The organism is Armatimonadota bacterium (genome assembly GCA_022563855.1).
GTDB lineage: Bacteria > Armatimonadota > Fimbriimonadia > Fimbriimonadales > Fimbriimonadaceae > JADFMN01.
Map to the genome: position 1 here is coordinate 1 of JADFMN010000006.1, position 57,671 is coordinate 57,671.

At 60.3% G+C, this 57,671-nt stretch carries 53 protein-coding genes, 2 tRNA genes and 1 other RNA gene (1 of these 56 running past the window's edge); 28 read left to right on the forward strand and 28 right to left on the reverse strand.

Annotation, left to right across the window (positions count from 1 at the left end; all coding sequences use genetic code 11):
• Positions 1–11: 11 nt before the first annotated feature.
• Entirely contained in the window at positions 12–365 is a 354-nt protein-coding gene (locus IH944_08635) for a VOC family protein (GenBank protein MCH7904615.1), read from the reverse strand.
• Between the two features lie 70 nt (positions 366–435).
• Between IH944_08635 and IH944_08640 the strand changes: the two genes are divergently transcribed.
• Positions 436–1,389: an NAD(P)H-binding protein gene (locus tag IH944_08640; GenBank protein ID MCH7904616.1), complete on the forward strand. Its 954-nt coding sequence runs from the start codon at positions 436–438 to the stop codon at positions 1,387–1,389.
• Between the two features lie 21 nt (positions 1,390–1,410).
• The gene (locus IH944_08645; GenBank protein ID MCH7904617.1) at positions 1,411–2,319 is read left to right on the forward strand and encodes a hypothetical protein; all 909 of its coding nucleotides are present in this window, start codon (positions 1,411–1,413) and stop codon (positions 2,317–2,319) included.
• A gap of 277 nt (positions 2,320–2,596) precedes the next feature.
• On the opposite strand, the gene IH944_08650 is transcribed toward IH944_08645, so the two are convergent.
• The gene (locus tag IH944_08650) at positions 2,597–4,408 is read right to left on the reverse strand and encodes a fumarate reductase/succinate dehydrogenase flavoprotein subunit (GenBank protein MCH7904618.1); all 1,812 of its coding nucleotides are present in this window, start codon (positions 4,406–4,408) and stop codon (positions 2,597–2,599) included.
• Entirely contained in the window at positions 4,409–5,206 is a 798-nt protein-coding gene (locus IH944_08655) for a succinate dehydrogenase (GenBank protein MCH7904619.1), read from the reverse strand.
• A 255-nt stretch (positions 5,207–5,461) separates the two neighbouring features.
• On the opposite strand from IH944_08655, the gene IH944_08660 reads away from it, so the two are divergent.
• From IH944_08660 to IH944_08675, 4 genes are all read left to right on the forward strand, one after another.
• On the forward strand, positions 5,462–5,998 hold the full coding sequence (locus tag IH944_08660) for a hypothetical protein (protein MCH7904620.1): 537 nt from the start codon (positions 5,462–5,464) through the stop codon (positions 5,996–5,998).
• Between the two features lie 445 nt (positions 5,999–6,443).
• Positions 6,444–6,608, forward strand: a complete 165-nt coding sequence (locus IH944_08665; GenBank protein ID MCH7904621.1) for a hypothetical protein — start codon at positions 6,444–6,446, stop codon at positions 6,606–6,608.
• A gap of 62 nt (positions 6,609–6,670) precedes the next feature.
• Positions 6,671–7,531, forward strand: coding sequence for an adenylate/guanylate cyclase domain-containing protein (locus IH944_08670; protein ID MCH7904622.1), 861 nt, complete (start codon positions 6,671–6,673; stop codon positions 7,529–7,531).
• Between the two features lie 182 nt (positions 7,532–7,713).
• The gene (locus tag IH944_08675; protein ID MCH7904623.1) at positions 7,714–9,270 is read left to right on the forward strand and encodes a hypothetical protein; all 1,557 of its coding nucleotides are present in this window, start codon (positions 7,714–7,716) and stop codon (positions 9,268–9,270) included.
• 98 nt (positions 9,271–9,368) lie between these two features.
• Here the strand turns inward: IH944_08675 and IH944_08680 are convergent, their stop codons facing one another.
• Positions 9,369–10,319 (reverse strand): alpha/beta hydrolase, encoded by a 951-nt coding sequence (locus IH944_08680; protein MCH7904624.1) that lies wholly within the window; start codon positions 10,317–10,319, stop codon positions 9,369–9,371.
• An 83-nt stretch (positions 10,320–10,402) separates the two neighbouring features.
• On the opposite strand from IH944_08680, the gene IH944_08685 reads away from it, so the two are divergent.
• Positions 10,403–12,229, forward strand: a complete 1,827-nt coding sequence (locus tag IH944_08685) for a redoxin domain-containing protein (GenBank protein ID MCH7904625.1) — start codon at positions 10,403–10,405, stop codon at positions 12,227–12,229.
• Here the strand turns inward: IH944_08685 and IH944_08690 are convergent.
• A complete protein-coding gene (locus tag IH944_08690) occupies positions 12,226–13,194 on the reverse strand; it encodes a hypothetical protein (GenBank protein MCH7904626.1) in 969 nt (322 codons plus the stop codon). The genes IH944_08685 and IH944_08690 overlap by 4 nt on opposite strands.
• A gap of 82 nt (positions 13,195–13,276) precedes the next feature.
• Here IH944_08690 and IH944_08695 point away from each other — a divergent pair, with 82 nt between their 5' ends.
• Both IH944_08695 and IH944_08700 read left to right on the forward strand, forming a co-directional pair.
• Complete coding sequence (locus tag IH944_08695; GenBank protein ID MCH7904627.1) at positions 13,277–14,704, forward strand: PQQ-dependent sugar dehydrogenase; 1,428 nt, start codon at positions 13,277–13,279, stop codon at positions 14,702–14,704.
• Positions 14,705–14,938: 234 nt separating this feature from the next.
• Positions 14,939–17,617 (forward strand): hypothetical protein, encoded by a 2,679-nt coding sequence (locus tag IH944_08700; GenBank protein ID MCH7904628.1) that lies wholly within the window; start codon positions 14,939–14,941, stop codon positions 17,615–17,617.
• Positions 17,618–17,650: 33 nt separating this feature from the next.
• Here the strand turns inward: IH944_08700 and IH944_08705 are convergent, their stop codons facing one another.
• The 3 genes from IH944_08705 to IH944_08715 form a co-directional block, all read right to left on the reverse strand.
• A complete protein-coding gene (locus IH944_08705; protein ID MCH7904629.1) occupies positions 17,651–20,176 on the reverse strand; it encodes a tetratricopeptide repeat protein in 2,526 nt (841 codons plus the stop codon).
• A 149-nt stretch (positions 20,177–20,325) separates the two neighbouring features.
• Positions 20,326–21,825, reverse strand: coding sequence for an aldehyde dehydrogenase family protein (locus IH944_08710; protein MCH7904630.1), 1,500 nt, complete (start codon positions 21,823–21,825; stop codon positions 20,326–20,328).
• Between the two features lie 282 nt (positions 21,826–22,107).
• On the reverse strand, positions 22,108–22,977 hold the full coding sequence (locus IH944_08715) for an MOSC N-terminal beta barrel domain-containing protein (GenBank protein MCH7904631.1): 870 nt from the start codon (positions 22,975–22,977) through the stop codon (positions 22,108–22,110).
• A 270-nt stretch (positions 22,978–23,247) separates the two neighbouring features.
• Between IH944_08715 and IH944_08720 the strand changes: the two genes are divergently transcribed.
• The 6 genes from IH944_08720 (at position 23,248) to IH944_08745 (ending at position 28,195) form a co-directional block, all read left to right on the forward strand.
• Complete coding sequence (locus tag IH944_08720; protein MCH7904632.1) at positions 23,248–23,829, forward strand: hypothetical protein; 582 nt, start codon at positions 23,248–23,250, stop codon at positions 23,827–23,829.
• Between the two features lie 96 nt (positions 23,830–23,925).
• Positions 23,926–24,333 (forward strand): Holliday junction resolvase RuvX, encoded by a 408-nt coding sequence (gene ruvX, locus IH944_08725; GenBank protein ID MCH7904633.1) that lies wholly within the window; start codon positions 23,926–23,928, stop codon positions 24,331–24,333.
• Entirely contained in the window at positions 24,317–25,387 is a 1,071-nt protein-coding gene (mltG, locus tag IH944_08730; protein ID MCH7904634.1) for an endolytic transglycosylase MltG, read from the forward strand. The genes ruvX and mltG overlap by 17 nt, the downstream gene beginning before the upstream one ends.
• Positions 25,384–26,463, forward strand: a complete 1,080-nt coding sequence (locus IH944_08735; GenBank protein ID MCH7904635.1) for a YqeG family HAD IIIA-type phosphatase — start codon at positions 25,384–25,386, stop codon at positions 26,461–26,463. The genes mltG and IH944_08735 overlap by 4 nt, the downstream gene beginning before the upstream one ends.
• On the forward strand, positions 26,460–27,272 hold the full coding sequence (locus IH944_08740) for a shikimate dehydrogenase (protein ID MCH7904636.1): 813 nt from the start codon (positions 26,460–26,462) through the stop codon (positions 27,270–27,272). The genes IH944_08735 and IH944_08740 overlap by 4 nt, the downstream gene beginning before the upstream one ends.
• Entirely contained in the window at positions 27,269–28,195 is a 927-nt protein-coding gene (locus tag IH944_08745; GenBank protein ID MCH7904637.1) for a threonylcarbamoyl-AMP synthase, read from the forward strand. Before IH944_08740 ends, IH944_08745 begins: the two co-directional genes overlap by 4 nt.
• Here the strand turns inward: IH944_08745 and IH944_08750 are convergent.
• The 5 genes from IH944_08750 to IH944_08770 form a co-directional block, all read right to left on the reverse strand.
• Positions 28,192–29,007, reverse strand: a complete 816-nt coding sequence (locus tag IH944_08750) for a hypothetical protein (GenBank protein MCH7904638.1) — start codon at positions 29,005–29,007, stop codon at positions 28,192–28,194. The two genes, IH944_08745 and IH944_08750, sit on opposite strands and share 4 nt — an antisense overlap.
• Positions 29,007–30,890 (reverse strand): APC family permease, encoded by a 1,884-nt coding sequence (locus IH944_08755; GenBank protein MCH7904639.1) that lies wholly within the window; start codon positions 30,888–30,890, stop codon positions 29,007–29,009. The genes IH944_08750 and IH944_08755 overlap by 1 nt, the downstream gene beginning before the upstream one ends.
• A 13-nt stretch (positions 30,891–30,903) precedes the next feature.
• The gene (locus IH944_08760) at positions 30,904–31,956 is read right to left on the reverse strand and encodes an amidohydrolase family protein (GenBank protein MCH7904640.1); all 1,053 of its coding nucleotides are present in this window, start codon (positions 31,954–31,956) and stop codon (positions 30,904–30,906) included.
• A complete protein-coding gene (dprA, locus tag IH944_08765) occupies positions 31,953–32,882 on the reverse strand; it encodes a DNA-protecting protein DprA (protein MCH7904641.1) in 930 nt (309 codons plus the stop codon). The genes IH944_08760 and dprA overlap by 4 nt, the downstream gene beginning before the upstream one ends.
• A gap of 122 nt (positions 32,883–33,004) precedes the next feature.
• Positions 33,005–34,714, reverse strand: coding sequence for a PQQ-binding-like beta-propeller repeat protein (locus IH944_08770; GenBank protein ID MCH7904642.1), 1,710 nt, complete (start codon positions 34,712–34,714; stop codon positions 33,005–33,007).
• Between the two features lie 210 nt (positions 34,715–34,924).
• Between IH944_08770 and IH944_08775 the strand changes: the two genes are divergently transcribed.
• From IH944_08775 to IH944_08800, 6 genes are all read left to right on the forward strand, one after another.
• Positions 34,925–35,001, forward strand: a tRNA-Ile gene (locus tag IH944_08775).
• A gap of 126 nt (positions 35,002–35,127) precedes the next feature.
• Complete coding sequence (gene sufS / locus IH944_08780; protein ID MCH7904643.1) at positions 35,128–36,342, forward strand: SufS family cysteine desulfurase; 1,215 nt, start codon at positions 35,128–35,130, stop codon at positions 36,340–36,342.
• Entirely contained in the window at positions 36,339–36,782 is a 444-nt protein-coding gene (locus IH944_08785; GenBank protein MCH7904644.1) for an SUF system NifU family Fe-S cluster assembly protein, read from the forward strand. Before sufS ends, IH944_08785 begins: the two co-directional genes overlap by 4 nt.
• Before the next feature lie 8 nt (positions 36,783–36,790).
• Complete coding sequence (locus IH944_08790; protein MCH7904645.1) at positions 36,791–37,150, forward strand: DUF59 domain-containing protein; 360 nt, start codon at positions 36,791–36,793, stop codon at positions 37,148–37,150.
• 88 nt (positions 37,151–37,238) lie between these two features.
• Complete coding sequence (locus tag IH944_08795) at positions 37,239–37,721, forward strand: Rrf2 family transcriptional regulator (GenBank protein MCH7904646.1); 483 nt, start codon at positions 37,239–37,241, stop codon at positions 37,719–37,721.
• A gap of 17 nt (positions 37,722–37,738) precedes the next feature.
• Entirely contained in the window at positions 37,739–38,116 is a 378-nt protein-coding gene (locus IH944_08800; GenBank protein MCH7904647.1) for an iron-sulfur cluster assembly accessory protein, read from the forward strand.
• On the opposite strand, the gene IH944_08805 is transcribed toward IH944_08800, so the two are convergent.
• Together IH944_08805 and IH944_08810 are read right to left on the reverse strand one after the other, a co-directional pair.
• Positions 38,113–38,739 (reverse strand): lytic transglycosylase domain-containing protein, encoded by a 627-nt coding sequence (locus tag IH944_08805; protein MCH7904648.1) that lies wholly within the window; start codon positions 38,737–38,739, stop codon positions 38,113–38,115. The genes IH944_08800 and IH944_08805 overlap by 4 nt on opposite strands.
• A gap of 411 nt (positions 38,740–39,150) precedes the next feature.
• Positions 39,151–39,242, reverse strand: a tRNA-Ser gene (locus IH944_08810).
• A 275-nt stretch (positions 39,243–39,517) separates the two neighbouring features.
• Between IH944_08810 and IH944_08815 the strand changes: the two genes are divergently transcribed.
• The 4 genes from IH944_08815 (at position 39,518) to IH944_08830 (ending at position 43,082) form a co-directional block, all read left to right on the forward strand.
• The gene (locus IH944_08815; GenBank protein MCH7904649.1) at positions 39,518–40,285 is read left to right on the forward strand and encodes an enoyl-ACP reductase; all 768 of its coding nucleotides are present in this window, start codon (positions 39,518–39,520) and stop codon (positions 40,283–40,285) included.
• Between the two features lie 2 nt (positions 40,286–40,287).
• Positions 40,288–41,151, forward strand: coding sequence for a hypothetical protein (locus IH944_08820; protein MCH7904650.1), 864 nt, complete (start codon positions 40,288–40,290; stop codon positions 41,149–41,151).
• The gene (locus tag IH944_08825; GenBank protein MCH7904651.1) at positions 41,148–42,260 is read left to right on the forward strand and encodes an ATP-grasp domain-containing protein; all 1,113 of its coding nucleotides are present in this window, start codon (positions 41,148–41,150) and stop codon (positions 42,258–42,260) included. The genes IH944_08820 and IH944_08825 overlap by 4 nt, the downstream gene beginning before the upstream one ends.
• Before the next feature lie 90 nt (positions 42,261–42,350).
• On the forward strand, positions 42,351–43,082 hold the full coding sequence (locus tag IH944_08830) for a 50S ribosomal protein L25 (GenBank protein ID MCH7904652.1): 732 nt from the start codon (positions 42,351–42,353) through the stop codon (positions 43,080–43,082).
• Positions 43,083–43,147: 65 nt separating this feature from the next.
• Here IH944_08830 and ssrA read toward each other — a convergent pair.
• The 3 genes from ssrA to IH944_08845 all read right to left on the reverse strand — a co-directional run bounded on the left by ssrA (position 43,148) and on the right by IH944_08845 (position 45,010).
• Positions 43,148–43,505, reverse strand: a transfer-messenger RNA (tmRNA) gene (ssrA, locus tag IH944_08835).
• Positions 43,506–43,596: 91 nt separating this feature from the next.
• Positions 43,597–44,367 (reverse strand): 4-hydroxy-tetrahydrodipicolinate reductase, encoded by a 771-nt coding sequence (locus IH944_08840; GenBank protein ID MCH7904653.1) that lies wholly within the window; start codon positions 44,365–44,367, stop codon positions 43,597–43,599.
• Position 44,368: 1 nt separating this feature from the next.
• Entirely contained in the window at positions 44,369–45,010 is a 642-nt protein-coding gene (locus IH944_08845; protein ID MCH7904654.1) for a hypothetical protein, read from the reverse strand.
• Positions 45,011–45,124: 114 nt separating this feature from the next.
• On the opposite strand from IH944_08845, the gene IH944_08850 reads away from it, so the two are divergent.
• Positions 45,125–45,583: a 2TM domain-containing protein gene (locus IH944_08850; GenBank protein MCH7904655.1), complete on the forward strand. Its 459-nt coding sequence runs from the start codon at positions 45,125–45,127 to the stop codon at positions 45,581–45,583.
• Between the two features lie 8 nt (positions 45,584–45,591).
• A complete protein-coding gene (locus tag IH944_08855; GenBank protein ID MCH7904656.1) occupies positions 45,592–46,305 on the forward strand; it encodes a metal-dependent transcriptional regulator in 714 nt (237 codons plus the stop codon).
• A 422-nt stretch (positions 46,306–46,727) separates the two neighbouring features.
• Here the strand turns inward: IH944_08855 and argH are convergent, their stop codons facing one another.
• The 10 genes from argH to IH944_08905 form a co-directional block, all read right to left on the reverse strand.
• Positions 46,728–48,116: an argininosuccinate lyase gene (argH, locus tag IH944_08860; GenBank protein ID MCH7904657.1), complete on the reverse strand. Its 1,389-nt coding sequence runs from the start codon at positions 48,114–48,116 to the stop codon at positions 46,728–46,730.
• Entirely contained in the window at positions 48,117–48,716 is a 600-nt protein-coding gene (locus IH944_08865; GenBank protein MCH7904658.1) for a carbonic anhydrase, read from the reverse strand. It abuts the gene before it with no gap.
• Positions 48,713–49,900, reverse strand: coding sequence for an argininosuccinate synthase (locus tag IH944_08870; protein ID MCH7904659.1), 1,188 nt, complete (start codon positions 49,898–49,900; stop codon positions 48,713–48,715). Before IH944_08870 ends, IH944_08865 begins: the two co-directional genes overlap by 4 nt.
• Positions 49,901–49,920: 20 nt before the next feature.
• Entirely contained in the window at positions 49,921–50,310 is a 390-nt protein-coding gene (gene crcB, locus IH944_08875; protein MCH7904660.1) for a fluoride efflux transporter CrcB, read from the reverse strand.
• Positions 50,311–50,314: 4 nt separating this feature from the next.
• Positions 50,315–50,905, reverse strand: coding sequence for a hypothetical protein (locus IH944_08880; protein MCH7904661.1), 591 nt, complete (start codon positions 50,903–50,905; stop codon positions 50,315–50,317).
• A gap of 71 nt (positions 50,906–50,976) precedes the next feature.
• Positions 50,977–51,459 carry a pantetheine-phosphate adenylyltransferase gene (coaD, locus tag IH944_08885; protein MCH7904662.1) on the reverse strand — a complete coding sequence of 161 codons (483 nt, stop codon included), beginning with the start codon at positions 51,457–51,459 and terminating at the stop codon, positions 50,977–50,979.
• A 398-nt stretch (positions 51,460–51,857) separates the two neighbouring features.
• A complete protein-coding gene (locus IH944_08890; protein ID MCH7904663.1) occupies positions 51,858–52,283 on the reverse strand; it encodes a GNAT family N-acetyltransferase in 426 nt (141 codons plus the stop codon).
• A 159-nt stretch (positions 52,284–52,442) separates the two neighbouring features.
• Positions 52,443–54,209, reverse strand: a complete 1,767-nt coding sequence (locus IH944_08895; protein MCH7904664.1) for a Rieske (2Fe-2S) protein — start codon at positions 54,207–54,209, stop codon at positions 52,443–52,445.
• 313 nt (positions 54,210–54,522) lie between these two features.
• Positions 54,523–56,550, reverse strand: coding sequence for a hypothetical protein (locus IH944_08900; protein MCH7904665.1), 2,028 nt, complete (start codon positions 56,548–56,550; stop codon positions 54,523–54,525).
• Positions 56,551–56,709: 159 nt separating this feature from the next.
• A complete protein-coding gene (locus IH944_08905; protein ID MCH7904666.1) occupies positions 56,710–57,312 on the reverse strand; it encodes a hypothetical protein in 603 nt (200 codons plus the stop codon).
• A 40-nt stretch (positions 57,313–57,352) separates the two neighbouring features.
• Between IH944_08905 and IH944_08910 the strand changes: the two genes are divergently transcribed.
• A protein-coding gene (locus IH944_08910; protein ID MCH7904667.1) for a hypothetical protein crosses the window boundary here: on the forward strand, positions 57,353–57,671 show its beginning. It continues 323 nt past the right edge of the window; the window shows 319 of its 642 coding nt (coding positions 1–319); its start codon is at positions 57,353–57,355; its stop codon lies off the right edge, out of view.

Here is a 57,671-nt window from a genome sequence, read left to right on the forward strand (position 1 = left end):
TGTAAACGGGTTTACTTCTTGTAGAGCGGCTGGTAGAGCATGATGTGGAAGTTGCCGGGGGCTTGCATGAACGTCGTCAGGCCGAAGCCCTCGTTTTTGATGCCGTCTTTGAACACGACGCCTTTCTGCTTCAGCTCGGCGACGGTCTGCTCGATGTCGTCGCAGAAGAAGGATATGGCCGGCGTGCCTGAAGGCTGGGCGTCGTCGGTGGCTGTGGGGTGGACGCCCATGTCGGCCTCGGGCATGTCGAAGATCAGCCAGCCGTCCCCGACGTCGGTCGCGGTGAACCCGAGCTTGTCGCGGAGGAAGGCGCGCAGCTCCTCGGCCTGGGACGAGTAGAACATGGTGTGGACGCCGCGGATCATGGGCCCATTGTGCCACCCCATCGGCCTCATTGGTTTCAATAGTTTCTGAAACTTGTGATAGTATGGGTGTATGAGGGTCGCGATCACGGGCGGGACTGGGTTCGTCGGGAGGCATCTGGCGCGGCTCCTAGTCTCTCAGGGGCACGAGGCTGTGCTTGTCTCGCGGGGGGTGGACCGGCGGGACGAGTCGGTGCGGAGTTCGGCAGGGATGGAGTTCAAACCTGTCGGTATCGGCGACGTAGACGCTCTGCCCGGCGCTTTCGAAGGGTGCGAGGCCGTCGCCCATCTCGGTGGGATCAACCGGGAGATCGGCTCACAAACGTATGAGCACGTACACGTGAAGGGCACGGCCAACGTGATCGAGGCGGCTCGGCGAGCGGGGGCAAGGAAGATCATCTTCCTCAGTTTTCTGCGCGCACGCCCAAACTGTAAATTGGCGTACCACGAGTCGAAGCACGCGGCCGAGCTGCTCGTGCAGAAGTCGGGGCTCGACTACACGGTGTTCAAGGCTGGTGTGATCTACGGGGCGGGCGACCACATGCTCGACCACATCTCCCATGCGCTGCACACTTTTCCCGTGTTCCTGCTGGTGGGTTTCCGGTCGCTGCCCGTGCGGCCGCTCGCGGTCGAAGACCTCGTCGATGTCATGTCGTCGTCGCTGACTGAAGGGCGGCTCTCGAACAAGACTGTTCCGATCACCGGGCCGGAACAGATGGACCTGCGCGAGGCGGTGGCACGGATCTCGCGCGTGGCCGGCAAGAAACGATTGACATTTTCTGTGCCCGTGTGGGTGCACAGCGCGATGTCGTGGTTCTTCGAGCGCACGATGGCGGTGCCGCTCGCTGCCAAGGCGCAGGTGCGCATACTTTCGGAGAGTTTGGTTGAACCTCTGCTCGCGCAGGACCGCCTTCCATCCGACCTGGAGCCGCAGACGCCGTTCACGGACGAGCAGATCAGGAAGGGGCTACCGGAGCCGGGCGGCTTCACGGTTCGGGACTGTCTGTGCAGGGCGCAGACCCAGTAGTCGTCGGTCCATACTGTCTGCATGCGGTTCAAGGCGGGAGTCGCAGCACTGATCCTCTGTCTGGCGACGGTCGCCCAGGCCAATGGCGCTATGGGGCTCGGGCTGGAGATGTGGGACCTGCGTTACTGGTTCGCGTACGTCGTTGTGATGGTCGGGCTCGAGGCTTGGCTGATCGGTCGATGGATCGAATTGTCGTGGACGAAGAGCGTTCTGCTGTCGATCGGTGCCAACGCGATCACGGGGGTCGCGTGTGGCGCAGGCGGCCTGTTTGCACCGTTCCTTCACATGAGCTTCGTTGGCTCTCGGATGGATCCGAACCCATTCGTGAACGCTGTCGTTCTGCTTACTGTCTTCGCGCTGCCATCTGCCTGGTTAGAGTCGGTCGTCTGGCGCTGGGCGAAGAAGCCGGAGGACGTCTGGCGGTTCGTCAAGAGAGTGTTGGTCGTTCATTTGGCCACTGTGCCGGTGGGCCTGGCGATCTTGCTCATTCCCGAGCACCCATACCAGGGGATGGAAGCCATGACGGACTACAATCGACGGACGAAAGTTCGTCGCATAGAGAGGGCGTTGCAGCAATACGTCATGGTGAACGAGGCGCTTCCGGAGAGCAAAGACGTGCGGGGTTTAGCCCGGGAGCTTGAGGAGCACAGCATGAACTATGACGAGAACGAGATTGTGCTCGTGCTGCACAGGCCCGAACTAACCCGGTTCAGCACGGGCGAAAGGTGGAATCACCCGTTTGAGATCAACCCGGAACTTGTCGGGAAGCGCTTTGACGGAGGTCCCGAAGACATGATAGAAGAAGAGAAGTGGGTCTGGTACGTCCGAAGGCCTGACGTGGGGACGGGGTATGGATGGGGCCTATCTGTCGAGCTGAACTCTTGGACAGTCAAGGCTGAATTCGACGAAGTCATTCTGTACGGGAAGTAGCGGGCCTGAATCGTTTTTGAACCGTGACTGTGCATTGTCGGGAGGTCAGGAGAAGGCGCCGTCTCCTCAATCGTGCTCCTTCGATCCGCTCAGGATGACGATTGAGGGGACTGAGTTTGTCACTTGGTCCCTCCGATCCGCTCAGGATGACGAATGCCCGCGCTCCATGTGTTCGAGCTTCTATTCAAACTACGGATCTAGCGGTAGCAAAAGCGGTGATAAACCACCGCACTTCGAAAGCGGCTCGCGGGGACGCTCGCCCTCCCAAGTTCAATGCCTACTTCATCTCCTCGATGATTGCGGCCTGGTCTTCGGTGACCGGGATCTTGGGGATCTGCTCGACGTGCATCGCGCCGTCGACCTTGCGTATCAAAGTGTTTACGCCGCCTTGCTGCTCGTCCTTGTCGGGGTAGTCCTCGCGGAAGTGGCCGCCGCGGCTCTCTTTGCGCATGAGCGCGCTGAGGGCGATCGTCTCTGAGATCGTCAGAAGGTGTTCGAGGTCGAGCGCGGTGTGCCAGCCGGGGTTGTAGTCCCGGTTGCCGGTGATGGAGGCCTTCCTTCCCCGTTCGCGGAACTCGGCGACCTTCGGGGCCACCTGCCGCATATCGTCCCCGTTGCGCACGATGCCGACCAGCTCCTGCATCGTCTTTTGCAGGTCTTCCTGGACACGGAACGGGTTGTCGTCGTTCGGCTCGCGGTCGAAGGGAGCCAGAGCGAGCTTGGCGGCGTCGTCGGCCTGCCCCTGGTCCAGTGAGACGTCGCCGTTGTTCTTCGCGTACTCCGCGGCGTGCTCGCCAGCGCGCTTTCCGAAGACGAGCAGGTCTGAGAGCGAGTTGCCGCCGAGGCGGTTGGCGCCGTTCAGCCCCGCCGCGCACTCGCCGCAGGCGAAGAGCCCTGGGACGGTGGACAGCTGCGTGTCGCCGTCCACGCGCACGCCGCCCATGATGTAGTGGCACGTCGGGCCGACCTCCATGACGTCCTGGGTGATGTCGACGCCCGCAAGCTCCTTGAACTGGTGGTACATGGAGGGGAGCTTCTTCTTGATGTGCGCGGGCGCGTCCTTGATGTGCTCCTTGATCCAGGCGATGTCGAGGTAGACGCCGCCGTGCGGCGACCCGCGCCCCTCCTTCACTTCGCGGACGATGGCGCGCGCCACGTGGTCGCGCGTGAGCAGCTCCGGTGGGCGGTGCGCATCCTTGTCGCCGATGACATACCGCCAACCCTCGTCCTCGTCTTTCGCGGTCTGGTTCTTGTACATCTCAGGGATGTCGTCGAACAGGAACCGCTTGCCCTCGCTGTTGCGCAGCACGCCGCCTTCGCCGCGCACTCCCTCGGTGACGAGGATGCCGCGCACCGACGGCGGCCAGACCATACCGGTCGGGTGGAACTGGATGAACTCCATGTCTAGCAGGTCTGCGCCCGCATGGTAAGCGAGCGAGTGGCCGTCGCCCGTGTACTCCCAACTGTTCGAGGTGATCGCGAACGCCTTGCCGATCCCGCCCGTTGCGAGGATGACCGCCTTCGCTTTGAACACGACGAACTTTCCGTGCTCGCGGTAGTAGCAGAAAGCGCCGGCGACCCGGCCGCCGTCCGTCAGCAGCGTAACGACCGTGCACTCCATGTGAAAGTCGATGCCCTGGTGGATGCCGTGGTCTTGCAGCGTGCGAATCATCTCGAGGCCTGTGCGGTCGCCGACGTGCGCTAGCCGCGGATAAGCGTGGCCGCCGAAGTTGCGCTGCAGGATTCTGCCGTCCGGCGTGCGGTCGAAGAGCGCGCCCCATTTCTCGAGCTCCAAGACCCGGGCAGGCGCCTCCTTGGCGTGGTGTTCGACCATGACGGGGTTGCTCATGTACTGCCCGCCGCGCATGGTGTCTGCGAAATGAACGCGCCAGTTGTCGCGGTCGTCTACGTTGCCGATCGCCGCCGCCACCCCGCCCTCGGCCATCACCGTATGCGCCTTTCCAAGAAGCGATTTGGAAACGACACCGACCGAGACTCCTGCCGCAGAGACCTCGATCGCGGCTCGCAGGCCCGCGCCGCCCGCGCCGATGATCAGCACGTCGTGCTCGATGGTCTTGTAGTCGGCCAATTAAAAGAACCTCACGTCGGTGATCACGCCCATTGAAACCATGCGGACGTAGAGGTCGGCGCCCATCACGCCGAACAGGGAGATCCATGCGTATTGCATATGTCTTTGGTTCAGCCCTGAAACGCAGGAGTAGCAGGCGGATTGGAGCTTGTTTCCCGAGAGGCGGTTCTTGTAGCCTCCGATCAGGTGGCGGATAGAGTTGCAGCCGAAAGTGAAGAGGCTGAGGAGGACGACGTTCAGCAACAGAACTAGGGAGCCGACGCCCATGCCGAAGCTCGTGTTTCCCGCGGCGTCCTCAAATCGGAAGCCAAGGTAGGCGTCGTGCGAGAGGAAGAACAGGAAAATTACGGCCACGTACACGAAGTACCTGTGGACGTTGTGCATGACGCCTGGAAAGCTGTTCTCGCCTCGGTACCCCTTTTTAGGTTCGCTGACCGAGCAGGCGACCGGATCGGCCCAGAACGCCTTGTAGTACGCGCCCCTGTAGTAGTAGCACGTGAACCGGAACAGCGCCGGGAACGGGAGGATGATCAAGGCTGGAGAGAATGGAATGAACGCTGGCCACCAGCCGGGCTTCGGGCCGAAGAGCGAGTGGTGCGAGGCGCCGAAGATCTCGGGCGAATAGAACGGCGACAGGTAGTTGCCATGCCAGTAGTGCGCGTTCTGGAGCGCCGCCCAGGTGGAGTAAACGACGAAAAGGGAGAGCACGACGAACGTCGCGGTCGGCGTTAACCACCACGCGTCTCGCCGCGAAGTCTTCCCAAAGCCCTTCTCGTAGAGCGTTTCCGATTTAGCCATGCTGTTGCTGGACCATAGCATACACGGTGCGGGGTTCGGGGAAACGGGTTACGGGTTACGGGTGAGACGGCAGGGCGAGCAGTCATCCTGAGTCTGACGAAGGACCTCGCGAGCCGCGATATCGCCGGCACCGCCTCGGATGCTCACGGGCTGTCGCGCCGTTCGCGGATGTTGGATATGCTCTGATGAAAATTGATCCAACGTTGTCCAACTCAGCCATTGGCGCGAATTCCCGTGTACTGTGTAGATAGACCAATGGATCAGGAGCAGAAAGGCTGGACCCAAGAACAGAAGAGAAAGGCGTCCGCGGTTCTTTTCTTGCTGGCCATCGCGGGCTGGCTTTGGTTCGCGGGCAAAATGGATATCTTCGTTGGCACCGGATGGGACTTGTACTTCACAGGGTTCGTCCTTGGTGCCATCGTCTTCGTTCTCCCGTTCGTGTTGTTTCACTTCGCGCGGTGGAAGGTCGCAGTCTGCGCGCTGGCGGTTCTTCTCTACTTTGGAATGATGCTGACGCCTTGGCACCCCCGAAAGCAGTTCATCGCCAAGCTTAACAGCATTCAGGTCGGCATGACGATCGACGAAGTCGACCAGATTATGGACGGTTACATGCTCGGTTTTGGTCGCGGATTGGACCGCGTCGTGCCTGCCTATCCAACTGGAGAGGAGCGCAAGGTCGCCAAGGGGAATATGACGTACCGCTGGAGCAAATCCGCTTCGTACAACGCCGACTGGGGCAGGGTTTTTTTCGAGGAAGGGAGAGTCGTGAAGACCGAGTTCCTGCCTGATTGATCGGGAGAGCGAGCTGTCATCCTGAGCGAGCCTGTCCTGAGCGGAGACGAAGGAAAGGACCTCGCGAGCCGCGATATCGCAGGCACCGCCTCGGATGCTCACGGGCTGTCGCGCCGTTCGCCTTTGTGATCGAGGGTCGATGGTCGAGTGACGACCGATGAATCGGCTCGTCTTGCAGTGTCAGCCGAAGGCAAGAGTCAGAATCGCGAGTCAGCGCAGCCAGCGACACGTCCGAGGGATGAGTGCCGAGTGCTGAGCGATGAACGAGGGTGACCAATTGGCGACAGCGAAGCGGACGACCCATCCATAGCTCGGGCTCACGGGCTGTCGCGCCGTTCGCCCTCGAGGAACGGGGATCTAGGGTCAAGGGCTGAAAGAGCGTCGCAAGAGGTGCGACGGTTGAGGGTCGCGGCCAATCCCCTTCCCCAGGCCTCTTCGATTTTGCGTGATCAAGTTCGACGGCGAGTCGCTTGGAATGCGTCCCGACGTAGCCGAACAAATGAAGGAGAGCAACGGCGCGGCGGTCGAAGTCGTGGACGGGCTGGAAAGCGTGTCGAGCGTTGACATGGCAGGCGTGCGTCCAATGTTCTGCAACGACTCCATCGCCTGAGCGAGCGGTATGCTTGCCGCCGGAGGCGAAGGATTCCCCGCATCGAGTACAGCGACGGTCAGGTGGTCGAAGCCTTCGAGGGCGAGTCGGTCCTTGAGGCGTCGATCCGCAACGGCATCGACCACCTTCACGCCTGCGGCGGGAACGGGCGCTGCACGACCTGCCGCATCGGGATCGTCGAGGGCCGCGAGTTCTGCCCAGAGCCTGAGCAGGCGGAAGTCGAGGCGCTCGCACTCCGAGGGCACGATTCCAAGACGCGGCTCGCCTGCCAGCTTCGCCCGACAGGGCCGATCAAGGTCTGCTGCCTGCTCGCCGAGCACCCCGAGCACCGTCCGATCCTCGCCGAAGGCATGGCCTACGAGAGCGAGTTGGCCGTGCTCTTCACCGACCTCAGGGACTTCACGCCGTTCGCTGAGAGGAGCCTTCCTTTCGACGTCGTCCACCTGCTGAACCGGTTCTTCGACCGCATAGGCACGATCGTGGAGGCGAACCACGGCCAGATCGTCGCGTTCCTCGGGGACGGGGCGCTCTGCATATTCGAGGACGAGGACCATTGGTCCTCGTCTGCCAGAGCGGTGACGGCGGGGCTGCAGATCGTCGAAGCTGCGGAGGTCTTCTCCAAGTATTCTCTGCCAGAATTCGGCTATGCCACGCGCACCGGGGTAGGAATCGCTTTCGGCCGCGCGGTCATCGGCAAGATCGGCTATTACAACCGCTCGTCGGACAACATCGTCGGCGACGTTGTCAACACAGCCTCGCGGATCCAGGACGAGACCAAGCGCGCGGGAGTGCCGCTGCTTGTCGAAGAGGCGGTCATGCACATGACGCGGGACCGGTTCGAGTACGTCGAGTGCTGCGAAGCGGAGCTGAAGGGCAAGTCGTGCACCCTCAAGCTGTTCTCGATCAAGGTCGCGGGCTCTTAGAGGACGGGCCGGCACCACGCAAATGCAAGAGCGCAAGAACGCGACGCTCAAGGTTGTCGACCGGTTGCAGAGCGTGTCCAGCTTTGACATTGCGAAGGTGCGCGAACTGTTCGATGTCTGGCCCAACGTCAGGCGCTCCTGAACTCCGGACGAGCGAGTAGTATGAGCGTCGGGGAACTCAAATGGGATTGACGCAGAGACTTGTCAAAGTTCAAGGAGCCGTCCGGCGATTTATACCGCAGCTGGTCGGTTATCTGTGGGTGCCAGCACTCCTCACGTTTTTCATTTCTGAGATAGGATGGGTGCCCTTCGAGTCTGTGCCGGGATTCCTGTTAGCAAGGGGGCTTCAGCCCTGGCTCATGCTGATGTTCGTGACGTCGCTGCTGTTCATGGCAAGCGTAAAGAAGGACACCAAGTTTTCGAACTGGCTCTCGCTGCTGACTTGGATCTCCGTGTTGGGAGCGTTCTCGCTCTGGCTGAGCGGCGTGGGCTGGCTGCCGAACGCGATGCAATTCATCGACGCAGACAGCTTGAGCAACTTCGACTATGTATACATTCTCTTGCTTCCGCTCGAGGCGCTCGATCTTCGCCTGATGCTGGTCATGGCCCTCGCGATGTGGTTGCTCGCTCTTCACAGGACGGGCGACAGCGATGGCGCTCATCCTATCGGAGGAAGATGGCGTCCGGTGTATGGTTGGGCGTTGGCCGTTTTCCTCGCGATGTTGCTGGAACAGTACAACATCTTCGACCACTTTTCCCTGTTGCTTGGTTGGACGGGGTCTGTGGAGGTCCTAGGATCGGACGCCTCGGAGTGGTTTGAGCGAGCCAACTACTATCGCGATTTTATCCCGAGTGTCGTTGTGTCACTGTCAGTTCTCATCATTCCCTTCTTCGTTGCTGCATGGAAGACTTGCGCGACGTTGGCCTTGAGTCCTGACCGAATGACCGTGGGGCTTGGGCGCGGGCTGCCTCTCTTTAGCGTTAAGTGGCGAAACGTGCTCAGCGTCAAAGAGCTGAGAACGCCTGGGAAGCCCGGTGCCTTCATTGTTGAGCACGGTGTCCTGCCTTGGTACAGGTTTCGGTTTGGATTGAGCAAGCGGCGCGATGGAGAAGCGACTGTTCATGCTCTGCTGAATATGTGCGAAGGCAAACGCCGGGTCGTGCGCGTGCGGAGGTACACGGACGCGGTGGGCTGGGCGCTAGTCGTTTTTTCGCTGGGCTGCATGATTGCGATGCAGAAGCTCATCAACTACTCCTTCGGGCTGATCGCTGCAGCCTCAACCGACTTGCCGCGCGTCTTCGAGTCAGCCGGCTACTTCCGGGAGCTGGCGATACTTGAATTCGCCGCGGCCCTGTTCTTTGGTCTAGGGGTCGGGCTGCTCTTCGCCCGCAACTATGGGGGGCTGCGGCTATGGCCGATCATCGGTGTCGGTGTAGGAGCCGGGATCATGCCAGGCACAACGATCGTCAGCCTCGTCTACATCGCGATCTATGCGATCCTTCTTTCTCGACTGGGGCCTGTGGAGCCTGTGCCACACTTGGTTTTCCCCGATCCTCTCTATACTCTCCAGATCCTTTGGGTCGATTCTCACACTGTTCAAATCGCCGTCGCCGCGTACGTTGTGGGAACACTGCTATCCGTGCGGCCTTGGTACAGCGCTCTTCCGTCATGGCCGTACCGGTGGCGACGAGCCGATACGGAGTTTGTCAAGTTAGCCGAGACAGTGTCGGGTAACTAAGCAGTGGCGCGGACGGGCCAGTCGAGCACCGTCAAGCTAATCTCGATCCCACTGCGCGATGCATCGGCACCTTAAGCAGCAATCGAAAACCTAAGACTCTAGCCCTTCAGCTTCGCGATTAGGAACGCCGTCAAGTTGCGGTACTCAGTAACCGCTGGGCCGTCGCGATACTGCACGTGGCACTCGATTCCGATCGCGTCCATTCGCTCTTTGAGCATGATTCCGAGGCGGGGATGGTGAACCCAAATTCCTGGGTTCGTTTTATCTGTGACAACAGAGTCCGGCCCGCCGTAACTGAGGAAAACGGGAACGTCGTCTTTGGTCAAATGCGTGATTGGCGACGCGTCTTCGACCAACTTCCGCACTTCCGGCCTCTCAACTTCGTCGTAAGACTTGATGTCGAAGAGTGGCAGCAGCGCAGGGTGCGGAACCAAGATTCTTACGTCGAACCACTTGTAGAACGTACGCGGATCGAGCGTCGGTTGTCCGTTTGTAGAGCCCGCACAGATCAGCCTCGTCGATTCGCGCGAGACCGGGTCGTCAGATCGCGGATCAGCCATGTCGTCGTGGAACGCGAGCCACATCGAGATGCACGCGCCGGCGGAGCCGCCGTAAGCGGCGACGCGCTCCTTATCAAGGTTGAACTTCGCCGCGTTCGCTCGCAGCCACTGCACCGCGCGCGCGGCGTCGTGCATCTGCATCGGGTACGGCCCTTTGTCGGTCAGCCGATAATCGATGCTTGCAAACGATATCCCCTGGCTCAGGAACTGCTCGACTACGGTTTGACGGATCTGCTTGCGAGTCCCGCCACGAAAACCGCCGCCGTGGATAAAGATCACCAGCGGCGCGGGCTCCTCAGTATCGGCGATCCACAAGTCGATCTTCTGCTGGTCGCTGTCGCCGTAGGAGAGCCCCTCGTGGAACTCCTGCCCCGCGACGACCAAACAGAGAGCAAGAGCGGCGAGAACTGACGCGAAACGCACCATGTACTGACGGACGAAATTGGAATCGCCTGGTTCACACAGGCTGATCGTGGAGCACTGTTTCAATCAATTCCGGCCCAAAACCAGGCGTATCCGAAACCAACCCAGGCCTACTTCGTGATACTCTAGTGGAGAGGACGTGTGTGGTGATGGTCGAACCTTCTAAGATTTTGTGGCTGGTGTGTGCCGGGGTGAGCGCCGTAGGAGCGGTCGTGGCGAGCAGCCAACAGGCCCCGATTCGGGTTGGTCCCAAGGTCGTAGATGCTGCGGAAAGCGGGATCGGCCGGCTGGTGCGAGGAGTGTCCGGCGACACGATCAGCGGCTCGACTTTCTCACTCGAGACTGCGCCGGAGGCCAAGGGGTATGTCGTCGCAATGACAGACCTGACATGTCCGGTGACCCAAAAGTTCGCGCCAACTTTGGCGGCGCTCGAGGATCGATTTAGCGATCAGGGGATCGTCTTTATCTTCGTCAACTCTAGCAGCGCCGACGAGCGCGACGACATCGAGGCGGCTGTGCGCATACACGGTTTTGACGGTCCGTACATATGGGACCCCAAAGGCAGGATTGCCGCAGAACTCGGCGTGAGGACAACGACTGAAGTCTTCCTGCTCGACGCGGCGAAGACGCTCGTCTATCGCGGCGCGGTGGACGATCAGTACGGCCTTGGCTATCAGAACGACGCGCCGAGGAACACGTATCTAGCTGACGCGATCGACGCAATGCTGGCTGGCGAAAGACCGGCCGTAGAAGCAACCACAGCGCCAGGCTGCTTGCTCATGGTCGATGCGCCGAAGATCGAGCGGAGGGTCACTTACTACGACCAAGTCGCACGCATTCTGCAGCGCAACTGCGTGACCTGCCACCGAGACGGCGGCGTCGCTCCGTTCGCGCTCGACACCTACGCGAAGGCGGACAACTCCAAGGGCATGATCAAGTTTGTCGTGAACAACGGCACGATGCCGCCGTGGTTTGCCGCGCCGGCGGAGGACGGTCACAGCCCGTGGGCGAACGATCGCACTTTGAGCGCGCGGGACAAGGCGGATTTGATGACGTGGATCGACGGCGGCACGCCAGAAGGCGACCGTGACGACGCGCCCAAACCGCTCGTGTTCCACAACAAGTGGGAAATCGGCGAGCCGGACGCTGTGTTCTCGATTCCCGAAGTCGTCGACGTCAAGGCGACCGGGCAGATGCCGTACAAGTACTTCCGCGTAGAGACTGGCTTTGAGGAAGACAAGTGGATCGATGCATTGGAGATCAAGCCGACCCACGGGGAGGTCGTGCACCACGTCCTCGTGTTCGTAATGGCAACCGACCCCAAAACCGGCAGGCCGACTCTCAGCCTCGACGCCCGGCTCGGTTTCTTCGCAGGCTATGTTCCAGGAACCAACAGCATAGAGTTCCCAGACGGGTTCGCGAAGTTGCTGCCCGCCGGCGCGACGCTGATGTTCCAAGTTCACTACACGCCAAACGGCGTTGCGACGAAGGACCAGACTGAGCTCGCGCTCAGATTCGCAGAGGAGCCGACAGAGCACGAGATACGAGTTCACGGGCTGGCAAACTTTCGGTTTGAGATACCTCCGGGCGCTCCCAAACACTCGGACTCGAATTCGGTGACGCTCCCACGAGACATCATGGTCACCGGGTTTCTGCCGCACATGCACTTACGCGGCAAGGCGTTCAGATACGAAGTCGAGTACCCGGATGGACGAACCGAGGTGCTGCTGGACGTGCCGCGTTACGACTTCAACTGGCAGCTCGTGTATCGGTATCGCGAGGCGAAGCTCCTGCCGAAGGGAAGCGTGATCACTGCGACCGGATGGTTCGACAACAGCGCGAACAACCCTGCAAACCCCGACCCGACCGCGACCGTCCGCTGGGGCGACCAGACGGATGAGGAGATGCTGCTCGGTTACGTCGAGTTCTACGTCCCCGGCCTCAAGCCTGGGCAGAAATTCGAGATCGGTCGCTAGAACCTTCTTCTGGCGATACCTGCGTAACCGACGACGACCATTTCAAATGGGGTCGGCGCAGTGACCGAACCGGGGTTGTCCTTGGCGAGCTGCCACATCCGTTGGAACGACAGGCGCGGCATGGCAAGAATCCGCATTGGTTTCCGGCTGACGGTTCGAACTCGGGCGGAGTTCTGCAGCGCGCGCTCGGCCTCAGAGCCCCGCACGAAGACCATGCGGACTGCATCCTGGATATCATCTCCGTTCCAGTTGAAGACCTTCGCTTCGACGAACGTGCCGTCTTCGACCACCATCATCGTATCGAAGTCGGGCACGATCGCGATCGCGACGTAGTTGTAGCCGACCTGACTCATCTCGATTTCGTAGAACTCGTCGCCGGGCGTGTACTTGATCGTGCAGGTTGCGCTGTTGTACTTCGCAAACGCGTCGACTGGATTCTTGTACTTGAAGCCAAGGTCGCCCGTGAGATCGCCGGGGATCATGCGCAGCGTGTGCAGAAGATCGTACGGCCCGAACTTCGTGAGCGGGTGTATCTCAAAGATGTGATCGGGGTTGGTGCCGGGCTCCGGATCGAGCGGCTCGCCCTGCGTGAACGTGTTCGTTCCCGGATGCTCGGGCCAAATGCGGTAGACGCCGGTGACGCTCACGCTGCCCCCGGTTTCTTCGAGCTGGTTCGCCAGAGTGACGGCTCTCCACTCTTCGTATGCGTTCATCGGCTCGGCGACGACGCGGAGCCCGATGTCGGGGCTTCTACCGGCGATGTGAATGTCTCCATCTTCGGCGAGCGATTTTGGAGCATCGTGAGCGCCATCCACCGCCAAGGTCGCAGAAATCGTCACGCGGTGTCGGTACTGATCGACGAATCCGGGCTGCAATTTGACCGTAGCCGCGAACGGCGCGACCATCGCCGCCGCAAGTATCGCAACGGACGCGAACCCACTTTGTCTGTGCCTTCTTCTCATCATTGATTGTCTCCAATGCCGTAATACCCCATCGGTAAAACGGCCCGACCTTGTTCGAAACGCGCCTTGCGGGTACATTCCCGAGGTGACCAAGAGCTTTATCTTCATGGTGGTCGCCGTCGTCGGCGCAACATCGTGTTCGTTTTTTACACGGGCCGACGACTCAAACGAGAGGCAACAGCGGGTCAGGGTGACGGAGCTGTGGGTGGAGAACTGCGCCAGCTGCCACGGCGAGAACGGCAACGGCGGCGGTGCCGGTACGCAAACTCTCTTGACGCGAGAGCTGTTCGGACAGGATTACGACCGGCAGTTCTACGACACGATCAAGAACGGTTCGCCCGACGGCGGAATGGATGCGTACGGCGAGACGATGAGCGACGAGCTTGTCTGGTCGCTGGTCGTTCACATTCGTGAGTTGCAATCGCGGTTTCTCCGCAGGCGCGACGGGTCGCCAAGATCTGTCGATGGCGTGTACTTGTCGCAGCGGCACAAGTTTAGGGTTGAAGACGTCGTCACGAGCGGGCTTAGCACGCCTTGGTCGCTCGACTGGCTGCCAAACGGGCTGATGTTGGTCACCAACCGCCCGGGCGGGATGCACGTTTATCAGGGCGGCAGGAAGATCGCCGACGTCACCGGTCTGCCGCCGGTGGTTCAGCGAAATCAGGGCGGCCAGATGGAGGTCTCGGTGCACTCTAGCGGGTGGGTCTACATATCGGTCGCCGACCCGGTGAAGGCAGGGCGCGGCGTGATGACAAGGCTGTATCGCGGAAAGATCGTTGCGACGCGTTCAGCGGCGAGATGGACTAGCCAAGAGACGATTTGGGAGGCCGGGCAAGAGTTCTACAGTACCGCAAGTGTGCACTTCGGATGCAAGATCGTGTTCGACGGCGAGGGGCACGTGTTCTTCGGCATGGGCGAGCGCGGCACGAACATGCGCGTGCAGGACGACTCGACGCCGTACGGCAAGGTGATGCGTTTGAATCTCGACGGTTCCATTCCCGCCGACAACCCTGTCAAGGGCAATCCGATGTGGTCGACCGGCCACCGCAACCACCAAGGCCTGGTGTTCGACCTCGACGGCGTTCTTTGGGACACCGAGCACGGCCCTCGTGGTGGGGACGAGGTCAACTTGATCGTGAAGGGCAGCAACTACGGTTGGCCGATCAAGGCGCTGAGCATCAACTACAACGACTCTCCTTTCCGGATTCCTTGGAACTATGACGGAGAGGATTACGTGCAGCCCGTGTTCCGGTGGCTGCCTTCGACCGGCGCGTCGGGCCTTGACGTGGTCGACGGCGAAGCTTTTCCTAACTGGAAGGGCGACCTGCTGGCCGGCGGCCTAGTCGGCAACAACCTCGACCGCTTCCGCATGAAGGACGGAAAGATGGTCGAGCGAGAGGAGCTGTTGCACGGCCTTGGCCGAGTGCGAGACATCGCGGTGCACAAAGACGGCACGGTTTACGTGATCCTGAACGGTCCTGACAAGATCATCCGGCTCGTGCCTGCGGACTGATTTTTTTGGGAGTGCGCTGGCTTGACCGCGCTTTCAATCGGCGCGGCTTGACGCGCCGAAGATAGGAGTGTCGTGCATTCGAAAATCAGGAGCATCGACGCAATGCGTGATGCTCAGGAGACCCGCACAACAATGGAGGGGGGCTTGCTCGCAATGCAGGTTTCCTGCCACTCGTTTGCACTGCATCAGGTCTACCAGACGTGATTTCTGATAAGATATCACCGTGAGGAGAAGATGAAAAGCATGACGATGAGCGCAGTGCTGTTGGTACTCGCAATAAGTGGCGGAGGGCGTCTTACGGCGTCGGAAGTGGTTCCGGGCCAGCGATTCTGGCGGAATACCGACGTCAGCGAGGCGACTTCGCTCTCGGAGGACTGGCACATCAAGGTCGTCCCTTCGCACCGATATGGAATCGGCCCGGCAAAGTACCGGCTGAGGAAAGAGGGTGAAGTCGTCTGGGAAAAGGACCTGCCACTTACGTTTGTCGAAGTGTGGATAGCAGACGACGGCACCTTCGCAGGATTCGGTTACACGTTTGGCTACGAGGGGTTCGGTCCGAGCGATTCTGAGGGCGATGGAGAGCTTGTGCTGGCGATCTTTGACGCCGCTGGCGAGATCGTTGTTCAGAAGATCTGGACGCGCGAATTTGGTCGGATGTTGCACGCTTCCCCGTCGCCGACCGCGACTGGAATAGTCTTCGTCGCGCCGACGGCGCAGGCGCTCATCGACGTTCGCGCGACAGGAAACAACACTTCGATGGCGGGTGTCTGGCTCGTAGATCTAGAGCATGGAACCATCAACCGGGGCGCAGATCCTGCGCAGTATGAAGGTACGAACAGGGTGCGATCGTTTGCGGAGAATCTGCCCGGTACCCCGCTTGTGCTGACGCAGTGGTATGAAGCGGCTGGAGGGTTGAGGTATGGGACGCGCTTCACGCTGACCCGAGTTGACGGATCGACCATTTGGGAGATGAGCCTGCCGGACGACTACACAAAGGAGTTCCGCAAGGAAGACCATTCGGAGCTCTCAACTATGGTTCAGCGCGAAGGGACGGTCGTCTCGATGGGAGATCGAACGTTTACTGTTCGCAGCGTTCTTCTGGAAAGGGAGTTTTCATACGAAGTCGGTGCCGCTCCAGATTGGAAGGTCTCGGAGATCGGCTCCAAACCTCCAGAGACAGAGGCTGAAAAACCTGAGCCGATCGACTGGAGAAGCGCACCTGTCAAAAAGATCACCGTAGCCTCGTCGTTTAATCCGGTAACGACAGAGCCCAGCGCGGTCGCGGGAGCGCGGGAGTTTGCTCTGACGGCAGACGGAAACTACGTCGTTCTGAAGCACAACAAGCGTTGGAGCGGGCTTATCGAGATCGATAAACGTGGTGGAGTCGTTGGCAAATCAGAGCTTGAGTTTCTGCCAGATCCGGACAGTTCAGAAGTCCACTTCTGCCGTGCTGAAGGAACGGTCTATCTCGTGACTGTGAGCTACAACGACCGCAAAATTCCTGCGGAGATTCACCGAGTCGATTTGTCGAACGGCGCACACACGCAGATCGCCACGCTCGGCGGGACGAGGATTGGCGGTCTGTCGGCGTCACAAGGACGCTTCGCAATTTACGGTGCCTTGCCGAGCCAATACTCCTCGGCGGACTTGGTTGCGGTTTACGGTCTGCACGGCAAAATTCTGTGGCGGATCGTGCAGGACGGGTGGAGAGGCGATCCAGGCGAAATCATGTCGCCAGAGGCCGTCGTCATTCGCGGCGATGAGGTCTTCGTTCTTGAGAACATCGCCGACGAAGTCTCTGTGTATGACTTGAAGAGCGGAAAATTCTTGCGCGAGTACAACTTGGAGGAGCTTTGGGACGACGGCTCCATGTACGTCACCGATATGGTCCCGGTTCGAGACGGTTGGCTGATCAACAACTTTGGCTCAATGGAGTCGCTCGTGTTCACAGATCTCAGCTTCAACGTCAAGGTGAAGTTGGCGCACAAGTTCAAGGACGGTCGGGACTTCTACATTTTCGGAATCCCGATCATCAGGCAGGACGGCACTGTCTGCCTCTTGGCCGACGACGTCCTGGTCGAACTCGATAGCGAAGGGGTCGTCTCCAGCGAAACCGGCGCCGACCGCTCAGGAGTGGAACTCTCTGAGGTTGCTGATACAAACGTTTTCGGCGACTCGCTGATTCTTCTCATGGATCGCATGTCAGGGACGGTCTACGGCTTCACTCCTGGAGGAGAGCTGGTGCGCAGGTACGTGGTTGGGGCGGATGACTTCGAGCAGTCGCCTCCTTGGACACGGTTCGACGTGAGCGACGACGGACACGTTTTCATAACCTCGTTCAAGCTGGAAGGAAAGATTCGGTTTTCGCCGGAGGGTAAAAGGCTTGATCTCCAGTCGGCGAGACTTACGTTGTTCGACATGACGAGCTCGACGGATAAGGAGTATCCGCCTCTGAACAAGAGGCCGCCGGGCGCAAAGTGGAGCGGACTTGGCCTCTTCGATGCAGATGGCGAGGAGGTCTACAGAATCAACCGCAGGCCGGACGAGCGCTGGATTGAAGGTCAAGGATACGTCGGCATAAACAAAGAGATCGCAATAATCGACAAACCGTACGGTCTAGAGTTCGACGAGTTGGTCATCAGCTACTACACGGACACCGGACGCCCTCTCACTATGGCAGAGGTCAGATTCGAAAGCGACTTCGCGCTTACCTTTGCGTACGATGGGAAGTTCGTGTACGTGTTCCACCCAGACGGAGTCGTCGCCTTGGATCGCGACGGATCGATTGTCTGGCAGGCGAGCTACCCGAAGGGCGTCGACGATGTGCCGAGGCCGGTCGGTTTTCTCACCGACGGTCGACTGGTCGTCTATCTTCGGGACACGGTGTTCGTGCTAGTTCTCCCCGCCGCATGACGGTTCGTTTGCGAGGTGACGCCCCTTTGAGTTTCAGCGCCGGTCTCGAAGCGCGCACTCGACAGCTTCTTCGCCTGTCATCTTCGCACCCTTGCGCCAGCACCCCTTGAAGAACTCTTCGCTGATTTCGTCCTTCGCTAGCTTCAGGGCTTCTTCGTTCCAATCACTCTCGTGCGGCGTGTGCTTGGACTGAAGCTCCCTGCGCCTCGCATCGCCGTAAGCCAGCATACGAACGGCGCAACCTGGGCAGCTTGTTGCAGCCAGCCGGCCGAACGCTTCGATCGTCTGTGCCACTCCGACCCGGTCTCCTACATCGAGGAACGTTGTCAGCGACGCTTCGTATTCTGCTCTGGCCGCATCATGGTCGCCGGATGCAAGGGCGGCGTTGCCCAGCCAAAGCCGCGTGTACACTGCACCGCGTCGATCGTCCAGGCCCTCCCGCAACTCCAGGCACTCTTTGAGCGCAGAGCGCGAGGTTTCGATCTCGCCTTGGAGCAGTGTGACGATGCCGAGATAGTGCAGCGAGCTTGCGATGCCCCACAGGTCGCCGAGCCCTCTCCGAATGCTCAAGCTCTCCTCCGCCATTTTTCGTGCAGAGCTGTAGTTTCGCGTCCACATGTCGATAACGGCTAGGTCGCCTAACAGATCGGCATGCCCGCGGCGATCACCGATCTCAAGACGCACTTCCAGACACTGCTCGAACTTCATCCGCGCAGTCTTGTAGTCACCCTGTTTCATCGCAATGGTAGCGATGTGCGCGGTCGCGGCGGCCGCACGACCGCGGTCGCCGACTTGCTGATGCCCTTCGAGCGCTTCTTCGTACAGCGCAATCGCCCGGTCGTAATCGCCGAGGTGTTCGGCAACGGTTCCGAGGTTCTTCTTCGTGAGCGCGACGAAGTTCTTGTCACCGACCTCGATGTGCAGTCGCAGGCACTCTTCGAGCAGCTTTATTGCCAGCGGAGGGTCGCTGGACTCGATCGCCAGCGCCGCAAGGCTGTTCAAGCAGCTTGCTATTCCGCTCGTGTCGCCAATATCGCGTCGAATGTCGATGGCCTCCTCGTACAGTTTGCGCGCGTCGCCCTTTCGCCCTTGGTCCGTGCGAACGATACCGAGCGTGGCGAGCGCGCACGCGAGCCCCTTGCGTTCGTTGCACCGCCTCAGGAGTTCAGCGGCGCGGGCCAGTCGGGCTGAAGCTTGGTCGTAGTCGCCTTGCAGCCGTGCAAGCGATCCGGCGCCCAAAAGCGCGTTGCCCAATGTTGAAAACGGCACACGACCGTCCTCAAGGGATAGCGCGGACTCGGTCCATTCTCGCCCCTCGGTAAGGTGGCCGCGCCCTGCCCAGAACTGCCATGCGGACGCGACAAGTCGAAGCGCGGCTGTTGGCTCGGCGCCTCCTCCGGTCAGCCAAGCAAGGGCAGCGCGAATGTTCTCGTGCTCGCGGTCGATTCGGGCGAACCACTTGGCTTGGTCGGGGCCATTGAGATGAGCCTGAGCATGCTCGCAAAACTCGATAAGAGCGCGAGCGTGCGCATCGCGCACTGCGTCTCCGAAACCTGACTCCGAAAGCCGGTCGCCGGCGTACTCGTCGATCGCCTCGAGCATCCGGAACCGACCGTCCTCCCTCACGACGAGCGACCGCTCGACAAGCGACGACAGCAAATCAGGAACGTCCACGTCGTCAATGCCGCCGATAACGCAAACGCGCGCGGCGGTCTCCAACGTCCATCCGCCACGGAATACCGAAACGGCCTGGAAAACGGTCTTTTCGCCGTCGTCCATCAAGTCGTGCGACCAGTCGATCAGCGAGCGCAAGGTCTGATGTCGCTTCCGCGGAGTGTCAGTCCCACCGGTCAGGACGAGGAACTTGCGGTTGAGCCAGAGGACAAGCTCTTCAACGCTCATGCGTTTGGTCGCGGCGGCCGCTAGCTCGATCGCTAGCGGGATGCCGTCGAGCCGCCTGCAGATCGCCGCTACTGCGCGCGCATTCTCCTTGTCCAAGACAAACTCTTTAACTGCGGCTGCCCGATCGGCGAAGAGCCGGGCAGCCGAACTTTGCGTCACTGACTCAAACTCGTCCCCGACCGGCACTGGTAGAGACGGCACGGCGTACATCGTCTCGCGGTCGCTGCGCAGCGACTCGCGGCTCGTCGCCAAAATCCGCACGCCGGGGCAGGTGTCGAGGATTTGATCGACTAGGTCGGCGACGGCCTTGAGCACGTGCTCGCAGTTGTCGATTACTAGCAGAGTTTTTTTCTCCTTTAGAAATTCGGTGACGCAATCTTCGAGCGACACGCCTGGATCGCAGCGAAGATTGAACACTTCGGCAAAAGCGCGCGGCACATTGGACGGCTCTGTGAGCGGAGCCAGCTCGATCAGCCACGCTCCGTCGGTGAACGAATCTGACTGAGCGGCAGCGTGGCGCAGGGCCAGGCGCGTTTTGCCCGCGCCCCCGGTGCCGGTGAGCGTTAGCAGGTTCGTGCGCCGGAACTCCGAACAGACGTCCTTGAGTTCCTGCTCGCGACCCCAAAAGGTCGTCGCCTCAGCGGGGAAGTTGTTCATTGCCGTAGCAGATTCAAATGCCGCAGTAAGAGTATAAACCGGAAACGATATGGAACCAAGTCCAAACTTGCCAAACAGCTGCTGTCATTCGTACTGGCTGCGACGGAGCGACGTCCTCCATGGTGGTGCGGGTCTCCAGACCTGCACGGCTAAACGTCGAACTTGACGCCTTGTGCCAGCTCGGGCTTCTCCGTTCCGTAGTACGTCGTGCTGGTCTGGCGGCGCATATACGCCTTCCACGCGTCAGAGCCGGATTCGCGGCCTCCGCCGGTCTCTTTTTCGCCGCCGAACGCGCCGCCGATCTCCGCGCCGCTGGTGCCGATGTTGACGTTGGCTATGCCACAGTCGCTGTTCATCTTGAAGAACTCGGCCTCGCGCAAGTCGGTTGTCATGATCGCGCTGCTGAGCCCTTGCGGGACGGCGTTGTGGATCTCCAGCGCGTCTTCGATCGTCGTATAGGGGATGACGTACATGAGCGGGGCGAACGTCTCTTTTCGCACTGTGTCGTCCATCGCGCCGATCTTGACGAGCGCGGGTTGCGCGTAGAAGGCGTCGGGGTATTTGTCGGCGAGAGCCCTCTCTCCGCCGGTGACTTCTTGCGCGTTTTCTTTGACCGCGTTCAAAGACCTCTGCATGTTGTCGAACGCGTCCTTGTCGATCAGCGGGCCGATGATCGTGCCCTCGTCCAGCGGGTTGCCGATCCGGTCGTGCAAGTTTTGCATCGCAGTCTTGATGCGGCTGTAGACGTCGTCGGCCATCGACTCGTGGACGATCACGCGGCGCGTGCTCGTGCATCTTTGACCCGCAGTTCCGACCGCGCCGAAAAGGATGCTCGGCAGCGCGACATCGAGGTCCGCAGAAGGCGTAACGATGATCGCGTTGTTGCCGCCGAGCTCCAAGAGCGATCGTCCAAATCGCACCGCCACGCGAGGGCCGACGGCGCGTCCCATGCGCGTCGAACCGGTCGCAGAGATGAGTTTGAGACGTACGTCCTCGACCATCTGCTCGCCGACCTCTCGCGCCCCGATCACGACTGCCGACAACCCATCCGGCGCTCCGCCGTACTGTATCACCGCCTGCTCGAACAGCGACTGGCAAGCAAGCGCAGTCAGCGGGGTCTTCTCGCTCGGTTTCCAGACGCACGTATCACCGCAAACCAAAGCGAGCGCGCTGTTCCAAGCCCACACCGCGACCGGGAAGTTGAACGCGCTGATGATCCCGACCGGGCCGAGCGGCAGCCAGTTCTCCTGCATCGTGTGGCCGGGGCGCTCGCTCTTGATCGTGAGTCCATAAAGCTGCCTGGAAAGGCCGACGGCGAAATCGCATATGTCGATCATCTCCTGCACCTCGCCGCGCCCTTCTTCGATGATCTTGCCGCACTCGATGGTGATCAGCCGCGCGAGATCCTCCTTGTTGTCGCGCAGGACGTTTCCGAAGATCCGCACCAGCTCCCCGCGCCGCGGCGCCGGCACGTCGCGCCACTCCTTGAACGCCTCTGTCGCCTTTGCGATCTTCGCATCGACCTCTTCGACCGTGTCAAAGCGCACGCCGCCGATCTGGCTGCCGTCGATCGGAGTCGTCACCGCCCAGTCGCCGGTCGGGGGCGCCACGCCGAGGCTGTTCAAAGTGCCGGAGATGTCCACGGCCAAAGGTTACCGGGCGCGATAGCGCATACGTCGTATAAGTCTTATAAGACCCATCGTCGCTAGTGCTGGGTTCGGCCCCGCTCCGTGCTCCTTCGATCCGCTCAGGATGACGGAGCGGGGTTGACCGGTCACTATTCCTCTGACGGTATCCTCAATACCTGTATCCCGCAATCTCAATCCATCGCGGGATCTAAGAGCGTAAGGCTTTCTCATCCATCGTCATCCTGAGCGGATCGAAGGAGCACGATGGATGAGACAGCGCGGACGCTCCCGCCCCAATTGGACTCAGAACAGGCGCGGAACGGATGGCAGGCTGGCGCTTTGCTCGACGATCGTCACGTCGTCGCCGACACTTAGAGTCCTGCTCTCGCCGCGCGTGCACATCCCCTGAACGCCGAACATCGCGCCGGGGCGGTCGATGTAGTTCTTGAACCGCCGCTCTTCGGCGAGCACTTCGAGGTTTCCGTAGTCCTCTTCGATTCCGGTCTGTTGATCGATGCTCGGAACTCTGCAGCGGCTGCACGGTCTTGTCAGATCGATCTTGACTTCACCGATTTGGAGCGCTGGGACATCGTCCTCCGCCCACGCCTCCAAACCGCTCAGCACGATGTTGGCGCGGAACCTGTCGATCGGGCAAGGCGGCATGTCGCGCGCGGCGCGCATCTCGTTCAGCGCGTCGAGCGACGCGGTGTTGACGATCAGGAAAGGGAGCACGTCGGAGAACGCGGCGGTCGCCTTCGTGTCGCCGATCCACTCCGGATCCAATTCGCGAAAAGACGTCTCATCAAATCGCAACAGCCGGCAAGATGAATCAAGCACCGAGGAGAACCACGCGGCGGATTCGTCGCCTTCATCGAGTCCCGTGCATTCGTTGCCCCATACGTCCACGTTCATTCGCACACAGAGTTCGTTTGCGAGAGGAACAGAAATATCCGAATGATGCGGAGCAGAAAGCGTGAGAGCGGCGGAAGAGAGCGAAGTTCCCACAGTCGCCATCGAAGTGATGTCGCGCTGGGTGAGCTTCTTGCCGTCGCCGTCCACAACGACCCAATGGCGGTCGAAGAGAAACCCGCGCGGCCCGACGGTCGCCTCTTGTAGGGAGATACCCTGGCAGGATTTAACCGGATAGACGTGCAGGCTCTCGATGCGGATCATAGTGCGCGAGGCTACCCGGCAGGCCAAATGACCGCTCGGATGCTCACGGGCTGTCGCGCCGTTCGCCCCTCCAGTTGGCAGTTGGCAGAGGCATGAGGGATGAATGATGAGGGATGAATGATGAAAGGGACGACGACTAGGCGACAACTAGGCGACAGCAAAGCGGCCGACGCATCCACGATGCCGGGCGACGCTCCCCGTGTCAGCGAAGCGCGAGTCAGGAACGCGTGTCAGCGCAGCGCGAGACGCAAGGATGGTAGATTCTCAAGCATGTCGAGGCCGAATTGGGGAATCGTCGCTCTGATCGCGGCGGTCTGTGCGTTTGGGGGTGGTGTTCTGGGGTTCATTATCGGGGTTGCGACCTCGGAGTTCGGCAAGGAGATGTTCAGCGGGTTCGACATGGTCGAAGAAGACGCGGACGTCCGGAATCCTGCGTCAGTCGACCGTGCGGCGTTCGAGTTTCAATACCCCGGCAACTGGGTACCCGACCCAGAAACGCCGTATTATGATATTGATCACTACGTTTACATCGAGACGCCTGGCGGCTCTTACGTCGCGGTCACATTTGAAGAGTTCAATTCCGATCCGCAAGAAACCCTAGTGGAGCAATTAGTGACTTGGGAGGATTATCTCAAGAATTCTGAGACGGTTTATTTCGACACCTACGGGTCGTTTCAAGGCCAGGGAGTGTACAAGAAGGGACGCACGATCGGCGCAAGCGTCAGTTGCCGCATCTTCTGCTACAGTGAGGGTGAAAAGACCCTCGTAGTTACAGAATTCGCCTACGAGACAGACCGCGATATGCTACAGCCCGGCTTCGACCTCATCGAGCGCACGCTGAAACTTAAGTGACCTGTAAGCAGCTCAACTGCGTCGGTGCCTAAACGCATTGATCCACCATGCGTCAAACTCTGGAGAGATGGACGACTTGGGAGGTGCAGGCGACCGATGAGGGTTCTCGGCGTCGATTTCGGCGGCAGGCACATCGGACTCGCTACAGGCGAGTCCGAATTCGGAATCGTGAGTGCGAAACCGAACCTCGACGCGTCTGGAACTCTAGCTCTCGACGCGAAGGCGCTTGTCGAGATCGCCGCTGCCGAAAACGCCGATGCCATCGTGATTGGACTAGCGCTTGATTCGGGCGAGGAGACTAAGATGTCGCGCGTATGCAGAATGCTTGGCGACGAAATCGTGAAGCTCGACAGACGGGTCGAGTACGTCGATGAGTCCCTGACCAGCGGCGAGTCGGAACAAGCGATGCAGGACGCAGGGCTGAAGGCTAGCGAACGACGAAGAAAGGTGGACGGCGAGGCAGCGTGCAGGATTTTGGAGAGGTTCTTTGACCAAGAGAGGTAAACGCTGGCTGTACTTTTCCGGAGGCCTGACCGTCGGCCTCGTGGTAGCCGGCCTCCTGACCCGGTCATGGTACATCGAGGGGTTGAGGCCGACCCCGCCGGGCGAAGAGTTTCTCATCCGGTACGACAGAGGGTCTACGTTTTTTGGCGCGGTCGCCGATCTTGCCCTGCGCGGCGTGATCCGCAACGAGCGCGTGTTTCTGCTGTACTGCCGCCTGCAGAAGAAAGGCGTGCCGCCGTCTTCTGGCACGTATCGATTTCACCCGGGAATGACGACCGACGAGATCTTGAAGGCGATGAATTCGCCGCTCGTGCAGATGGTGCGCATTCCTGAAGGCTGGTGGATCGCGCGCGCAGCGCAGGTGCTGGAGGACCACAACGTCTGTTCGGCTGAAGAGTACATTGCGCTTGCAAACGATCCCTCGAAGTTTGAAGACGCAGTCGACTTTCCTTTGCCTGAGGGTTCGCTAGAAGGGTATCTCTATCCCGACACGTACGACTTTCCTCCGCTGCTCGGTGCCAAGAACGTTATCCTGATGCAACTGCGGACGTTCGAAACAAAGGTGTTGGACGAGTTCGTTAAGTTATCCAAGTGGGACGAAGACGTAGGTTTGCGGGCGGGGTGGGCGCCACCAGATGTACGCTACTTCATCACTATTGCATCGATGATCGAGCTGGAGGCCGCAGTCGAGAAGGACCGGCCGATGATCGCCGGCGTGATCGAAAACCGCCTCAAGGCAAACATGACGCTCGACATAGACGCGACGATCATGTACGCGCTACAGGAGTGGCGCACGCTTGAAGCAGGGGAGACGCGAACCGTCGACTCGCCATACAACACGTACCGCAACAGTGGCCTGCCGCCGGGGCCGATCGGTTCGCCGGCGTGGCGAAGCATCAAGGCAGCGATAAACCCCGCCGAGCACGATTACTACTATTACTATGCGCCGCCCGGTAGCATGGAGCACATCTTCACGAAGAGCTACGACGAGCATCGCAGGGCGATTCGCAACCCTGACCAGTTCATTCCGCCAGCCGAGGTAGCACAGCCTTGAGCCGATTCCAAACCGGCAAGTACGCACGCGACGAAATGCCGAGCATGCTGCGCAAGTTCAGCCCGCACGAGTCTCTCGCGACAGTCCAAGAAGTGAACCTTGAAGCACTGAAGGCATCCGGCAAGACGTTGATCATGCTCGACGTGGACAACACGCTTCTGCCGTGGCGGGGCAACGACGTTCCGTCCGCCGTGTTGAAGTGGCTGGCGCAGGGGAAGTCCCTTGGCTTCCAGTTCTGCATCCTCAGCAACACCCGCCACCCGGAGCGTCTCAAGGTTCTGAGCGAAATGCTCGGCGTGCAGTACATCCGCGCGAAGTTCAAGCCGAGCAGACAGATGTACTTCATGGCGTTGGAAAGATACAACGTCGCTGCAGAGGAGGCGGTGATGATCGGCGACCAGCTCTTGACGGACGTGCTTGGCGCAAACCGCGCAGGGATCGACGCGATATGGATACGCCCTGTCGCCAAGCGCGAGTTTCTTGGAACGCGGATCGTCAGTCGGAACATCGAGCGCGTGATCGGTCGAGTGATCTTCGACTTCATCGAGCAGCCTGCGGGCAGCAAGCCGGGGTTCTTTCGTGGAGACCTGTTCTGGCAGGTTTTGAAGTTTGGCATCGTCGGCGGGTCATCGTTCGTGATCGACTACAGCATCAAGATGACTCTGCGCTTCGCAATACCGTACGGCGACGGTCAGATGAGCGACGCGCTTGGCCGGTGGTTGGTCGACAACCTGCCGACGCTCTTTGGATTCGCTGCTCGTGAGCCGATTCTTGCTGCCATAGTTCCGATCTCGGGCGTCGCAGCGGCGGTCGCGATCGTCAACAGCTTCGTCTGGAATCGCAGGTGGACGTTCAGGATTCGCAGCAAGGAGGAGCGAGGAATCCAGTTCGGGAAGTTCCTGATGGTAGCTGTCACTGGACTGGTCTTGAACACGGCGCTCACGACGTTCTTCTCGGCGGTTATGCCTGGCGGCGAAAGGTGGTCGTTCCGGCTTGCGATCATTTTCGCCGCTGCAACCGTTGCGGTATGGAATTTTACAGGTCAGCGCTTCTACGCGTTCAAGAAAACACCATGAACGAAGCACACGAATGGCGGAGCGCTCCCGCAGCAAAGTACGCGGTTGTCGGCGATCCCGTCGCCCACTCGCTCTCCCCACAGATGCAGAACGCCGCGTTCCGCGCGCATGGCCTGGCCGATGAATACATCGCTGTTCGCGTGCCGCTCGAGGAGTTCGACGAGGCGATGGAGCATCTCTTGTCACTCCGTTATTTCGGAGTCAACGTGACCATTCCGCTCAAGGAAGCGGCGTTCCGATGGGCGATGAACACTCCCGACTTGGAACGGCGCATGGGCGTTGTAAACACGTTGCGCCTCTCAGATCGCGAGGCGATCAACACAGACGCCCCGGGCTTTCTCGACGTAATCAAGTCCCTCGACGTTGCAACACCGTGTAGGCTGCTGTTGCTCGGCGCTGGGGGAACGGCACAGGCGTTCATAGTAGCGCTTGCGGACGCAGGGTTCGAAGTCGCGTGTTGGAATCGAACGCGCAAGAAAATCGACGCAGTGGTCGAACAGCGCGGCGTGTCCGCAACTGTCCTCGATGTGCCAGACCCAGATGGCTGTCAGATCATCGTCAACGCGACGTCGGCGAGCATGGCCGGAGAGAGCCTTCCCGTACTTTGGGACCAAGCGCCCGAGGGAGCCGTAGCTATCGATGTCTTCTATGCGGATGGGCCGACGGTGTTTCAGAGCGAAGCGCAGCGGTACGGTATCCAAGTCGCGTTGGACGGCAGAGCGCTGCTAGTTGCCCAGGGGGCCCGGTCGTTCGAGTGGTGGACGGGCAAATCCGCACCGCGAGAGGCTATGCTGAAAGCCGTTCAGTGAGGATAGAGAAGGCTACTACAGAGAGTATCAAGGAGGCCGCCCGCGTCCTGCGCGAAGGGGGGCTCGTCGTGATTCCGACGGAGACCGTGTACGGACTGGCCTGTGACGCACTGAACGTTGAGGCCGTTCGCAAGGTGTACGAGGTGAAGGGGCGCCCCACGGAGAATCCGTTGATCGTTCACATTGCGGACTTTGACAGCCTCGGCGATGTCGCGGAATCTTGGCCGGACGCTTGCGAGCGGCTTGCGGAGCGGTTCTGGCCGGGGCCGCTTACGCTCGTGCTCCCACGAAAGGCAACCGTGCCGAAGGAGACGACGGGAGGACTGGATACCATCGCAGTTCGAGTTCCTCAGCACCCGGTCGCCCTCGACTTTATCCGGGAGGTTGGCGGACCGATCGCTGCCCCAAGCGCCAATCCGTTCATGGGTCTGTCGCCTACTTCAGCCGACGCGATCGATCCTCAGATCGGCGAGGGCGCAGAGATGGTTTTGGACGGTGGGCGGTGCGACGTCGGGCTCGAGAGTACGGTCGTTGATCTCTCCGGCGATCATCCGCGCGTGCTGCGGCCCGGAGGTGTCACCCGGGCTCAAGTACAGGCGGTCGTTGGCGGCCCGCTTGGCCATCACCCTCCGCCAAACGTCAAAGCTAGCCCCGGAATGTACCCTCGGCACTACGCGCCGCAGGCGAAACTCATTCTTGTGACCGCTGTAGCCGACGGCCAAGTTGGACTGAAGCTTCAAGGTGAGCCGTGCTCGGGTCAGATTCGTATGCCGCTGGACCCTCGGGCCTATGCTGCCAACCTGTACGCGGCACTGAGAAGCCTTGATCAAGACGGCGTGCGTGAAATCGCCGTGGAGATGCCGCCGGAGTCGCCGGATTGGGAGGCCGTCTTGGATCGGTTGAAGAAGGCCGCCAGCGATTAGTCGCGCACCGCGCCGCGGACGATGACGACCGACCGGTTCACTCTCTGCAAGATGGCTGAGATCAGTTTAATGCCTTCTTCCTGCTGGTCAGGACTTCTTTTCGAAAGCGCAAAGATCACGCGAGCGGCGTCGACCTCTTCGGCCACGTCATGGATGAGTCCCGGCAGGTCCCTAGCCCGCTCTAAGCGCAGTTCGTGCGCGGTCTTGTACTGCTTCAACCGTTCCTTGCCAGTGTCGAACGCCCGAACAGCACGGTCTTCCAGCTCCGGCATCGGAGCCTGAAGCGGCAAGTTTCGCGGCACGATGATCGGGAATAGCAGAACGACCTTGGCAGGGAGCGTACTGACGAATTCGTTAGCGACGTGAAACAGCTCTTCGTCGCTCTCGTCGCCCGATAGCACGGCGAGGATTATGCGGTCGTAGGCTCGCACCTCCGGCTCTCGCTTCCGTTTTTTCGGTTCGTCGTCGTCGTTCTCGACCAGCAGGTCTAAGGATTTGCGCGCGGCCTCAACGGTCTCGGCGATCGGTAGTTGCGAGCGCACTTCGGGCACGCTGCGCAAGACTTCCAACATCTCCTCGGATACTGCTGCGACGACGATCCTTGCCTGCTTGTGCTCTGCGACGAAGTCGATGGCATCGTGAAACGTCTCCGCTCCGTCTGGCGTGATCTCCGTGATTCCGCTGCAGTCGATGATGACGCCGGTCGGATGACGCTTCAACGTCAGAGAGATCGCTGTGTGGATCGTCTCCCAAAAGTTCGAGCGCAACGCCCCTGAGAGGATGATCACGTCTTCGTACGATTCAACTATCATTAGAGGAAGTACCTCACGCTACTAATCACTACGTTCCGCCTCCCCCCGAGAGCCAGCTTCAAGAACAGTCCTACGTTGCTGTGCAGCAGGCTTTGCAATCGATTCCTGGGCACTGCCTCTGCTACGATCACCGTCACCATGTGGTTCGGGTCGTCTGCCTCTTCAATCGTTTGATCGACGTACTCTAGTATCGGTCGAATCAGTGATCGATACGGCGATTCCAATATTACCAGCGGCATGTCGGCGCCGATCTTCTGCCACTCCTCTTTTACTTGCGCAACACTGTCAGAGTCCAGGATGACGTGAACCGCGCGCACGTCGTCGGAAACGGTCCGCGAGTACGAAATCGCCTTGAGCACGCCGCGGTGCAGCCTGGGCACCAACAGCAAGACGGTTGTTGTGTACGTGACGGCCTCATCCCCCGGACGAATGTTCAGCTCTCGAGCGAGGTAATCGTAATGTCGTTTGATGCGAATGAAGCCGTACATCACCAGTCCGATCGCCGCTATAGTTATCCACGAACCCTCGGTCCAGCGCGTCAGCAATTGCACGATGACGACGGCTCCGCACACGATTGCGCCAAAGAGGCTCACGTACTTCTTCCAAGACGTCCGGCCCCGCTTCTTCCACCATCTCACCATTCCGGCCTGACTGAGGGTGAACGACAAGAACACGCCGATCGCGTACATGGGCAAGAGCGCGTGTGTGTCGGCCCGCATCGCGACGATCAGCACGATTGACAGGACCGCCAGCAAGATGATCCCGTTTTGGTAGACCAGTCGGTCTCCGAGCGAAGCGAGCTGCCGAGGCATATAGCCGTCGCGGGCGATGAACATCGAAAGGCGCGGGAAGTCGGCGTAACCGGTGTTTGCGGCCAAGACGAGGATCATGGCCGTCGCGACCTGAGTAGCGTAGAACAGCCACCCCTCGCCGACCATCTCGACGACGATCTGGGCTATGACGGGCCGGTAATTGGCGTCGGTGAATTCCATCGGCGTGATACCGAAGTAGTACGCTGCCCAGGAGATCCCTCCGAACAGGACGGACATGACGCAGCCCATGGCGACGATCGTCTTCGAGGCGTTCCGCGCCTCCGGCGCCTTGAACGCCATGACGCCGTCGGCGATCGCTTCCGTCCCAGTCAGCGCAGTGCAGCCGGCAGCGAACGCTTTGAACAGAAAGAGCGCCAGGAACAGCCCGGCCAGCGGTTTCATCGTCGCACTCGCGTCGAACTCAGGCATCGCTCGTTCAGCCCCGCCCATGGTCGCCTGCCAAACGCCAAGGCCGATGACAACGCCGATCAGGAGGATGAAAGAGTACGTTGGCGGCGCAAAGACCGCGCCGCTCTCCTTCGCACCGCGCAAATTGACAAATGTGATCCCGATGACCGCCGAGCACGCCATCAGAACCGCGAAGCTGTGCGTGCCGGGGGCCATGGCAATGATCGCGCTTGCTCCAGCCGAAACGGAAACGGCAACGGTGAGTACGTAGCCGATCAGCAGAGCGGCGCCAGCAACGAGTCCGAAGCTCTTTCCGAGGTTTTCTGAAGAGACCCGGTACGAGCCGCCGCCCTTAGGATACGCGTTGATCGTCTGATAGTAGCTGAAGATAACCGTCCACAGCAGCAAGATGAGCGCGCCGGAAATCGGGACGAGATACCACATTGCGCCAGGCCCTTGGGCCTTGAGCTGGTGCATAATCTCCTCGCTCGCGTACGCCGTCGACGAGAGGGCGTCGGAGGCGAACACGGCCAAAGCGATCGGGATCACCATTCGCTCGTGGCTGGCGAATCGTCTGTGTATCGGACTGCCGAGCAGCCGGTGACTGAGTCTGCCTAGGACACCCGTGCGAGAACCGCCGCTTTTGGTTTCCTCTGGCTTCATACGCACTGACCGATCATGGTTTCATCATTCGGCGCTCGACGATTCCCAGCTCTTTGTCCAGTTCCAAGTACACACTCGGCGGATCGCTAAGCCTCAGCGCAGACCTAGGGTTCAGGCAGCACGCGCGTATCGCGATTTCCGGGCCGAAGTCGTCGTGCAGGTTGCGGAATGCATCAAGGAGCGTGATGGCGCTGCCCGCTAGCGCGCCGTTCGACAGCAACCTCACCTCTTTTGGGCCAGTGACGCACTCCATTCCCCACATGTTCAGTTTTTGGCCAGGTGGCATGCCGGTCGCCATTGTACTGTCGCTGACAGCAAGGACCCCGCCAGGCGGCTTGCTCTTGAACAGAAGCCCTGCCGCCTCGGGGGACACGTGCAGCCGGTCGTAAATGAGCTCGCACCGCAGCGCGTCGTTGAGCAGCGCGTAACCGACGGTGCCAGCCTCTCGGTGGTGGAGGGGGCGCATTGCGTTGAACGTGTGAGTGGTGTGCGCTGCCCCGTGGTCGAAACCCGCACGCGCCTCGTCGTGCGTGGCGTTCGTGTGCCCCATGCTCGCGATGACGCCGTTGGAGTTGAGCTTGGCGATCAGTTGCAGGGCGCGAGGAGTCTCTGGCGCGATCGTGACGACCTTCAGCCGTGGGTCGTCCAGTATCGCATCCCACTCGCCGGGGCCATCGGGTGCTTCGCAAATGTGCTCCTTTGGCTGAGCTCCAGGGTACTCCGTGCTGATGAACGGCCCTTCCAGATGGAATCCGCCGATCAGACCATGATCTGGTATGTTCGACAGCGCGGTCGCAACGTCTGCTGCTGCTGCCGTCACCGTCGTGGGCAAGAACATCTCGTATCCGACTTCTTCGAGCCTCTCGCAAAGATCGAGCATATCGCTCTGGGAGGCTGACATGAAATCGATCCCGTACGCGCCGTGGATGTGAATATCGACGAAACCCGGGATCACGAGAGCGGAAGGCTGCTTGTCGACTCGCTTTATGCCGGGTGGCGTTACGGACCAATCGACTTCATACGTGCCGAATCCTTCTGAGCCTAACGTGTCTACGACTTCGTTCACGGCTTGATTGAATACCCTAGTTCCGTTTTTACAACCACCCCGTCCAACTCCATCAGCGTCAACTCGGAGAGAATCTCGGGTGACTCCAGCCCAAGCTCGCTGACGATCACGTCCGCAGGCTGCGGATTTGCCGACAGGACGTCGACGATGCTTTGCTGCACGCTTGTCAAGTCCCGTTCGACCGGTTCCTCTCCGAGCGGCTCAAGTTGCAGATCCTCCAAGACTTGATCCGGATGGTAGACGAGCGTCGCTCCGTCGCGAATCATGTTGTGCGATCCGCGGAAGTGCGGCATGTCGATCGTGCCTGGCACGACGTAGACCGGGCGCCCCAGCTCTGCTGCGGCGGTGCACGCCATGGACGCGCCCGACCTTTCGGGCGCTTCGACCAGTAGAACGGCCTTCGCCATGGCAGCGATCAGGCTATTCCTGATCGGGAAGCAGTACTCCAGGGCAGGCATGCCGACGGCGAACGGACTGACCAGGCATCCGGACTCTCGGATTCTATTGAACAGCGGCTTGTTCTTCGGGGGTTGAGCGTGTTCCACGCCGTTGGCGAGGACCGCGATCGTTGGTCCGCCTGCTTCCAAGGCGCCCTCGTGCGCTTGCGCGTCGATGCCCAGGGCGCCGCCGCTGAGAACGACCGCACCGGAGCGCGCAAACGCGCCGGCGAATTTTCGAGCAACAGCTTTGCCGTACGTTGTGGCAGCCCTTGTGCCGATGACGGCGATCATTGGCCGCTGTAGGACCGAGGCGTCGCCCCAAGCAAACATCGCCGGCGGACGGTTTTGTATGGCGAGCAGGTCCGGCCCGTACGACTCTTCTGTGACGATGTGCACCCCTGAGCGCACCGACTTCTCCAGCAGTTCGGGATCGATCTTCTGCATCTTCTGGCGGGCGCCGTCGCTGACATACCTATGTGATCTCAAGAAAGAGATTGGGTCAACGTTCGAAGTCCCAAGAGATTGAAGGATCTCTTGGGACTTCGATGCCGGCAACTCCGCGGCGAGCAGATACTGCCAAAAGAGTGTCGAGGGGCGATTTTGCGTGGTTATGCGCCTCCGCCGGTTCTTCCGCCTCCGCCTCCGCGTCCGCCACCGTAACCACCGCCACCGCCGCCCAATCCGCCGCGGTTGCCAGCATCGCCCGTGTTGTCATCCAGTCGTCTTGGACCGCCCAAGGCCGTACGGATATCGTTGTCAACGGTCAGCACGAAGGTTGTGGCGCTGCGATTGCCCATCCAGTCCGAGAGGCTGACGTTGATTTGCGCTCTGCCTTCAGCCATTGGCCGATTAACGGTGTTCGAGTAAATCCGAATCCAAATCCGCCCTTCGCGATCCACTTCGTGATTGTAGATCGTGCCGTTGATCGCAACCTGCAGCGTGTCGAAGTTGATTCCAGATCCTAGGTCTTGCGCAATGAATACGAGAATCGTCGGAGGTGCTCCAGAAATCTGATCGCCAGCGTTCGGCCACGCCATCCTCACGCTCGGAGGCGTCAGATCGACGCCGAATTTATCGTCGAATGAGAGGATGCTGCCATCGCGGGCAAGCATGAGCATGGTGTCGTCAACGATCGTTGGCGCAGCGGCTGCGATCACGTACTTGATTTCGATTTCAGCGTCGTCGCTGCTGCCGGCAGTTTGGCCCCCGCTTCCACCTCCTCCACCAAGGCCACCGTCTCCGGCCCGGCCAGTGCCACTGCCAGCACCGGCACCTGCACCGGTGCCGCCACCGCTCACCGTGTACTTAAGACCCTTGATCATCGGCGGTACGGTGAAGTTCCAAACGACGTCGCCAGTGACCGGATGGACCATGTTGACCGATCCGTTAGCGGTTGGCACGATTACGTGGTCGCCAGCGTACAGCGGGCTGGAAACTGGCAGCGATTCAAGGTCAACGCCGTTGCCGGTCATCAGGCGTCCGTTGCCGATATTGAGCGAGTAGAGGATTCCCGATTCTGTTACCACGGCAACTCCAGTTGTCGAGACGGCGGGCTCATATAACAGACGTCCTCTGATCAGCCTCTGCCAGATCGGGCGTCCCGAGTTCGCTCGCAGAGCGTTCACGTAGTTGTCCGAATTGAGATAGATCACGTCGCCGTAGACTTTCGCTCCGACCGTCGGCGACAGACGCGTGAAGCTCTTGACCCAGTTGATCCGGCGCGTGACGATGCTGATCGAGTAAATCTTTGCTGCGCTGGTGAAGACAATGACGTTGTCCTGCCATGTGTCCATCGAGGAGTACAGGCTTTCGCCTAGATTGATCGCGTTGGGCCAGATCGGTTGGCCCGTCGTCAGATTGACGGCCATGATTTCACCGCTCGCCATGCCGAACACGACGCTGTCAGCAGCGAAAACTGGAGTCGAGATGATAGAACTGTCCGCAAGGTAAAGCCACAGGCGTTTTCCAGTCTCCTTGTCGACGGCGTACACGGTCTTGTCATCGTCGGCGGCTATCAGCACGTCGCCGGCCAACATCGCACCGGTGAGAAAGTTGGTTTCGAGAGGCGCGCCCAGTGGGTACCGCCATATCTGATTGCCGGTCTCCAGGTCGAGGCAGTACATGCGCGACCCAACTGCCGCATATACGCGACCGTTCTCGACAATCGGAGAACCAGATGGCCGGGCGTTGATTCGCTCCGCCCAGCGCCAGGCGATAGGCGCAGGTCCGTCAAAGTCCGCTAAAGCCGTTCCTGCGAACGTCAACGCTAATATCGCCAACAGAAATCGCTGTATCAAAGCCATCGTAAGAATCTTCATCGCTACACGTTCCGTACAACCTGACTTACAGGAGTATATCGAGGGCATTGCGTGTTTGTCTATGCGCTCTGCTATTCGGACGCTCCATCGACGAGAATGGTCACGGCACACCAAGGACATGACTGACCGGGCCTAGTCGGGAATCAGGCCCGAACGACTCCCGGTGGACTCGGATTGAACCGACAATTCTGGTAGAATTCACCCGCTTGCGGGCCCGTAGCTCAGTTGGTTAGAGCGCACCCCTGATAAGGGTGAGGTCACGTGTTCGAATCACGTCGGGCCCACCAATTCTCATCAAACTTCCTTTTTTTGTAAAGAATCGATCAGGCGCGAGAATTCCAAGCTAAACTGAACTCGTGGAATCCTGCTCGCGATACTAGGGTTTCCGGTTCTTTGATATGCAGGCACAGCTTTTGGACGTTGGAAGAGTAAGAGATCAGTTTCCGGCCATTCACCAAACGATCAATGGTTATCCGTTGGCGTATCTGGACAGCGCGGCATCCGCCCAGCGTCCTGAGGTCGTGTTGCAGTCAATGGATCGGTTCTACCGCCATGACAACGCGAATGTACACCGCGGCGCCCATGCCTTGAGCGATAGGGCGACTGAGGGGTTCGAGCGGGCCCGCGAGAACGTCCGAGCCTTCGTCAACGCTGCGTCGGTAGACGAAATCGTATTCACGAAGGGGTGCACGGAATCTCTCAACCTCGTCGCCAGCTCTTGGGGAAAGGCCAATTTGCGCGAAGGCGACGAGATACTGATCTCAGGGCTCGAGCACCATTCGAACATAGTGCCTTGGCAGTTGGTGGCTGACGAGACGGGAGCGCGTTTGCGATCGATTCCCGTGACAGATTCGGCGGAGTTGGACCTCGAAGAGCTGGAGGGCATGCTGACCGAGCGGGTGAAAGCGGTTGCGGTCAAGCACGTGTGCAACGCAACCGGCACGATCTCTCCGATTCGGGAGATCGTCAAAATGGCGCACTCCGTCGGTGCCGTTGCCGTCGTCGACGGCGCGCAGGCGCTGGCGCACGTTCCGGTAGACGTCCAGGCGTTGGACGTCGATTTCTACGCGATGTCCGCCCATAAAGTGTACGGTCCGATGGGCTTTGGCGCTCTCTACGGTCGTAAAGAGCTACTGAATGCAATGCGGCCATATCAGGGCGGCGGAGGGATGATTAAATCGGTAGCGATAGGTGAAATCACATACGCAGATCCGCCGGGACGGTTTGAGGCGGGAACCCCGCACGTAGCCGGAGCCATCGGCTTTGGCGAAGCTCTCCTCTTCATCGGTGGAATCGGAGTAGATGCTGCAGCCAAGCACGAAGATGCGCTGATGCGAAAGGCGGAGTCGGCGCTGCGCGAACTCGGGGGCGTGCGAATTGTGGGCGAGGCGAAGAACAAAGCTGCCATAGTTTCGTTCGTCATGGACTGCGCTCACCCGCACGACGTCGGCACGGTCTTGGACAAGTACGGCGTCGCCGTTAGGGCAGGCCACCACTGCTGCATGCCGTTGATGAGAAGGATGGGCGTACCCGCGACCACGCGCGCGTCGTTTGCTGCGTACAGCACTGTCGAAGACGTCGATCAGCTGGTCTCCGCCGTCGCACACGCCAAGGAGATCTTCTCTTGAGCCTCAGCGATCTGTATCAAGAGATCATCTTGGACCACGGTCGCAAGCCGAGGAACTTTGGAGAGATCGAGAATCCAACCCACACGGCACAGGGCTTCAATCCCCTCTGCGGGGATCACGTAAAGGTCCAGATTACGGTTCAAGCCGGTGTGGTCCAGGAGATTCGGTTCTCCGGTAGCGGCTGCGCCATCTCGACGGCCAGCGCCTCCATGATGACCCAACTGGTCAAGGGCAAACCGGTCGAGGCGGCGCTCGAGCTTTTCGATCGATTCCACAAATCCGTTGTTGGTGCAGCAGACGGCGATTCAGACGACTTGGGCGAGCTAAACTGCCTCTCGGGCGTACGGCAGTATCCTAATCGAATCAAGTGTGCGACCCTGCCCTGGCACGCCCTGAAGAGCGCGTTGCTGCAAGACCCTGACCCAGTTACGACCGAGTGAAAAGACAAATGCCAGACCGAATTGATCGAGTGAAGGACGAAAACAAGCTGAATTCCATCGAGCGTTCGATGGTCGAGTCCGAGGTGATCGAGGCGATCAGGACCGTGTTCGACCCCGAAATCCCCGTCAACGTCTACGATCTTGGCTTGATTTACGGAATCGAGGTTGATGAGGCAGGGAACGTGGGAATCGACATGACGCTGACATCGCCTGCTTGTCCGGTCGCCGAGACGCTGCCGCTCGAGGTCGAAAACAGTGCGGCGGCAGTGAATCGAGTCAAGCAGTGCAAGGTCACCATGGTGTGGGACCCGCCGTTCACAATCGACAGAATTCCGGAACATATCAGGCTAGAGTTGGGCTTGATGTAAAATACAGCCGTAACCTTGCCAACAATATAATGAATATAATACAGAGTCACAATCAGGTTGATTCACAGGGCAGGAGCGTGAAAGCAAGATGAAATTCAGTGCACAGGAAGAGTACGGGCTTCGATGCCTTGTGACGCTTGCGGGGGCTGACGATGGGGGCACGATGACTATCCCGGTAATAGCAAAGGCCGAGGGACTGACGCAGTCCCACGTTGCGAAGCTGCTCGCGCTTCTTCGCAAGAGCGGGTTTATCAACAGCACGCGTGGCCAAGCTGGCGGATACGCCCTGGCCCGTCCCGCCTCACAGATCAGAATTCGAGAGGCCTTGGATTGCCTCGGTGGACGGCTGTTCGCCGATGAGCACTGTTCGAGATATTCGGGCACGGTCGACGAATGTGTGCATACTTCTGACTGCGCACTGCACTCCCTTTGGAGCGACATCCAATCGGCGGTGGACTCGGTGACGGACCGTCTCACATTGGATCAGATTATCTGCAACAGCTCACCGATTCCGATACACTTGAGCGCAGCGTCCGGTTCTGCCACAGGACCGGGGAGGGGCAAGTCGTAGCGACTCACCGCAAGTCCATGGAGAACGCTGTGTCCGAAACGCCGAATCCGGTCGACTTTCCGGTATCGATTACCGAAGAGGCGCTAGCGCAGGTCAAGAGGCTCATCGAACGAAAGGGCGAGCCAGGTTGTTTTGTCCGACTCGGAGTGAAGGGCGGTGGGTGCAGCGGGCTCGAATACGTTTTTCGACTGGACACGAAACCGTCCAAGTTCGATCTTTCTAAGCGAATCGACGACGTTGAGTTCGTGTGCGACGCCAAGTCCGCAGCGTTCTTGAACGGCGCGACGCTTGTTTGGACCGGGAATCTAATCGGCGGGGGGTTCTCGTTCGACAATCCCAACGCGGTGCGGTCTTGCGGATGCGGTACCAGCTTTACGCCAAAGCCTTCGTCCTAGTCGTCGCTGTAGCCGCATAGACGCCGGTACATCTTGACGACCTTTGCGATGTACGCTTCGGTCTCTTTGTAGGGTGGGATGCCGCCGTACTTTTTGACCGCTCCTGGCCCGGCGTTATACGCCGCAAGCGCCAGAATCAATTTCTCATACTCGTCCTCGGCATCCTTCCCTTGGCGATCGAGATGACCGCGGATCGTGCGAACGGTCCCGTACAGATTCTGGCTGATGTCGAACGGGTCGGCGATGCCCAGCGCCTTGGCCGTTCCAGGCATGAGCTGGCCGAGCCCCATCGCGCCTGCGCCGCTGACGACGGTCGGGTCAAATCCGCTCTCGGCGAGCACCATCGCGAGAATCAGCCTGGCGTCAACGCCGTACTGAACGGAGTATGCGACGATTCCGAGCGCGATCTGATACACCTCGTCATCCGACAGCTTCTTGTTGTAGTGCCGGATGAACCCCATGTACTGGGGGAGAACAGCCGCGACCTGCGCAGAAATGACCGGTGTGTTCTCCTTTGTCGGCTGCGTGAGGAGCGGAATCTCGCCAGGCAACTGCTTCGGCCGCTCTGAATTCGACTTTGCGATCTCGTCCTGCCGTTTTCGCGCTTCAGCGGCTTTTCGCATCTCGTACTTCGCGATTTCGTGTTCAGGAATGACGCCGAGCAGCGTTATTTCCGGATCGGAGAATTCGGTCGCCCTGCTGGCGCTCACGAGAAGCCGGGCTCGGACGCCGCCTACCGTCAGCCACTCGGGAACTTCGCTGCACTCCACGAGAATCGGTCTTCCGGTCGTCGAGTTGATGATCAGCGTTATTCCCGCCGGACCGTCGATAGCTCCGGACACCGTCCCAGAGACCTCAAGCGTTCGCTCGCCGACGAGCGTCTCCAACGCCGCAACGCCTGCGGACTGGACGATTTTGTGCTCGGCTCTCAGTTTGAGATAGGTGTCGAGAGGCTCGTCAGTCCCGATCGACGGACTCGCGGTGCTCAGCGCTATAGCTGCCAACAGGATGTTCATGCTTCGGCGAATTCGTTCTGGCGGACAGACCGGGATTCGAACCCGGGAGGAAACTTTCGCCTCCTACTCCCTTAGCAGGGGAGCGCTTTCGACCACTCAGCCATCTGTCCGCTAGCCTCATTATAGCTATGCCAACCAAAATTCAAAGGCTGATTTCGCCTTTCGACGCTGGTGCGAATTCACGGATCCGCCCTAAGGATGCCTGCTCCCTGCGCCAACCATTGTGCTGGATGTAGGCTCGCTTTGCACCTCGCTTACGGGCCAACAGGGGCGATTTAACATCCGAGGACAACAAGCTAACCGCAAAACACGAGTCAGCGACAGCTGACAACGGGTATTCGGCGTCCCGCCTCGGCGGGGCGTCTTTTTTTGCCATAATCCACGCATGTTGCTGGAAGGCAGACGGGGTCTTGTGCTCAACGTCACGAACAAGAACAGCATTGGTTGGGCGTGTGCCGAGGCCGCAACGCTTCACGGCGCCGAAGTAGGCGTTGGCGCAGTCAATGAGAAGACGCTGTCGCGGGTGAACGCACTAGCGGAGGGCAACGACCGGATGAAGACGTTCTGCGTGGACTTCTGCGACGACGATCAGATAGAAGCGCTGGTCAGCGACGTCAGCGACAGGCTTGGCAAGATCGACTTCTTCGTTCACTCGGCCGCGTTTGCAAAGCGTGAGGACTTAGAGGGCCGTTTCATCGAAACATCTCGCGGCGGATTCGCAGTGGCGATGGACGTGTCGTGCTATTCGCTAGTCGCGCTCTGCCGCGCCCTCGAACCGATCATGAACGACGACGCAAGCGTGATGTGCATGTCGTACCTCGGGTCGTCGCGCGCTGTCGGCAACTACAACGTAATGGGCGTCGCAAAGGCGGCGCTGGAATCGACGGTTCGGTACTTGGCGCAGGACCTCGGTGGCCGGGGTATTCGCGTCAACACGATCAGCCCAGGTCCGATGAACACGGTCTCGGCTCGTGGAGTGAAAGGACTTATCGAGATGATCGAAACGGTCAAGGAGAAGGCTCCGTTGAAGCGCGACTATGGCCAGAGCGAGGTGGCCGCAACCGCCGTTTATCTGATGTCCGACCTAAGTCGAGGCGTGACCGGCCAGCTGATCTACGTCGACAGTGGTTACAACATCGTCGGTCTGGCCTAAGCATGCGGGTTCTTACGGTGCCAAACTGGTCTTTCGGGCGCGACACGGACTTGCTGCGGCGGTTCGATTCGATCTTGAGCGAACGCGCCGTGGACGTGCACTACCTGGCTTCCGACGTTGACCACAACCGCACGGTGAGCGCTTTTTCCGGCTCGACCGACGCCGTTGAGGGCTGCCTGATCGCGATGTGCGGGGAGGCGTTCGACAGGGTTGATTTGAACAGGCACGTCGGGGTTCACCCCCGGATCGGCGCGCTCGATGTGTGTCCTTTCGTTCACCCTTGGCGAGACGACGACAATGACCTCCATGCCTGGGTTGAATCCATCGGGGGGGCGATTGCCGAGAAGTTCGAGGTGCCGGTTTTCCTGTACGAGCTGTCAGAGCGCGGACGCCACGCAGCGGACTTGCCAACGCTCAGAAAAGGCGGATTCGGCTCTCTCTTGGACCGGAAGATCGAACCTGACTTCGGCCCGAACGTCGCGCACGAGCGGCTCGGCGCAACTGTGCTTGGGCTCAGGCCGTTCCTCATCGCGATCAACGTGAACCTCAAGGCCGAGGACGGGCGAGTCGCCAAGCAGATCGCCAAAGAAATTCGCGATGGCCGCAAGGCGGGCGACGAGCGGTTCGCCGGAGTCCGAGCCCTCGGCCTTGCGATACCATCGCGCGAGATGTCGCAAGTAAGCCTCAATCTGACGCAGCCAGATCGAACCCATCTGGACTCGCTCGTACAAACGATCTCAGTCAGCGCCCAAGCGCTCGGTACCGAGGTGATCGGCACGGAGCTGATCGGTGTGATTCGAGACGTAGACATGGAGCACACGACGATCGTCGATGTGCGGCCTGAGCAGGTGATCGCGACGAGATGAGGCCGTTCGACATCGGTTTCCTCGGCGGCGGCCAGCTCGCGCGCATGTCGATTCACGCCGCCCAGAGAATGGGCCTTGCTTGTCTGTCGCTCGACCCGGGAACCGATACGCCAGCGAGCCAGGTTGCCAAGGCGATCGCCGGCAGCCTGAGTGACACCATGCACGTCGCAGAGCTGTTTCGCTCTTGCGAACGCGTCACGCTTGAGAACGAGTTCATTCCGGCGGAGACGATCCGCGACGCGATGAAGCTAGCCGGACGCGAAGAGAGCGCCTTGCTGCCCGGAACGTCGTCACTGGAGACGACGCAGGACAAGCTTCTGCAAAGGCGCACATACGACAAACACGGCGTGCCGAGTCCGAAGGCTGTCGCGCTTTCAGACGATGGCGAGGAAGCAGTGGCGAAGATCGGTTTTCCGATGGTGCTGAAGTCTCGGTTCGGCGGATACGACGGCAAAGGGACGCGCTACGCAAACGATCTCGCCGAGCTGGACAGCTTCAATCGCCTTTGGCGCGACGGCGGCTGGTTGGCAGAGCAGTTCGTGGCGTTCCGGCGTGAGTTAAGCGTCATGGTCTGCCGCAGCGCCCAGCAGACGACCTGCTTTCCGACGGTCGAGACACGCCAGTCCAATCTCGTGTGCGACCTCGTCCTGCCGTGCGACGCGGACGCCCGCGAAGTCGCCGTCTCGGCGGTCGAGGCGATCGACGGGTTCGGGCTGTTCGGCGTGGAGATGTTCGAGTTGGAGAGCGGCGACATCGAGGTCAATGAGATCGCACCGCGACCGCACAACGCCGGGCACTACACGCTGGACTGGGGAGGCGTCAGCCAGTTCGAGGCCCACATCAGGCTCGTCATGGGTCTGCCGCTGCCAGCGCTCTCGGGACAGGAGGTCTGCATGGCAAATTTGCTGGGCATCGAGGGGGCTGTCAACCTCCGGGGCGCAGTCGCCGCAGCGATGGGGCCAGACGCCGCTGTATTCGTCCACTGGTACGGCAAGCGCGAGGTTCGAGACGGTAGGAAGATGGGGCATTTGAACGCGGTAGGCGCCGATTGCGTCCAGCGCGCCCATGCCGCGAGGGAGCGTTTTCTACGCGCCTGGGCGGGTGCCTGAGACGCCAGCTGCCCGGAGGCAAGAACCCGGCTCCGGTATAATCGCCCCGTTGTGTTGGCGCCGAAGTGCGGTGCCGTGTTGGAGTTGTTGATGGCTACGTTGCATGTCCAGAGTCGCGAGAGGGCGAATAGCGCAGAGGTGCGCCGCTTGCGCAAGAAGGGCATCTTGCCGATGGCCCTCATCGTCAAAGGGAAGGGCACTCGCCTCGTGCAGGCTACCGCGAGCGAAGTGAGGTCAACGATCCGATCCGCAGGCGGTGTCGCCGTCTTCGGTCTTGACGTCGATGGCGAATCTCGCCAAATGAACGTCGTCATCAAAGACGTCCAGCGCGACGTCATCAGCCGTGCGGTCGTGCACTTGACTCTTCAGGAGGTCAAGGAGGACGACATCATCAAGATGCAGGTGCCGGTCATCATCGAGGGCGAGCCGGAAGCCGTGAAACAGCGCGAGTCGACTCTGTTGGTTCCACTCGTGTTGATCGAGGTGCAGGCGAGGCCCGGTGACATTCCCGCCTCGATCACGCTAGACGTTTCGGGCATGGGACCGAACGACAAGATCGTGATCGCAGACGTTGATTTTCCAGAAGGCGTAGTCTCGATCCATCCTGACGATGCGGTCATCGTGACGACCGCGCCAGCCAAGGTGGTTTCGCTCGAAGTTCCTGTAGCAGAGGGCGAAGAGGCCGTTGTCGAGGAAGAGCTCGCCGAGGGCGAGGAATTGGCGGAGGGCGAAGAGGCTGCAGAGGGCGAAGCGACGGAGGAAGGCGCAGAGGGAGCAGCCGAGGGAGCCGAACCGAAGGCGTCAGAAGAGAAAAAGTATTAGACATCCTCGTTGGGAAAAAGAAGGCGGCCACCTATTGCTAGGTGGCCGTTCTTCTATTCAATCCCTGGTGGAGGCGGGGGGAATTGAACCCCCTTCCAAAACCGCCGTACCCAAAGCGTCCACGAGCGTCTCCCTCAAACTAGTTTTCAGAGTCCGCTAATGCCTGAGGGCGGGCCACGCGGTCACCTAGCCTGATTTTTTTAGGCCGCTGGGCTGCAGGCGGAAGCCTCAACGGACGATTCAGCTTTTACGCGGCTAGCTTCAGACCCGGCTAAAACGGTTCCAAAGGGCCCGCAGCAGTTTTAGGCTGCGTAGGCGAAGTTATCGTTCGCAGTTACGTTTATTTGCCGCTTTTTACGAGGCCAGCGGCGCCTCGGCTCGCAACTAAGGGTCGGTCCGGCTCTGTCGAACCCTGACGCCCCCATCGCTCTCGACAGTATATAACATCGGTCGGAAGAAAGTTGTTCCATGGCGAATATATGTCTTACAGGACTTATAAGACTTATCCTGCGGATCACATCAATCTATCAAGCCCAACGACGAAATCGCTCAAGCCCTGCACCTTTCGCACAGCCAGCTTCACCCCTTCCATGAACGACGAACGGCTCATCGAATCGTGGCGGATCGAGAGCACCTCGCCGGGGCCGCCGAACATCACCTGCTGGTGCGCGACCAGGCCCGGCAGGCGCACGCTGTGAACGTGCACACCGTCGACGGACGCGCCGCGCGCCCCTTCAAACTTCACGACTTGCGTCGGGTCTTCACCGGGCTCGCCGCGGGCCGACGCGATCAACTGCGCAGTATAAATCCCGGTTCCCGACGGCGCATCCCTTTTGCCGTCGTGGTGCATCTCGATCACCTCCGCATCGGGCATCCACCGGGCCGCCTCTTCCGCAAACCGCATCATCAGCACCGCTCCGATTGCAAAGTTCGGCACGAGAATCCCGCCGACGCCATTCAGTCTGCATGCGTCGGAGACTTCTTCCTGCTGCAATCGCGAAAGGCCGCTCGCCCCGATCACCGGACACACGCCGCTGTTCGCCGCGCGCACCGCGTGCTCCGTTGCGCTGTCCGCGTGTGTGAACTCGACCAGCACGTCGCAGTCCTCGACCGGCTCCGGCAGGAAGTTCGTGATCGACAGGCCAACGAGCGGCGACTGAACGTTCTCGCCGGTATCGACGGCCAGCGTCAGCTGCATATCCTCACAAGAGTCGAGCGCTCGCAAGGTTTCGGACCCCATGCGCCCGGCGGCGCCGACGACCCCAACGCGAATCCGGTTCGTCATATCAGTCAACTCGCTCGAGTACCGTGCCGCTGTCCCGCAATTCGATGCGCACCGGATCACCTTCGTCGTCTACCCAAGCCTTCGTCTTGTCGTACATGACGAGGTGCGTCTTGACCTGTCTGCCGTTCACCGTGATCGTTCGCTCGCCCATATATACGACGACCGTTTCTACCCATGTGCGGGTCTGCAAGTCGAATCGGAAAAAGGTCGTGCGTCCGCCTGCTGGAATCTTGTCGCGGATGAACCAGAACTCTGACTTAGCGGCGATCGGTTTGCCAATCGGCCTCTCGACGCGCCCCGTGCCTCTCTCACCCGCGGAACGGATTTCGAGGTTGACTCCGGTCGAGTCGAACGTTGCGATGATCGTCTGCTTCGATCCTCCCGGCGAGGTCGCTGACTGGAGCTTTCGTATGGGGAAGCCGCGCTTGTCGTAGACCGACTCCTGAATTATCGTGACGATCTGCCCGTCCGCGCTGCGCAGCTCGAGGGTCAATTGGACGTATTTCGATCCGTCCTCCTGAATTCTGTTGACCAGCGTGCCCGTGCCGCGCAAACCGGACTTGCCGCTCACCTTCAGCTTGGTTTCCCCAGCAAAGCACACACATGCCAGCCCCAGGAGGGCAACAGTCAACAGGTTCTTCATCGTCTTCGCACCAGTCTAGCGGTTTTCTTTGATGGCCCGGCACAATCGCGTAGTCATCGACCATAAATGCTCGCATCCCGCGCGTGAACAAATCGTATACAGTATGAATGAACGATGGATGACGCGCGAGACCGACTGACGACGGACGAAGACGTCGATGAAATTCTAAAGCTGGCCGTGCGACGCCAGGGCGGCTCACACGGCGACCTGCGCGCGCGAATGCTTGAAGCAGCGGACGAACTTGGAATATCCGACTCGGATCTGCAACAGGCCGAAGATGAGTACTTGCAGCAGAAGATCGACCGCGATGAGTTCGATGAATTCAGACGCAAGCAAAGGCGCGAGTTTCGCCAGCACCTGTTCTGCTACGTGGTCACCAACGCGCTGCTCGTTGGAATCGATGTCATGGCTGACGGGGGGATTGACTGGGCGATGTGGTCGATACTCGGATGGGGCATCGGTATCGCGTCCCATGCCTGGGCCACGCTGAATAGCGACAGTCAGCCGTTCCAAGAGGAGTTTGAGAAGTTTCGCGACAAGAAGAGAAGGCGCGCTCGCAACCGCCCAGTATAATCCTGGCGATGGCGACCCGCGATCCGATGACGTTGCGAGTTCCTGCTAGTTGCCGACCCGGTCAGCAGGACAAATCTGCGCGACTTTTCACTGAGAGCGTGGAAGAGTACGTCGAGGGCATTTACCGCTTGCAAAAGGAGATGGACAAGGTCACAACCGGCGAGATCGCGACCTACATGATCGTCACGCCCGCGTCGGCGACGAACATGATCAAGAAGCTCGCCGCTCTCGGCCTGGTTGACCACGTGCCGTATCAGGGCATCAAGCTGACGAAGCACGGCGAGAAGATGGCCCGACAAATGACGCGCGCGCACCGCGTGATCGAACGGTTCCTCGTCGACGAACTTGGCCTTCCTTGGAACGACGTTCACGAACTTGCCTGTAAGCTGGAACACTACATCAACGACGACATCATCGACATCATCGACGACAAGCTCGGCCATCCGACGACCTGTCCCCACGGCAACCCGATAGACGCGGACGCTCCCGATTCCAGTTTCCGTCTCGAAGAGGCTTCATCCGGTCCGTTGACCGTCGTGCGGATCAGCGACGAGCGCAAGGAGTTCCTCGAACACCTTGAGAAGATCGGTCTGAAGCCAGGCGTGAAGTTTGAGGCGGTCGGTTCAACAAAAATAGATCGACTGATCCATCTCAAGGTCAACGGCAAGAAGGTCACCGTCGGCGCAGAAGTCGCACGGCATCTTTGGGTCGAGCCGAGGTAGTTGGCCGAGGACTCACGGGCTGTCGCGCCGTTCGTCTTTTGAGTGTCGAGTGCTGAGTGCTGAGTGCCTCGCCAAGTCCCCTCGACCGTCATCCTGAGCGGATCGAAGGAGCGCGGTTGAGGGGACGGCTCCATCTGCACGATTTCGAATCCGCTCGGGCGTTGCGCTGAGTGCCGAGTGCCGAGTTCTGAGTGCCGAATGCTTGAGGATGAAGGATGAGGAATGAACTGGGGGCGACCACCGGGCGACTACCAGGCGACAGCAAGTCAGGCGAGGCACGATAATGGCGGGCGCCCACGCGACCTGGGCAATATGTCGTATAAGTCCTATCGGACCTACGCTCTCGTCGCGTTGCCCCGAAACGCATTGCAAGCAAGCTGTCCGAAGAGCCGAGAGCAAGGTCGCGCGGGAGTGCCGCGCTCCTAGTACGGCTGCATGAATCCCTCGGATTTCAACAACCCGTTCGCCTGCTTGATCTGCTTTGCGACGGCCTTTGGGCCAGTGCCGCCCTCGGAGTCGCGGGACTTGACGCTGTTGGCCGTTTTGAGCAACTTTAGCGCTTCAACTGATACAGATGGAGCGATTTCTTGCAAGTTTTTCTTCGTCAGATCCTCCAAACCGATGCCGCGCTCCATGCACGCCCGGACGGCCTTTCCGACCACCTTGTGCGCTTCGCGGAACGGCATTCCCTCGTGCGTCAGAAAGTCTGCGAGGTCTGTCGCTGTGGAGAAGTCGCCCACCGTCGCGGCGGCCATCTCTGCCGTGTTCCATCGAGCGCCCTCGACCATCTCGGTCATCAAACGCAGGGAATCGAGGCATAGCTGCAGAGACTCGAAGAGCGGCGGCTTGTCGTCCTGCGTATCGCGGTTGTAGCCCATCACCAACCCCTTCATCGTCGTCGCGACCGACACGTAGTTCCCGACTGCGCGGCCCGCGCGACCGCGGATCAGCTCGGCCATGTCCGGGTTCTGTTTCTGAGGCATGATCGAAGAGCCCGTCGTGAGAGAGTCGGGCAAACACACCCACCCGAACTCCGGCATCGACCAGCACACTGTCTCTTGCGCCATGCGGCTAAGGTCGAGCATCACGAGAGAGCAAATATGTAGCGCGTCGAGAACATAAGACCGGTCGCTCGTCGCATCGAGCGCGTTCGGGATCGGTGCATTGAAACCCAGTTCGTCAGAAGTCATTCGGCGATCGACAGGGAAGGGCGTGCCAGCCAAAGCCGCCGCGCCGAGCGGAGAGTAGTTCGTCACTTCGTAAAGGTTTTCGAGCCGCCAGCCGTGCCGCTGGAAAGACCAGAAGTGAGCGAGCAGGTGAAAGCCGAGAGTGATCGGTTGCGCGTGTTGTTGGTGCGTGACGCCGGGCATCAGCGCACCCTTGTGCGCTGTCGCTTGTTTCAAAAGGGCTGACTGCAAGGACTTCACCGCGCCCTGCATCTCATCGACGCGCCCGCGAAGATACAGCCTCGTATCGGTCGCGACCTGGTCGTTGCGGCTGCGCGCAGTGTGCAGCTTCCCCGCGACGTCCCCAACGATCTTGCGCAGACGCACCTCGACCGCAGTGTGGATGTCCTCGACGTTCTTCGGGAGCTTCGCCGAACCCTCCTTCAGAATCTGCTTCAACCCTCTAACCAATGAAGCGGCCTCTTTCTTCTTGATAATCCCAGTCGCCCCGAGCATCCGCGCATGCGCGATCGAGCCCTCGACGTCCTCGCGCCAGAAGGCCAGATCAGACTCGATCGACTGGCCGAACCGGTCTGCAAGCTCGCTCGAAGACTCCTTGAACGCGCCACCCCACATCTTCTTCATCTAAAGCGTCCTCTCCCGCTGTTCCAGTATGTCCACGCGGCCTGATTCCATGTCGTACACAGCGCCGATGATCGACGTCGTCCCGTTTGCAATCGCCTTCTTCAGCTCGTACGACTCCTCGCGCAGTTTGCTGATCGTCTGATAAACGTTCTCAATGATCGTCTGGTACATCACATCGTCCTTGTTTACGCTCCGCGCGCGAGTCAGCGCCGCGCTGATCTGATGCCGAAGCATCCCGCCGGGGCCCGAGGCCTGCCCCTCGACGATCTGTGTGACTGCCAGGCATCCTGTGTGACCGATGACCAGCAACAGCGGCACCTTCAGCTCGTCAACCGCGATTTCGATCATCCATTTGACGCTGTCTGCAGAGACGTTGCCGGGAGTGCGCGCGGCGAACACCGTGCCGAGCGGCTGGTCGAACACGACCTCCGGCGCGACGCGGCTGTCGCTGCACGCGACGATCGCGGCGAGAGGCTTCTGACCTTTTGCGATCTCCTGCAATTGTGCAAGAGAGTACGTCTCACGCGTGCTCTTACCGTTGCGAAATCGCTCGTTCCCCGCGAGCAGCACGTCCAGTGAAGCCTTCGCGTCGTCGGTCATTTGTCCGAGAGCTTCTTGAACAGCAGGCTTTCCATGCCGTGCGTCTGGACCATGCCGGTCATCTTGCTCTGCTCGAGCTCGTCCACGTCGTCGAACGATGCGGCTGCTTCGCTGTACAAAGCGTCGTCAGAACCGCGCGACGTGACCTGTAGACCGCCTTTGAACAGCCGTATCTTCACCCAACCGTTCACGCGCTTCTGCACTGAGCCGATGAACGCGTTGAGGTCGCCCATGAGCGGCTCCCACCAAAGTCCGCGATAGGCGGTCTCCGCCCACTGCTGATCGACGTGGGCCTTGAACGCCCGTTCTGCGTGCGTTGTCACGAGCGCCTCCAAATCGCGGTGAGCCTCGATCAGGACGGTCGAGCCGGGGCACTCGTAGTTCTCGCGCACCTTCAGGCCGATCATCCGGTCCTCCATGATGTCGATGCGTCCGACGCCGTGCTTCCCGGCGATCTCGTTGAGCATGAGGATTGCGCCGAGCGGCGTCACGGACATTCCGTCGATCGCGACCGGGTTGCCGCTCTCGAAAGCGATCTCGACCAGCTGCGGCTCACCCGGTGCGTCGGACAGCGAGGCCGTCCACTCGAAGATCTCTTCGGGCGGTTCGCAGGTCGGGTCTTCGAGTTGGCCGCCCTCGATCGAGCGCCCCCAGAGGTTCTCGTCGATCGACCATATTTTGTCCTTGCTCTGCCCGATCGGCGCGCCGACTTTCTCGGCGTACTCGATCTCCCAAGACCGCGTCAGGTTCTTCTCTCGCACAGGCGCAAGGATCGGGATTTCGCCCGCGAACATCCGCAGCCCGTGCTCGATCCGGAACTGGTCGTTCCCCTTGCCAGTGCATCCGTGAACGAACGCGTCCGCGCCGACCGCAAGCCCTTTCTCAGCCGCGAGCTTCGCGATCAGAGGCCGCGCGATCGCCGTCGACAACGGGTAGCCGAAATAGTCCGCGTTCGCATGGACCGCAGGCATGCAGTACTCGCTGGCGAACTCGTGCTTCGCATCGAGGGTGTAGTGCTCAGTCCCCAGGACGGACGCTCGCTCCTCGGCCTGTGCGATGTCCTCGGCGGGCTGTCCGACGTCGACGGTCACGGTCACGATCTCGTCGAACCCCTCCTCACGCATCAAGGGGATGCAAACGGTGGTGTCGAGCCCACCCGAGTAGACGATCAGCGCCTTGCCCATAGGCGGATATTTTGGCAGGATTACGCGCTGAGCTTCTGGGCCAGGGCAAAGCCCGCCCACGCGAACAGAACTCCGAGCAGAAGTGCTGCCAGCGCGTTGGCGAGCATGGGGCCGACCTTGCCGGACTGGAGCAACAGAAGGTTTTCGCTGGAGAACGCAGAGAACGTCGTGAAGCCGCCCAGCAAACCAGTGATGAGCAGCAGCTTGCTGTTCTCGCTCCAATCCTGCGTGGCCGCGATCAAAACGACGAGCCCGATAAAAAACGATCCGACGACGTTGACGATCATGGTTCCCCATGGGAACTCTTCGCCGATGTACTTGACTGCCGCTAGTCCGACCACGTAGCGCAGGATCGCGCCCACTCCTCCCCCAAGGCCGATGAAAAGCGTCTTCGCGAGCGTGACGTCCACGGATTTACTTGATAGAACTCTTCTCTGGCTGGCGCTCCGTCATCGCCGTGACGACAGCGTTCGGCGGCAACTTCGGCTTTTCGAGTTCCGCTCTCCCCCGTTCGACGTTGCTCATCACCTTGCTCACGACCGCTTCGAGGTTGTCGAGAGTGTCCATGGCAAACCGGTCTGCCTCGCGCCGCAGGTACGACGCGTCGGACTCTGCCATCCGCCGAATCTCCCCGGCCTGCGACTTCGCCAGCTTCAACACCTCGTTGTCGCTGACCATCTGTTCCTGTTGCAGCCTTGCGTGCTCGAGGATTCGCTGCGCTTCCTGGCTAGCCTCTTCGGTCGTCCGGGCGGCCTCTCGCTTGGCGTGATCGATGATCCTGCTGGCTTCGTCGTCTGCCGCATCCATCACGCGCTCGGTCTCGCGCAGCAGTTGCGACGCCTCTTTGACCTCCTTCGGGAGCGATCCCTTGATCCGGTCGATCTGTATCTGGAAGTCCTCTCTTCGGTACCCGACGGTCAGCCCGAACAGCGATCGCGGTTTCTCGACCAGCTCGTTCAAGTTGTCGAGCAGTCGGAAAACGTCAATGTTAAAATCCTTCTTCATCGTATGCCTGCCCCGATCCGAGGTTCCAATATATCACGTCGCGAAATCGATCAGCGCCAAGACAGCGCATGTCATTTTGCCAGCTTGTCGCGGATGCGCTCTGCGACAGGTCCCGGAACGAACGACCCGTAGTCGCCGCCCAGCGCCGCTACTTCTCTGACGACCGAGCTGGCCAAAAAGGAGTATTCGTCGCGCGTATTGAGGAATACGGTTTCGATCTCAGGAGCGAGCCGCTTGTTCGCGCTCGCCACGCGAAACTCGTACTCGAAGTCGCTGATCGCGCGCATTCCCCGCACGATCACCTTGCAGTCGTGCCGTCGGGCAAAGTCGATGAGCAGACCGGTGAACTCCACGACCTGCACGTTTTCTATGTGGCTGGTGCACTCGCGCAAGGCGGCGACGCGCTGATCCGGCTCGAGGAACGGGTCCTTCTCGTCGTTGTGCCCGACCGCGACGATCAGCTCGTCGAATATGCCAGCCGCCCGCTCGACCAGGTCGATGTGACCGAGTGTCGGAGGGTCGAACGAACCGGGATAGATCGCCAGCCGCGCCATCGCCCCCAGTTTAGCTCAGGGCTTCATTCAATGCTGAGTGCTGAGTGCTGAGTGCTGAATGGGGAGTGCAACACGCAGAATCCGGCACTTGGGTCAAATGATCAATGGATACAGCCAGTCTCCTCAACCGTCATCCTGAGCGAGCCTGTCCTGAGCGGAGACGAAGGAAAGGAGCGCGGTTGAGGAGACGGCCTTAGCCACAGAACGTCGAAACCGCACGTGCAGGTCTGGAGACCCGCACCACAAGGGAGGGCGGTGATTTATGATTGATGTTTGGAGGAGACTGCTAGGCGACAACCAGGCGACGGCAAGGCGGGCGACGCATCACTAAGGGAGGGCGGCTAGGAATAGGAAGCGGTCAGCGACTGGAATCGACTGTCGTCAGCTGCATCGGCGCGTTAGCAGTCCAGGTGCAAGCGTAGTAGCCGCAGCCCTGTCTTTTCGTCCAGTCGCTCGCCAACGACGGCGAAGCCGTAGGCATCATAAAATGCCCTGCCAATCTCGTTAGCCTCGAACACCTCAAGCTCGAGGTGATCGCGGGACGCTCTGGCATGGTCCATCAGCGCACGACCAATCTCCTTTCCGTGCAGCGCTGGAGCCACAAAGATTCCCCCAACCTCGTGGCCCAGCAACGAAATGAACCCGGCCACCCGCCCCTCTCTCTCGAAAACCCAGGTTTCCCCAACCGGGAGGAACTCTTGCGAGATATCCCTCCGCTCCTGCTCGAACAAGTCGCGAGTCCAGAAAGGATGAGCGACCTGCGAAGCGTCATACCAGACGTCCAACAACTCGGCCAGGTCGTCCGTGTCGTACTTGCGAATCATTTGATGTCGCCTCTCCTGCGGCTGCTAACATATCTTCTTGATGCCTCGGTAGTGCGGAGCGAAAGCGACACTGCAGAGGCTATGACTCTATGGCGTCGGCTCACTGCCTTTGTCGCTCCTCACACGGCGCAACGCGAAAACGGATAACTCCGCGCGGACCTATCCAGCCTCGTCGTCCTCGAACACGTTCTCGCCCCGGTGCAGCCGCGACGCGATGTCGAACGTCTGCTTCTGCGCGCGCACGGTCGGCGCGTGCGCGGCCAGGTACCGCGCCGCCGCGATCAGGAAGTGCGGCCCCTCGGGCGCGTCCCGGTTGAGCTGGAACTGCCGCACCGCCGCCTCGAAGGTCTGGATCGTGTGGAAGTCGCGGTCCTCGCGCAGCAGCATCCGCCCGAGCAGGGCGATCAAGCGGTCCGGGTCTCCGCCGCCGTACAGGTAGCTCCCGACCGCCTTCCCGACTGCGGCGATCTGTTGCTGTTTGTCCAGCATCGCGGGAATCTCCGCGAGCACAGCATCAGGGTCGTCGGCGCGGCTCTTCGGCAGCGGAACCGATGGCACATTGAGAAACCTGTCTAAGTACACGCTAGTCGCTGCGTCGAACACGCCGCGAAGCGTCTCCACGCTCGGCGACCTGCGCAGTCCCTGCTCGATCGCGTGCGCGAACGTGAAGGTGTGCAGCGCGGTGTCCCAGTCGTTGAAATCGTTGCTCTTGTGGAAGTGCGCGATCCTGCGCGCTGCGCAATAGGTCACGATGCTCGCCAGCTCGACCGGGTCGCAGCCAGAGCGCAGGGCGTCCATCATTGCATCGACGCTCGCCTGCGGGTCGTCCGCAAGGATCGTCTCGACAAGGGCGTCGCGTTCTGGCCAGCGCCCCGGCTTTGCCTCCGCTGATTCCACCGTCTCAGGAAGCACTTCGAAAGCCGCCTCAAGCATTGAAACAAGGTCGATCGGGTGGCGCCACGCGTTCGATTCCTCCATTCGATCGGCGAACGCGAACCCCCTGGGCAGCGTCGTCAAGATTCTCTCTGCGTGCTCCCAGCCGATGTGGTCGAGCGCCTCGAACGCCTTGTTCGTGAAGTCGGCGACGTGCCCGATATTGATGTAGCGGTGGTCGGTCGCCGCTGCGAACAGCATGTCCGCCATCTGCCGGTCGTCACCGCCCGAGCGGATCGCCGTGACGATGCACCGCTCGGCACCTTCGGAGTCCCGCACCTCGACGAACTGCCGGAACCAACGCTTGAGCGTCGCGACGTCGGTGGTCGCGTCTGGCAGCGGCTCGATCACAAATCGCGGCGCGTCGCCGCTCAACTCTCGAGTGACTGCCGAGAGGCCGTGGTACAGCGCGTGCGCCCGATCATTCTCATCGAGCGTTGGCAATAGGTTGAAGAGGCACGTGTGCATGGTCATGCCCATCCCCCAGCCGGTTCGGCGGTACGTCGCTCCGAAGTCGAGCCCCGCGCGGAAAGGCACGGCAGGATCGACCCCGGCACTGAGCATCCCGATGACCGACTTGCCGACGACGAGCGTCAGATTGCGCTCCAAACCGAGGCGGAGCCGACCGCGCATCTGCTCCGCGTAGTCGCCCTTCGGTCGGACGTCGATATACACCTCGTCGCCGACGACCTTCGTCGGGAACGAGCGTACGTCGCCCGCGAACTGGTCGAACGTGCCGCCGGTCTCCAGGTCGAACCGCGCGTGGTGCCAGTGGCAGGTCAGGATGCAGTCGTGGACGCTGCCCCGGTCGAGCGGGAACCCCATGTGCGGGCAGCGGTTGTCGACGGCGAACACCCTGTCCTGATGGTAGAAGAGCGCGACGGTGTGCCCCTCGACGTGTACGACGAGGATATCCTTACCCTTCAGTTCTTCGAGGCTTGCGGCGCGGACGAATCCTGTGGTTTCTTGGTCGGCACTGGTCTTGACGGACATGGCGCTCCTCCAACCGAAGGGTAGCAGAGAATTTGCAACCTGCGCGCCAGCGGGGACTTTCGTGCCTGGAGCCAGAGCCAATCCCCTCTCCCTGAGCCTAGGGAGAGGGTTAGGGTCGTGGTTGCCATTCGAGTCCTTTCCGCTTAATCCCCTCGACCGTCATCCTGAGCGGATCGAAGGAGCGCGGTCGAGGGGACGCCGCCCGCGGCAGGCTCTGCAGTGTACGCCGTCTATCCAGCGGCGTCCTTACCGCCCGTCCGTCTTCTCGTGCCGGGCGGCGCAGGCGATCAACGGATCTTCACCGCGCCCGATCTTACCGACCGCCGGAGCCGGACAGCTGGCGAACGAGATCGTCCAGTTTAAGGTCGGAGGTCTTGTACCGCTCCATCTGACGTGCAAACTTCAGGGTGACGTACGACCCGTCCGGAACGGAGAGGCGCATCGTCAAGTAGTCTGTACGAGCGTAACAGCTCAAGGTCACGTCGGGGAAGTTGTAGAAGTGCGGGATGAATTTCCGACGTCGGTCAGGATCGTTCGCTAGCGGTTCTAGCACTGAGAGCCTGGCTTGTGAGAACACCGTTCGCACCTTTCCGTCCATGAACTTCGCGTCTCTCAGCGTAGCGATCAGAACGTCTTGCGCGATCTCAAATTCGATTCGCATACTGTCGGGAAGTCCCGAAGGAAAATGCTCTTCGGGAACCATTCTCAGGTGGTCGCTGGGAATCGTGTCGGACGTCCAGGCCCGCCGACCGACTGTATCGTCTAGCAGCTTCGTTATCTTCGCCGGAAGCGTGCCGGCTTCCAGCCAGATTCCTGTTCCGACGAGGTCTCGCGAACTCTTTGGCAAGTAGTGCCAAAACGCCATCGCTGCCATCGTGTCAGGGAAGCGCCAGTTGTCCGTGCCCATGCCCGCCCTGGCCCAGTTCGACATCTCGGTCTGTCCTAACGACGCCTTTCCTGCTTGCTCCCAGTTCGACGCGCAGAACTTCGCCGTTGCGTTCAAGCGGTTCCCGATGCTGGCTATCCCTCGCCGATACTCGCCCAGGCGCTTCGCCCACCCTTTGTCCATAAAGCTGTGGAAATCCACGAGCGGGCGTACCCTCAGGACTCCATCGCGCCCTTCGACCTGGAGCGTGCGCACGGTTGACAGGGTCAGCCATAGGTCGGCGAGGTCGAGCTCCTCTTGCCACTCAACTTGAGCGAGGTACCGGTCGAAGAACGCCGGCAAGTGCGCGACCAGCTCCAGGCCGGCTTCGTCCGCCCACGCGAAGAACGCGTCGGTCGCCATGAAGCTCAAGGGGTCTTGGTTTTCCGGGTCGCGCAAGATCTTCATCACGCGGGACTCTTCGCTGTCCTCGTCGTACTGGCCGCCGAACCAGTACTTGCCGAGCATGAACCGACGCACGAGGGCGCTCTCCTCCGATAGCCGGTGCTTCGTCTTGACGCCTCTCGTCAGATGAGCCGGAATCTTGCCGGGAGGCAGCAACGGGATCGACAGCATGAAACCGCCGGTAAACCGCGTCTGATCAGCGGCGTACACAGCGACGCTTGCACCAAGACTGCCGCGGATGCGAGAGATCGAGGCGATGGTTTTGCCACGTCCGCTCTGCGGCATCTCGAGCGCGAGCAGGGCACGGTCGAAACCTGAGCCGCGTCCTGCCTCCAAAAGCGCGGACTTAAGGCGGACGAAGGTCACGGTGTTCTTCCAGAACTGATCGACGGCGGCGAGCGCTTCTGAGTTCATCTGTGTCTGCCTGCGCATCGGGATGTCCGACAGCCTGAGCTTCTCCCCGCTCTTGATCTTCAAAAGCTCGTCAGGATCGACGCTCAGAAGCAGCTGCTTGGCTAGGAGGCTCGCAGGGGAGGCCAGACGTGGCCCGTCCAGGCTCATCCCTACGCCGTTCGCTGGGGGACGGCTTGTCCTATCGACTTCCGCGACGAACTTCTCGACGTCCTCGAACGCGAAAACACCGTCTCCCGTCTCCTTGCGAAGTTTCGTCACGAGGGATTGGAGCCCCTGTCTTTCGAGTGCTCGCTGCTGCGTTTCCCTGAGTCGGATGTCCGCGGGGAGTCGGCGCAAGAGGAGTGCGCCGTCGTCTTGCTCGACCCATCTCGCGTTCACCTGTTCGGCGACGATGCGCAACAGGCTCTTCGCTGGACGGTCGCGCACTTTGACGATGATCACGAGGTCTTCGATCTCCTCGTCCACTTTCAGGTTCAGGCCAGTTGCCGTCGCAATAGCAGGGACGGCGTTCTCAAGGCGCGAAGCGCGGATGGTCAGAGTGACGGGCGCGTCCTGTGACGCTTGGATCGCCGACAAGAGCAACAAGCTGCTGAGCACGGTTTTCTCCTTGCCTTCGATTATAGCCGGAGGGGCGTGGGGGAGTTGGCAGTTGACAGTTTGCAGTTTGCAGCAGTGCCGAGTGCCGAGTGCCGAGTGCTGAATAGGGGCGACTACTAGGCGACAATCAGGCCGACGGCAAAGCGGGCGACGCGCCCGTCAAGGCGCCTTCCGCGCGCACCAGACGAACAGCGCGGCCCACTCCTGCCTCTGCAGCTCGACAGTTTTGGGCGAGTTCGCGTCCGCCATATCGACGAGCCGCTCTGCGTCGTATCTGTCGATCGACGCGCACGCTTCGTGGCGTTGCGTCTGCCGCAGCCAGTACTTGCTGTTCCAGAAGTCTCCCTCGCGGCGGTGCATGATCGCGTGCCAGTATGCGCCGGTCGGGTCGTCCAGCCCCTGGCTGACGACGTGGCTTTTTTGCAGATCGTCGACGTACAGCCAGATCCCGGCGACGAGGTATGGGTTGCTCTTGATAGCGGCACTCTTAAGCGCTTTTTCGACGAGAGGGTAGAGGTCTTCCTGTCCGGATTGAACGACCGGCGCGGGCATAGCCTGCTCGATCGGAAGCCGTTCGAACAGCTCCGTACACGCCTCTCGGACGTCCTCCGGCAAGCCATCCAGAATCTCTCGTGCGGTCACGGTCGAGAGCATACCGACGAATATGCGCTCCCGTTCGGCCTTCGCGCAGATGTTGCTCAGGTACCCGCAAACGCCGCGCCTAGTTCTTGAGACCCACTGCTCGACAATGTCGAAACGCAAACCTCAGGACGGCGTAATCGGTGTGTCAGGAGCAAAAGATATGTTGACAACAATCATCGCAGCTACGGCGTTCGCCGTACCAGTGCCCAGCGCCGAGTGGGACTTGAAAACGCCCTACGAGGCCGATAAGACATACGAGTACTTGGTCGAAATCGATATCGACGACGAAGCGACTGGGTTCCAGGCATTGGTCACGCTGGAGTCTGTGATGACGATCAGCAAAGCTGTCGACGATGGATTTGAAGTCCAGTTGAAGTGGCTCGACATGGAGGTGGAGGGCGATTATCAGGACGACTCGGAGTTTACGGCCGAGCTATCCACGTCGGGCCTGATCACGAAGATGGAGGACGATGAAGGCG

Coding starts and splice junctions, on each gene's coding strand:
- IH944_08635 (MCH7904615.1), bottom strand. CDS start 365: ATGATCCGCGGCGTCCACACCATGTTCTACTCGTCCCAGGCCGAGGAG.
- IH944_08640 (MCH7904616.1), top strand. CDS start 436: ATGAGGGTCGCGATCACGGGCGGGACTGGGTTCGTCGGGAGGCATCTG.
- IH944_08645 (MCH7904617.1), top strand. CDS start 1,411: ATGCGGTTCAAGGCGGGAGTCGCAGCACTGATCCTCTGTCTGGCGACG.
- IH944_08655 (MCH7904619.1), bottom strand. CDS start 5,206: ATGGCTAAATCGGAAACGCTCTACGAGAAGGGCTTTGGGAAGACTTCG.
- IH944_08660 (MCH7904620.1), top strand. CDS start 5,462: ATGGATCAGGAGCAGAAAGGCTGGACCCAAGAACAGAAGAGAAAGGCG.
- IH944_08675 (MCH7904623.1), top strand. CDS start 7,714: ATGGGATTGACGCAGAGACTTGTCAAAGTTCAAGGAGCCGTCCGGCGA.
- IH944_08685 (MCH7904625.1), top strand. CDS start 10,403: ATGGTCGAACCTTCTAAGATTTTGTGGCTGGTGTGTGCCGGGGTGAGC.
- IH944_08690 (MCH7904626.1), bottom strand. CDS start 13,194: ATGATGAGAAGAAGGCACAGACAAAGTGGGTTCGCGTCCGTTGCGATA.
- IH944_08700 (MCH7904628.1), top strand. CDS start 14,939: ATGAAAAGCATGACGATGAGCGCAGTGCTGTTGGTACTCGCAATAAGT.
- IH944_08705 (MCH7904629.1), bottom strand. CDS start 20,176: ATGAACAACTTCCCCGCTGAGGCGACGACCTTTTGGGGTCGCGAGCAG.
- IH944_08715 (MCH7904631.1), bottom strand. CDS start 22,977: ATGATCCGCATCGAGAGCCTGCACGTCTATCCGGTTAAATCCTGCCAG.
- IH944_08720 (MCH7904632.1), top strand. CDS start 23,248: ATGTCGAGGCCGAATTGGGGAATCGTCGCTCTGATCGCGGCGGTCTGT.
- ruvX (MCH7904633.1), top strand. CDS start 23,926: ATGAGGGTTCTCGGCGTCGATTTCGGCGGCAGGCACATCGGACTCGCT.
- IH944_08740 (MCH7904636.1), top strand. CDS start 26,460: ATGAACGAAGCACACGAATGGCGGAGCGCTCCCGCAGCAAAGTACGCG.
- IH944_08750 (MCH7904638.1), bottom strand. CDS start 29,007: ATGATAGTTGAATCGTACGAAGACGTGATCATCCTCTCAGGGGCGTTG.
- IH944_08755 (MCH7904639.1), bottom strand. CDS start 30,890: ATGAAGCCAGAGGAAACCAAAAGCGGCGGTTCTCGCACGGGTGTCCTA.
- IH944_08770 (MCH7904642.1), bottom strand. CDS start 34,714: ATGAAGATTCTTACGATGGCTTTGATACAGCGATTTCTGTTGGCGATA.
- IH944_08790 (MCH7904645.1), top strand. CDS start 36,791: ATGCCAGACCGAATTGATCGAGTGAAGGACGAAAACAAGCTGAATTCC.
- IH944_08795 (MCH7904646.1), top strand. CDS start 37,239: ATGAAATTCAGTGCACAGGAAGAGTACGGGCTTCGATGCCTTGTGACG.
- IH944_08800 (MCH7904647.1), top strand. CDS start 37,739: ATGGAGAACGCTGTGTCCGAAACGCCGAATCCGGTCGACTTTCCGGTA.
- IH944_08805 (MCH7904648.1), bottom strand. CDS start 38,739: ATGCGAAAAGCCGCTGAAGCGCGAAAACGGCAGGACGAGATCGCAAAG.
- IH944_08815 (MCH7904649.1), top strand. CDS start 39,518: ATGTTGCTGGAAGGCAGACGGGGTCTTGTGCTCAACGTCACGAACAAG.
- IH944_08820 (MCH7904650.1), top strand. CDS start 40,288: ATGCGGGTTCTTACGGTGCCAAACTGGTCTTTCGGGCGCGACACGGAC.
- IH944_08825 (MCH7904651.1), top strand. CDS start 41,148: ATGAGGCCGTTCGACATCGGTTTCCTCGGCGGCGGCCAGCTCGCGCGC.
- IH944_08830 (MCH7904652.1), top strand. CDS start 42,351: ATGGCTACGTTGCATGTCCAGAGTCGCGAGAGGGCGAATAGCGCAGAG.
- IH944_08840 (MCH7904653.1), bottom strand. CDS start 44,367: ATGACGAACCGGATTCGCGTTGGGGTCGTCGGCGCCGCCGGGCGCATG.
- IH944_08845 (MCH7904654.1), bottom strand. CDS start 45,010: ATGAAGAACCTGTTGACTGTTGCCCTCCTGGGGCTGGCATGTGTGTGC.
- IH944_08850 (MCH7904655.1), top strand. CDS start 45,125: ATGGATGACGCGCGAGACCGACTGACGACGGACGAAGACGTCGATGAA.
- IH944_08855 (MCH7904656.1), top strand. CDS start 45,592: ATGGCGACCCGCGATCCGATGACGTTGCGAGTTCCTGCTAGTTGCCGA.
- argH (MCH7904657.1), bottom strand. CDS start 48,116: ATGAAGAAGATGTGGGGTGGCGCGTTCAAGGAGTCTTCGAGCGAGCTT.
- IH944_08865 (MCH7904658.1), bottom strand. CDS start 48,716: ATGACCGACGACGCGAAGGCTTCACTGGACGTGCTGCTCGCGGGGAAC.
- IH944_08870 (MCH7904659.1), bottom strand. CDS start 49,900: ATGGGCAAGGCGCTGATCGTCTACTCGGGTGGGCTCGACACCACCGTT.
- IH944_08880 (MCH7904661.1), bottom strand. CDS start 50,905: ATGAAGAAGGATTTTAACATTGACGTTTTCCGACTGCTCGACAACTTG.
- coaD (MCH7904662.1), bottom strand. CDS start 51,459: ATGGCGCGGCTGGCGATCTATCCCGGTTCGTTCGACCCTCCGACACTC.
- IH944_08890 (MCH7904663.1), bottom strand. CDS start 52,283: ATGATTCGCAAGTACGACACGGACGACCTGGCCGAGTTGTTGGACGTC.
- IH944_08895 (MCH7904664.1), bottom strand. CDS start 54,209: ATGTCCGTCAAGACCAGTGCCGACCAAGAAACCACAGGATTCGTCCGC.